At 54.4% G+C, this 57671-nt stretch carries 50 protein-coding genes and 1 pseudogene (1 of these 51 running past the window's edge); 9 read left to right on the forward strand and 42 right to left on the reverse strand.

Annotation, left to right across the window (positions count from 1 at the left end):
- A partial coding sequence (locus tag FKP33_RS12350; RefSeq protein WP_141335236.1) for a transposase domain-containing protein occupies positions 1-152 on the forward strand: 152 nt, incomplete at its 5' end.
- A 386-nt stretch (positions 153-538) separates the two neighbouring features.
- Here FKP33_RS12350 and FKP33_RS12355 read toward each other — a convergent pair.
- The 11 genes from FKP33_RS12355 to FKP33_RS27690 all read right to left on the reverse strand — a co-directional run bounded on the left by FKP33_RS12355 (position 539) and on the right by FKP33_RS27690 (position 13448).
- Positions 539-1231 carry a hypothetical protein gene (locus FKP33_RS12355; protein WP_141335238.1) on the reverse strand — a complete coding sequence of 231 codons (693 nt, stop codon included), beginning with the start codon at positions 1229-1231 and terminating at the stop codon, positions 539-541.
- 9 nt (positions 1232-1240) lie between these two features.
- Positions 1241-2983: a hypothetical protein gene (locus FKP33_RS12360; RefSeq protein ID WP_141335240.1), complete on the reverse strand. Its 1743-nt coding sequence runs from the start codon at positions 2981-2983 to the stop codon at positions 1241-1243.
- Positions 2984-2987: 4 nt separating this feature from the next.
- Positions 2988-5702, reverse strand: a complete 2715-nt coding sequence (locus FKP33_RS12365) for a hypothetical protein (RefSeq protein WP_141335242.1) — start codon at positions 5700-5702, stop codon at positions 2988-2990.
- Between the two features lie 606 nt (positions 5703-6308).
- Positions 6309-6515, reverse strand: a complete 207-nt coding sequence (locus tag FKP33_RS12375; protein WP_141335246.1) for a hypothetical protein — start codon at positions 6513-6515, stop codon at positions 6309-6311.
- Positions 6516-6563: 48 nt separating this feature from the next.
- Positions 6564-7862 (reverse strand): site-specific integrase, encoded by a 1299-nt coding sequence (locus FKP33_RS12380; protein ID WP_141335248.1) that lies wholly within the window; start codon positions 7860-7862, stop codon positions 6564-6566.
- Positions 7863-7967: 105 nt separating this feature from the next.
- Complete coding sequence (locus FKP33_RS12385; protein ID WP_230876035.1) at positions 7968-8441, reverse strand: metal-dependent hydrolase; 474 nt, start codon at positions 8439-8441, stop codon at positions 7968-7970.
- 8 nt (positions 8442-8449) lie between these two features.
- Positions 8450-9688 carry an MFS transporter gene (locus FKP33_RS12390; RefSeq protein ID WP_054798055.1) on the reverse strand — a complete coding sequence of 413 codons (1239 nt, stop codon included), beginning with the start codon at positions 9686-9688 and terminating at the stop codon, positions 8450-8452.
- A 173-nt stretch (positions 9689-9861) separates the two neighbouring features.
- Positions 9862-11739: an MHYT domain-containing protein gene (locus FKP33_RS12395; protein WP_141335250.1), complete on the reverse strand. Its 1878-nt coding sequence runs from the start codon at positions 11737-11739 to the stop codon at positions 9862-9864.
- Between the two features lie 126 nt (positions 11740-11865).
- Positions 11866-12564, reverse strand: coding sequence for an AIM24 family protein (locus FKP33_RS12400; RefSeq protein ID WP_127607922.1), 699 nt, complete (start codon positions 12562-12564; stop codon positions 11866-11868).
- Positions 12561-13070 (reverse strand): hypothetical protein, encoded by a 510-nt coding sequence (locus FKP33_RS12405; RefSeq protein ID WP_141335253.1) that lies wholly within the window; start codon positions 13068-13070, stop codon positions 12561-12563. The genes FKP33_RS12400 and FKP33_RS12405 overlap by 4 nt, the downstream gene beginning before the upstream one ends.
- A gap of 246 nt (positions 13071-13316) precedes the next feature.
- Positions 13317-13448, reverse strand: a complete 132-nt coding sequence (locus FKP33_RS27690; RefSeq protein WP_258313439.1) for a hypothetical protein — start codon at positions 13446-13448, stop codon at positions 13317-13319.
- A gap of 251 nt (positions 13449-13699) precedes the next feature.
- On the opposite strand from FKP33_RS27690, the gene FKP33_RS12410 reads away from it, so the two are divergent.
- Positions 13700-14170: a ribonuclease H-like YkuK family protein gene (locus FKP33_RS12410; RefSeq protein WP_127607920.1), complete on the forward strand. Its 471-nt coding sequence runs from the start codon at positions 13700-13702 to the stop codon at positions 14168-14170.
- A gap of 78 nt (positions 14171-14248) precedes the next feature.
- Here FKP33_RS12410 and FKP33_RS12415 read toward each other — a convergent pair whose 3' ends face one another.
- On the reverse strand, positions 14249-16615 hold the full coding sequence (locus FKP33_RS12415) for an S-layer homology domain-containing protein (RefSeq protein ID WP_141335255.1): 2367 nt from the start codon (positions 16613-16615) through the stop codon (positions 14249-14251).
- A gap of 197 nt (positions 16616-16812) precedes the next feature.
- Between FKP33_RS12415 and FKP33_RS12420 the strand changes: the two genes are divergently transcribed.
- On the forward strand, positions 16813-17697 hold the full coding sequence (locus FKP33_RS12420; protein WP_141335257.1) for a polysaccharide deacetylase family protein: 885 nt from the start codon (positions 16813-16815) through the stop codon (positions 17695-17697).
- Positions 17698-17985: 288 nt separating this feature from the next.
- On the opposite strand, the gene FKP33_RS12425 is transcribed toward FKP33_RS12420, so the two are convergent.
- Complete coding sequence (locus FKP33_RS12425) at positions 17986-18996, reverse strand: LLM class flavin-dependent oxidoreductase (protein WP_141335259.1); 1011 nt, start codon at positions 18994-18996, stop codon at positions 17986-17988.
- 30 nt (positions 18997-19026) lie between these two features.
- Positions 19027-19521 (reverse strand): preQ(1) synthase, encoded by a 495-nt coding sequence (gene queF, locus FKP33_RS12430; RefSeq protein WP_054799830.1) that lies wholly within the window; start codon positions 19519-19521, stop codon positions 19027-19029.
- A gap of 224 nt (positions 19522-19745) precedes the next feature.
- On the opposite strand from queF, the gene nfsA reads away from it, so the two are divergent.
- Complete coding sequence (gene nfsA / locus FKP33_RS12435; RefSeq protein ID WP_127607916.1) at positions 19746-20480, forward strand: oxygen-insensitive NADPH nitroreductase; 735 nt, start codon at positions 19746-19748, stop codon at positions 20478-20480.
- 14 nt (positions 20481-20494) lie between these two features.
- On the opposite strand, the gene FKP33_RS12440 is transcribed toward nfsA, so the two are convergent.
- The gene (locus FKP33_RS12440) at positions 20495-21205 is read right to left on the reverse strand and encodes a DNA alkylation repair protein (protein ID WP_141335261.1); all 711 of its coding nucleotides are present in this window, start codon (positions 21203-21205) and stop codon (positions 20495-20497) included.
- Between the two features lie 187 nt (positions 21206-21392).
- Here FKP33_RS12440 and FKP33_RS12445 point away from each other — a divergent pair, with 187 nt between their 5' ends.
- Positions 21393-22310 (forward strand): M15 family metallopeptidase, encoded by a 918-nt coding sequence (locus tag FKP33_RS12445; RefSeq protein ID WP_141335263.1) that lies wholly within the window; start codon positions 21393-21395, stop codon positions 22308-22310.
- Positions 22311-22440: 130 nt separating this feature from the next.
- Here the strand turns inward: FKP33_RS12445 and FKP33_RS12450 are convergent, their stop codons facing one another.
- From FKP33_RS12450 to FKP33_RS12495, 10 genes and pseudogenes are all read right to left on the reverse strand, one after another.
- Positions 22441-24126 carry a methyl-accepting chemotaxis protein gene (locus FKP33_RS12450; RefSeq protein WP_141335265.1) on the reverse strand — a complete coding sequence of 562 codons (1686 nt, stop codon included), beginning with the start codon at positions 24124-24126 and terminating at the stop codon, positions 22441-22443.
- A gap of 109 nt (positions 24127-24235) precedes the next feature.
- Positions 24236-25246 carry a galactose/methyl galactoside ABC transporter permease MglC gene (mglC, locus tag FKP33_RS12455; RefSeq protein ID WP_127607912.1) on the reverse strand — a complete coding sequence of 337 codons (1011 nt, stop codon included), beginning with the start codon at positions 25244-25246 and terminating at the stop codon, positions 24236-24238.
- A gap of 16 nt (positions 25247-25262) precedes the next feature.
- Positions 25263-26780 (reverse strand): sugar ABC transporter ATP-binding protein, encoded by a 1518-nt coding sequence (locus FKP33_RS12460; RefSeq protein ID WP_054799828.1) that lies wholly within the window; start codon positions 26778-26780, stop codon positions 25263-25265.
- A gap of 132 nt (positions 26781-26912) precedes the next feature.
- Complete coding sequence (locus FKP33_RS12465; RefSeq protein ID WP_141335266.1) at positions 26913-27983, reverse strand: galactose ABC transporter substrate-binding protein; 1071 nt, start codon at positions 27981-27983, stop codon at positions 26913-26915.
- An 880-nt stretch (positions 27984-28863) separates the two neighbouring features.
- Positions 28864-29418 carry a hypothetical protein gene (locus FKP33_RS12470; protein ID WP_181410132.1) on the reverse strand — a complete coding sequence of 185 codons (555 nt, stop codon included), beginning with the start codon at positions 29416-29418 and terminating at the stop codon, positions 28864-28866.
- A gap of 14 nt (positions 29419-29432) precedes the next feature.
- Positions 29433-30671: pseudogene (locus FKP33_RS12475) on the reverse strand (RHS repeat-associated core domain-containing protein); the annotation flags it as partial.
- 93 nt (positions 30672-30764) lie between these two features.
- Complete coding sequence (locus FKP33_RS27695) at positions 30765-30986, reverse strand: S8 family serine peptidase (RefSeq protein WP_181410134.1); 222 nt, start codon at positions 30984-30986, stop codon at positions 30765-30767.
- 414 nt (positions 30987-31400) lie between these two features.
- Complete coding sequence (locus FKP33_RS12485; RefSeq protein WP_054797886.1) at positions 31401-32399, reverse strand: substrate-binding domain-containing protein; 999 nt, start codon at positions 32397-32399, stop codon at positions 31401-31403.
- Positions 32396-34174, reverse strand: coding sequence for a histidine kinase (locus tag FKP33_RS12490; RefSeq protein WP_141335274.1), 1779 nt, complete (start codon positions 34172-34174; stop codon positions 32396-32398). The genes FKP33_RS12485 and FKP33_RS12490 overlap by 4 nt, the downstream gene beginning before the upstream one ends.
- Positions 34171-35820, reverse strand: a complete 1650-nt coding sequence (locus FKP33_RS12495; protein WP_141335276.1) for a response regulator transcription factor — start codon at positions 35818-35820, stop codon at positions 34171-34173. The genes FKP33_RS12490 and FKP33_RS12495 overlap by 4 nt, the downstream gene beginning before the upstream one ends.
- 234 nt (positions 35821-36054) lie before the next feature.
- Here FKP33_RS12495 and FKP33_RS12500 point away from each other — a divergent pair, with 234 nt between their 5' ends.
- From FKP33_RS12500 to FKP33_RS12510, 3 genes are all read left to right on the forward strand, one after another.
- Entirely contained in the window at positions 36055-36885 is an 831-nt protein-coding gene (locus FKP33_RS12500) for an undecaprenyl-diphosphate phosphatase (RefSeq protein WP_127607908.1), read from the forward strand.
- Between the two features lie 190 nt (positions 36886-37075).
- Positions 37076-38023, forward strand: a complete 948-nt coding sequence (trxB, locus tag FKP33_RS12505) for a thioredoxin-disulfide reductase (protein WP_141335278.1) — start codon at positions 37076-37078, stop codon at positions 38021-38023.
- Between the two features lie 184 nt (positions 38024-38207).
- Complete coding sequence (locus tag FKP33_RS12510; protein WP_141335280.1) at positions 38208-39080, forward strand: SDR family oxidoreductase; 873 nt, start codon at positions 38208-38210, stop codon at positions 39078-39080.
- Positions 39081-39148: 68 nt separating this feature from the next.
- Here the strand turns inward: FKP33_RS12510 and FKP33_RS12515 are convergent, their stop codons facing one another.
- The 4 genes from FKP33_RS12515 to FKP33_RS12530 all read right to left on the reverse strand — a co-directional run bounded on the left by FKP33_RS12515 (position 39149) and on the right by FKP33_RS12530 (position 42100).
- Positions 39149-39442: a Dabb family protein gene (locus FKP33_RS12515; RefSeq protein ID WP_127607905.1), complete on the reverse strand. Its 294-nt coding sequence runs from the start codon at positions 39440-39442 to the stop codon at positions 39149-39151.
- 179 nt (positions 39443-39621) lie between these two features.
- Positions 39622-40029: an SRPBCC family protein gene (locus tag FKP33_RS12520; RefSeq protein ID WP_127607904.1), complete on the reverse strand. Its 408-nt coding sequence runs from the start codon at positions 40027-40029 to the stop codon at positions 39622-39624.
- A 45-nt stretch (positions 40030-40074) separates the two neighbouring features.
- Positions 40075-41517, reverse strand: coding sequence for a nicotinate phosphoribosyltransferase (locus tag FKP33_RS12525; protein WP_141335282.1), 1443 nt, complete (start codon positions 41515-41517; stop codon positions 40075-40077).
- Positions 41518-41542: 25 nt separating this feature from the next.
- Positions 41543-42100: a cysteine hydrolase family protein gene (locus FKP33_RS12530; RefSeq protein ID WP_141335284.1), complete on the reverse strand. Its 558-nt coding sequence runs from the start codon at positions 42098-42100 to the stop codon at positions 41543-41545.
- Between the two features lie 335 nt (positions 42101-42435).
- On the opposite strand from FKP33_RS12530, the gene FKP33_RS12535 reads away from it, so the two are divergent.
- A complete protein-coding gene (locus tag FKP33_RS12535; RefSeq protein ID WP_164751814.1) occupies positions 42436-42966 on the forward strand; it encodes an SEC-C metal-binding domain-containing protein in 531 nt (176 codons plus the stop codon).
- A gap of 226 nt (positions 42967-43192) precedes the next feature.
- On the opposite strand, the gene FKP33_RS12540 is transcribed toward FKP33_RS12535, so the two are convergent.
- From FKP33_RS12540 to FKP33_RS12600, 13 genes are all read right to left on the reverse strand, one after another.
- Positions 43193-43549, reverse strand: a complete 357-nt coding sequence (locus tag FKP33_RS12540) for a Dabb family protein (protein WP_230876034.1) — start codon at positions 43547-43549, stop codon at positions 43193-43195.
- A 224-nt stretch (positions 43550-43773) separates the two neighbouring features.
- Positions 43774-44343 (reverse strand): chromate transporter, encoded by a 570-nt coding sequence (locus FKP33_RS12545; protein WP_230876033.1) that lies wholly within the window; start codon positions 44341-44343, stop codon positions 43774-43776.
- 7 nt (positions 44344-44350) lie between these two features.
- On the reverse strand, positions 44351-45949 hold the full coding sequence (gene ggt, locus FKP33_RS12550) for a gamma-glutamyltransferase (RefSeq protein ID WP_141335286.1): 1599 nt from the start codon (positions 45947-45949) through the stop codon (positions 44351-44353).
- The gene (locus FKP33_RS12555; protein WP_127607899.1) at positions 45949-47181 is read right to left on the reverse strand and encodes a pyridoxal-phosphate-dependent aminotransferase family protein; all 1233 of its coding nucleotides are present in this window, start codon (positions 47179-47181) and stop codon (positions 45949-45951) included. Before FKP33_RS12555 ends, ggt begins: the two co-directional genes overlap by 1 nt.
- The gene (locus FKP33_RS12560) at positions 47178-48506 is read right to left on the reverse strand and encodes a M20 family metallo-hydrolase (RefSeq protein ID WP_141335288.1); all 1329 of its coding nucleotides are present in this window, start codon (positions 48504-48506) and stop codon (positions 47178-47180) included. The genes FKP33_RS12555 and FKP33_RS12560 overlap by 4 nt, the downstream gene beginning before the upstream one ends.
- Positions 48507-48536: 30 nt before the next feature.
- On the reverse strand, positions 48537-49907 hold the full coding sequence (gene allB / locus FKP33_RS12565) for an allantoinase AllB (protein WP_141335290.1): 1371 nt from the start codon (positions 49905-49907) through the stop codon (positions 48537-48539).
- Between the two features lie 46 nt (positions 49908-49953).
- Positions 49954-50316: a hydroxyisourate hydrolase gene (uraH, locus tag FKP33_RS12570; RefSeq protein ID WP_141335292.1), complete on the reverse strand. Its 363-nt coding sequence runs from the start codon at positions 50314-50316 to the stop codon at positions 49954-49956.
- A complete protein-coding gene (gene pucL / locus FKP33_RS12575; protein WP_373423876.1) occupies positions 50313-51824 on the reverse strand; it encodes a factor-independent urate hydroxylase in 1512 nt (503 codons plus the stop codon). The genes uraH and pucL overlap by 4 nt, the downstream gene beginning before the upstream one ends.
- A 24-nt stretch (positions 51825-51848) precedes the next feature.
- Positions 51849-52376: a (2Fe-2S)-binding protein gene (locus FKP33_RS12580; RefSeq protein ID WP_054799823.1), complete on the reverse strand. Its 528-nt coding sequence runs from the start codon at positions 52374-52376 to the stop codon at positions 51849-51851.
- Entirely contained in the window at positions 52373-54754 is a 2382-nt protein-coding gene (gene pucD, locus FKP33_RS12585) for a xanthine dehydrogenase subunit D (protein ID WP_141335294.1), read from the reverse strand. The genes FKP33_RS12580 and pucD overlap by 4 nt, the downstream gene beginning before the upstream one ends.
- A 15-nt stretch (positions 54755-54769) precedes the next feature.
- Entirely contained in the window at positions 54770-55663 is an 894-nt protein-coding gene (locus tag FKP33_RS12590; RefSeq protein ID WP_141335296.1) for an FAD binding domain-containing protein, read from the reverse strand.
- Positions 55664-55702: 39 nt separating this feature from the next.
- The gene (locus tag FKP33_RS12595; protein ID WP_054799742.1) at positions 55703-56632 is read right to left on the reverse strand and encodes an ABC transporter permease; all 930 of its coding nucleotides are present in this window, start codon (positions 56630-56632) and stop codon (positions 55703-55705) included.
- A gap of 41 nt (positions 56633-56673) precedes the next feature.
- Positions 56674-57671 carry the 3' portion of an ABC transporter permease gene (locus tag FKP33_RS12600; protein ID WP_054797203.1) on the reverse strand. Its footprint extends 133 nt past the window's final position, so the window shows 998 of its 1131 coding nt (coding positions 134-1131); its start codon lies beyond the right edge, outside the window — the gene reads right to left on this strand; the stop codon is at positions 56674-56676.

Here is a 57671-nt window from a genome sequence, read left to right on the forward strand (position 1 = left end):
TCATCGAAAGTGCTAAGGCAAATGGTCTTAATCCGTTTAAATATCTTCAATTCATCTTCAGCCAATTGCCGGGGGTTCAGTTTGGACAGCATCCGGAGTTTCTTGAAGATTACCTTCCCTGGAGCCCAGAAGTCCAAGAAGCCTGCCAATAGAGCAAAGCTCTGTTCACTCGAGTTTTGCTCTTTTTTCTATCCACCGAGTTATTTGACGCTTACGTTAAATAAACTTCTGGTAAGAGTCATTAGCCGTTCCTGCGTTGTATAGTTAAACTCCATCGCCTATTTAACAATAGCTTCTTTTCCTAGGTTTATCAGGATCGGCCTAAGCTTTCAAATGAAAGGGGGCCATAATCCCGTGTCATCATCAAAAAAGCTACTCTACACGTGAGGGAAACCAGCTTGAACAAAGACGCCGCGGGTAATTTTCCAATCACCACTGTCTCATTCTTTAACATTTAAGTAAAAACACGTATTCTCTTTTAATCAAAAGAAAGGATCATTTTGTACACCAGAGGCAAACCCTTCGGATTAGTTCTCAATTAGGAGAAAATATCTCCATATTGCTCCATTAATTTTTCCAAGTCTTTACCGTTAGTCTCATCTAATTGCTGGATGTTATCTGTTTGAATTGTGCTCATTTCCTCATCATTCTCATTAATGACATAAACTAGCTTCGTACTATGCAACGCTTTAAGCAGCTGCTTTTCATCCTTGAGATTTAATGCCTCAATATATACGTCCGTTTTTTCTTTCAATTGATCGAAAAGCTTGGACAATTCTTTATTTTTATTCCTATATTTTTCTTTTTGTTCTGTAAGCTTGCGAACTTGATCCTGAAGCTTCTTGATTTGGAATTCCGCGTCGATAGTTTGGTCATATAATTTCTTTTGATTTTCTTGAAGCTGGGTCAAATAAAATGTCAGCTGCTGCGCGTTGCCTAAATTGTTTTTTACAAACTCTTTGATATTTAAGGTGGTAAATAAGTTATTATTAGCGGTATACATAATATCGCTGCTTTTTAATGTTTGATTATACTCCTCTACCATCTTATTAATCTCTTCATTTCGGGCAAAGTGGTAATACCTAATGTTAGAGATCCCTAAGTCTTGGCTTGCATATGCAGCCAGGTTACTGAAAGTCAGCCGCATTACTTTATGTTTATTATCTTTAAAAAATTTATGAAGGATCTCTTTTAGTTCATTTGTATCAAAAATGGATGTTCGAGCCATCATTCAACTTCCTTACATGACATATTTACTTAATAATAGCGCATTTTGATTCGCGAGACTTTTAATCTTGTTAATGATTACACCATAATCTTCCGAAAAATTTTTCGATCTTTTGAATTGCTTGACTAATTCTTGTAACGCGTCGATTTCAGTCGCTAATTTTTCTTCATTACTGTTAATACGTTGCAAAATGCCTTGATTGTTAGTAGTAGATGAACGCCGGAAGAATCTACATATTGCACAGTCGTTATTATTTTTCAAACACTCCTCAAATCCTTCAGAAGGATTAATACATCTGCCGCCTGTTACTTCACGATACCTCACTTCTTGTTTTTCAATGGCTGTACGATAAGCATATTCGTGATTAAAGGAATTCATATGTATTATAGAAATCCCCATTTTCTCACGATTTTTTAACGCCATTCTTTTGGCCATGCTGTAGGTAAAACATTTCACAAAGCTGCCCACATGGTTGTAGTAATGGTAACTGCTATCAACGGATCCATGCCGGGCAATCTCCTTTATCATAATCGGTTCAATATCATTCAATACTAAATTAATAAACGCGTAATGCCTTGTGTCCATCGGACTGATGAGTTCTATTTGATAAGGCTGCAACTCGTTACCGTTATTTTTCGGTATCACCTGATAATTAAATTTATTTTGTAGCACATTAACATAAAACTGCTGAATAATCTTTCTGAGATGATATTCATTAAATTGCTCTAATATTTTTGTATTCTTGAAAGTAGATTTTTTATCTTCCAGACATTTAAAATAAGATCGATGAGATAACAGAAACTGCCTTTTTCCAATAATCTGATAATCACGGTCATAGAAATTTTCCATTGAATCATAATGGTCTACAATTGCCTTATAATTTTGTATTAAAAGATAAAGCTCCTCGTCAATTCTTATCTCGTGATCTTCATAGTCATCTTTAATTTTATGAGATACCGCAGGCACGTTTCCCTTCAATAAGGTTCTTTTTAAAGTCAGAAAATACTTATCATCATCTTTCCTTGTACAATCATAAGGCGTTAGACAGAATTCAGTAGTTCGTAAAGGAATTTTTGTAGTTATTTCCCACCAAATTTTTAATGGATAATACTTTTCTTTTTCATCCTGGTCGCATATATCCCAATACCAGTCTATTGCTTCACCCAAGCGAAAAATACTTTGGAAATCCTCCAGCTTTCTTTGGCGGTCAAACCTATTTTCTTCAGCTGATATGCAATAAGACTCATAATGATAATTTATGATTTCGATACATGTTTCATCTACGTTTAGATTATAAAAATCCAGGAATTCTAATACATTATAGTAATATCTAACGTAAGGTTGATTCTCGCTATTCATGAGTGATTGAAGTTGTGTTAAATTGATGTAGTGCGTTTTCTCTAATATATTTTTAATCGCTATTTGAATTAAATATATGGTTTCCATTGCTGAAGAACCGAGCTTGTATAGAACAAACGTCTTCAGAGAATTCACTAAATCAATATATAGACCAATATCCCGATTCTTTGATTCCTGGGAGAATACAATTTCATTAAGCCCAAAATCCATTTTTCTAATTCTCTTCTCGTTGCTCACTTCCCAGACTAAATCATCGAAATGTTCATTAAGTATGATATTTTTTGACTTATACTCATTAAAGAGTAAATAGACTTCGTTAAAATCAATTTCTGTGAATTCTTTAACTTGAACACTTGAAATATTTGCTCCGTCAAGCTTTTTCTCGATTATTAGCATGACTTCACCTCTGAAATTGCAATCGATTATTAGTCCCTAATTTTAAAATTTTATTTTTAATTTCAACTAAGTTTATAAAAGCAGATACCCTTTCTCGACCAAAGAGATTCACCGCCTCCTGAAGAATGGGTAAATATGCATTCAGCAATGCATATGAAAATCTCTGTCTATCGAACTCAAACACGGCTGTTTCAATGTTTGTTAGAACTTGAGATATTAGATCCCTAAACTGTAAAAGAAAGTACATCTCGGGAATCAAATATTCGCATCCAACACAATCCGTCCTAGTTGGATAAATGCATTTCGACCTATCAACAGACTTTAATAAGCATTGTGAATGTTCCATTTTAGAGGGTGCTTCACCTAATGATATTTTCCTTAGCATTTCCATCATTGCTTCTTTTGGAGTCACCAATAGTTCTTTAATCACAGCAGCTACTCTTGATTGATTATCAACAACACCTTTAACCAACCACTCAAGCATATACGGTTTGATCGGCAACAATTCTGAAATTTGCTCATTTTGTTCCAGCATATCTTTTTTTACAAATAGTTCCCCGCCGATTAATTTCAACATGAGATACGGAAGAAAACCAAATGTCCCTCGTTCGCAAAGAGCGAAGGTTATCCGATCAACATCATTGCTTTTATTGATATGTTCCAAGTAGACTTGGGTTGTACTCGCAATACCTCTTTTATCGGGTTTATGGCTTCGAATAATTGAGGCAAGATAGTAACCCATTCCCCATCCCTGATCTTGACTTGTGGTTTGCACAATATTTAGGTAGGTTTTCACTGCTCTGCTGTTCATAAAATGACCTTCACCGAAAATTTCACGATATGGTTCACTAAAAAAATTTATATGTGAGTTTTTCCGTCCGGCTCTTTCCGTAAGCAAAGTCTTCTTTTTTTCAATTCTCCGATGAGCCTCACATAAAGCTATGAGCATTCCTATGACTGGCACATAGCTGTCTTCAACTACCACCTTCAATGGCTGATTACTTTTTCTCTTTGTTTTTTGAGGTTTTCTTTGGAAGGCCTTAACAATCCTCATCATTTCATTAATGATTAATTGAGCCATTTCTTTTGAGAATTTCCCTTCTCTAATGCTCTGTATTAGCTCATATTCATTCATGCTCAGCACAGTTTCTAATGATAAGGACGGCAATGCAAGAAGATCACTGTGCCTCCAACCGACAACATAATGCAACGAGCAATAGAGCCAGGTCATAGCGTAGCCTCTTACGTTTAGCGCTTTTTCCAGATAAATAGGGTAATGCTCATGATGTATATTAAAAACAAGAAATCCAAAATCTAGCCACTGTTCAATCGAGTAAGGCTGGACTTCCTCTTCATTGGTACCTTTATGAATTTTGAACTGATTTGTATATCGCGTACTTAAAGTACGGTTACAAAAATTAAGAAAGCGTGACATTTCATCTTTAGCAGTATTCGTATCCACCGTGTCCAAGAGGTTCATCAATTCATTATTATCATAATCAAATATTTCTTTTTTTAGAGTTCCAAAGGTTTCTGTGTAAATGGATACTAAAGCATTTACCAACACAATTCCGTTAGTTACTGCATTAAATCTTTCGACCACGAAATCTTCGTAAGCCTCAATCGTTCTGGGGACATGACTATGTTTAATATTTTGGATAAGGAATTTATATTTTTTGTATGGGCTGCTTGTTTTAAGAGTTAATTCATTTTCAAAATGTTTTTTTATCTTTGGTACATCTTTCTGGAAAATGATATTCGCATGTCCAAAGGGATGTTTTCCTGGAGGAATATACTCAACTCCCAATTTTTCTAAGACTCTGATGATTTTTTTATCCGACCAGTCTCCATGATCTGTTTTCAAATTTAATTGTTCAACTAGCTCATTTAGCGTAATCGTCTCTTTTTCCAGCTTATATATGTAGTCCACTTTGGATTTCTCTAAATATAATAACTTACCAACTCTGATTGCATTAACAAATTTGGCAATGGTATCAACCCTTCTGCCAAACATTTGCGCAACTTCTTTGTTGGTATAATATTCTTCCGGGTTATTCACTCTATCCCAGAGTTCATAGAATTCCAAAAATTTGTTTTCATCAGAACACTTTATGTAAATATCATCGAATTTTTCATTAGTAAACCAATCCACATTTTGATATTCAGCAACGTATATTGTATGCCGCGCAACATCCTGAAAGCTGGAGAAGCCTTTAGCATGATATTTGTTTATATAACAATCTCGTAAAAAATCAAAATTCAAATAACCATTTACATCACTAATAAATTTTATCTCTGCACCGGGTTTAATCCATTGTTTAATCGAGTCATACTTTCTTCTTCTGTATTTTTGATCAATGTAATCAAATAAACCCCTAAGATCAGATCTGAGAATTCTTCTTATATCCCATGAATCAATAGGATTCACAAATTTGGGAATAGGGTATCTATCAATGAAGTTTCTCAGAGTATTAAGGGTGATATCCGAAAACCTGTCATCTTGCTGAGCCAGTTTGAATAATTCTTTTATCCCGTAGGTTTGTTCCAAAAGATTTGATATAGCGTCAATTTCTTCATACGGGAATAATTTTCTCGTTTTCGAACCAAACGGAATTAATATAGGATGTAAAATTTGTTTTTCGACAGCTGCCTCAACAGTTTTGAAAGTAATCTTTAATTTGGCGCATACTTCATCGATGGAGTAATAATTTTCATACATACCTTCACCTATTACCTCTTCTTAGAGTTCAATAAGTTTTAAACTTTAGCTCTAGTGAGAATACAACCAAATCCACTACTCTAAATTAAATGGTTACAAATTTTTACTGTAAGGGCTGATTATGATAATTTCAAAAGTTATATTTTCAAATGAAACAATTTCCTATTCATACCAGCCACTATACGTCTTGGGCACATTACTAGGTTTGATAGAAATAGCATGTAGCCCTTCCTGTCGCCTGCTTGCTGCTAAGCTAATTTCGTCCGTTGATTGTATTGAATCAACAGAGATCCTTTCGCATTTTGCAGAGACTCCTGCCACATGAGTTTGTCCAACAATTAGAATGCCATCATCAATAATCGAATTTACTCCTAGCTTGTTCGCTAAAACCTGAACCTTGTGACTTTTGCCCGTCCCGCTTTTACCATATAATCCATAGATCTTCATAAAGTTATTTACCTTTCAAAATCTATTTTTTAACCCGGACAAACAATCAATTGACAGGTAAACTTCAATTGACCCGCGATAATACATTCTACTCCGTGGTATTATCTTTATTTCCGATTTTGACTTTGTTTTCTCTCATTATGGAGGACTAGCTTAGAGCTAGTCTATCTCAATACTAACTGGATGGGAATTGTACTTTGATCTTAATAGCATACGATATATAAGAAGCGCTCTCCTTAGCCCATCCATTTTGCCTTTCAAATAGGCATTATCCGGAACATCATTAAGCTCTTTTTCGAGACAAATAATCTCCTTTTCTAGCTGTATTATAAAATCGTCCGAAATTCCAGAATCAGCTTTCTTCATACACTTCTTCCTTCCGAACTTATTTTACGTTATAACTAACAATTACCCTTATCTACTAAGATCTTCATAAACCTTCTTTTGAATAAAAGAAATTTTATCGTCAATTAACGGATGGTGGGATAGATATATAATTGCCGTTTCTAACGAGCTATCTCCTCTCCAATAAGCAATCTCGACTGGACTTCGCGTTTGCTCTAACTCTGATATAAACTGTGTGAAAAAATGCCTCAGCACATGCGTATTCATTCTGCCGCTCATCAATAAATTTGCTTCACTAAGTGACAAGAAGTCGCCGTTATTTAGTAATCTCTCAATCAATAATTTAACTAACCTTGTAAATTTATTTTCATAATCTTGAGATGTCATCGCTTCACCATAGCGGTTAAGAAATAAAGCTCCAAACGGATTTTTTACATGTTCAATTAACTTCAAATGCTGGTTGTAAATTTCCTGAAACATGGATAGGAAGACAGGATGTACTGGTTGTATTCTTCGTTTCTTGATTCCACCTGTAATTATGCCATCTGTACGCAATTGAGTGACTTCCTTCAGGTTAATACTAAACCAACCGATATCCAGTCCGTACATACTGTATTGAATTTTGTCTTGTGAAACATTACATACTTCTCCTCGTCTTAAACCCGCAAATGCCTGTAAACATAACGCTAATTTGAGCTGTGGATAATGAATGTCACAAAGAGTAAGAAGCTCTGAGAAAACAAAGCTGGAAATTGACTTTATTCGTTCCGGTGGTGATGCAGTTATGCTAGAATAATCAACTTGAAACAGGGTGTTATATATATCCTGTTCTCGTTTGAATTTCTGTTTCACATTGCCATACTGCTTGGAATAGGATACCTTCACATGAACATCCTCTTTTTGCACAAATTCCATGTCCTTACATTCCTTCAATAAAAACCGATAAAATTTATTAAGCACCCGCTCTACTTTTTCAACCGTTTGCCGAGTCTTTTGGTCGTTCCCAATTCTTCCATCCTTTAAATCCCTAAGATACTCATTCCCATGCTTTATATCTAAGTCCGTTATTTTTCGAATACGGTAAACCTTATACTTTTCAAAAAACACATAGTTCAGAAAAGATACGATAACTTTGGCGTGATAATCCAATGTCTCAATCCTTGTTTTACCTAACCCTTCAAAGTAAAAATATCGAGTATATCCACTTACTTTAAACTTCTTATTTTTGGTGTTTTCCACAGTAATAAACATATAATTTTTTACATTTCCACGTTCATCTATAATCGTTAGCTTGCGTTTACCGAACCTAATGCTTTTAATCTTTTCCGTCCAATCTCTGTGAATAGAAAAGGGAACTACATTATCCACCAGTAATCCTCCGTCTAAGACCAAGTCTCCCGCGCTTTCGCTTGGGCTACACCCTCACCCTTTAATTAAGCATTATGAATCCATTTCGTTTAAGTGACTTAATCATTATGTATAATAAATTATAAGTTCTACGTTTATTCGTATATTCCTCTTAGAAATATAAACAAAATAAAAAACAGTCCTCGATACTATATAAATATAGCATCGAGGACTGTTTTTTATTGTTTGTTTTCGTTTAACTAATTTCGTCTTTATACATAGGGTTATATCGTGGATGAACACAGCCAGGGCGCCGATCAGCAGCCAAAACCAGCCGCGCGTTTTCCAGATCCATCGGCCCAGCACGGCCAGCACAGCCGCCCACACCGGAACGAGAAAGACGGAATGCGTCAAGCCCCGGTGCCACATCTGATAACGGCCCGCCGTGTCCCACCACGAGGAGATGACGTCGATATCGGGAATCTGGGACCCGGCTACGGTCGTAAACAGCAGCGCCTGCTTCTCTTTGCGCGTCATCCCCGTTTTGTTAACGGCGCCGTACAACGTTAACCCGAATAACGTATGTGTGATCGTATCCATCGCTCAGGCTACACCTTCTGCCCTACAGCCGCTGAAGCAGGCTGCTTCAGAATCGGCGTCAGCACCAGAATGCCGGCCGCAAACAAGACGGCCGCCGCTTCGTACATAGCGATCAGCGAGAAAACCTCTTTCAGGACGCCGGACATGCTCATCGTCACGACCATAGCGCCCATGAACATCGGGCTGAGAATGCCGTTCACCCGACCGACGAAAGCCGAATCGGTATTTTGCAGAATGACCGTATTAATTCCGATCTGAATCGCCGGCAGCACCAGTCCTCCGAGAAACTGGGCGGCAAGGGTCAACCAGAACATCGTGGAGAAGCCGGTAATCGCCAGGCTTATCGCGCTGACGGCCATACCGACGGCGAGCATCCATTGGGGCGACATTTTCTTCGACATGCCCATGGCGATGGCTCCGCCGACAATCATCGCTACCCCGTTGGCCGTCATCAGCCACTTCAGGTTCTCTTTATCCAAGCCGAGCTGCTCGGTGATAAGAAATACGCCGAGCGGCTGAATCAGGCCGAGCGCCAGACCAGCCGTCACAAAACAGGCGCCGAGCGTCGTGAGCAGCTTACGGGACAGCACGTAACGAAAGCCCGCACCCATCTCATCCCACAGCGACGTCTTCAGGCCGCTGTCAAGCTCCGTCTCCGGATCTTTCGGCAGAAATAACAAAACCGCCGCAGAAAGCAGGAACGCAATGCCCATAATGCCGATCGCCACTCGAATGCCGTACTCCTGATAAACGAATGTGCCGAGAATCGGCCCCAAAATCATAAACAGCGCAAACATCGTCTGATACAGCGACATCCCCGCTTGAATTTTGTCCTCCGGGACATGCAGCTTAAACAGACGCATACCGGAGGGCTGAGAAAACTGCGACAGAATCGCGGAGACGAGCGTGGCGAAGAAAACCGCTTTCCACGAGCCAACCGACATCGTCAACAGAACGACGAAGATCGAAAGCGCGCTTAAGATATCGCACCAAATCATCGTCCGCTTCGGCTTCCAGCGATCCGCAAATGTCCCGCCGATGAAGGAGAAAATAAAAATAGGCGCAAACTCCGCCACCGAAATTAAAGAAACGGCCAACGAATCCCCGTTCGTTTGATCGACCACAAACAAAAGAATAGCGAAGTTCCGTACCCAAATCCCGATCTGCAACAGCAAACCGGACAACAAAATCACCTGCACGAACCGGTTGCGAAACAACCCGTCCATCCCCGCCGCTTTGGCAGCCATCTGTTTCATCCTCCAAACCTTACTAGCTATAATGTGCCCAACCAACTATAATACGACGGCCACGGCCAAAAGGTTTCTTACGTTTTCAGGAAATTCGGATATTTCCTTGCAACCGGAAACAAGCTCCGGATCGAAATCCGAAGCTTGCAAGCCGCGAGCGAAAGCGCCTGGCTTTATAAGGGGACAACTGCAGTCCGATCTTCATAAACGCGCGCCTGGATGGTGAATATGACCTTCGTCCCTTCGCCTATCTTCGACTCCACGGCGATGGTCCCGCCCATCAATTCGACGAGCCGCCTTGATATCGCCAGGCCAAGCCCGGTCCCCCCATGCTTCCTCGCCGTATTTTCCGTCTGATAGAAGGGCTGGAACAAATGCGGCAAATTCGTTTCGGCGATTCCGATGCCGGTATCCCGAACCGTGAATTCAAGCTGTAACCGATCCCCCTCGCGTTTTTTCTGGCGAATGTGAATGTCGATCCCGCCTTTTTCGGTAAATTTAACGGCATTGCCGATCAGGTTGAGCAGCACCTGCTTCAGCCGCCCTTCATCGCCGACCACCAAAGCGGGGAGCGCCTGATCCAGCTGCCAACGTACATCCAGCTCCTGCTGCTGGCATTGCCGCAGGAACAGCTGCAGCGTCTCCTCTAGCGTAACCTGCAGGCTAAAGGGGGCTTGATTCAATGTCATTTTGCCGGATTCCATCTTGGTGAAATCAAGAATGTTCTGGATGACGGTGAGCAGCCCCATGCCGCTCTTGGCGATGATCTTCACATATTCCCGCTGCTCAGCGGAGAGCGCCGTTTCCTGCAGCAGTTCGCTCATGCCGATCACGCCGTTGAGCGGGTTGCGAATCTCGTGGCTCATGAAGGCCAAAAACTCGCTCTTGATCCGCGCCACCCGTTCCGCCTCCAGCTTGGCTTGCAGCAGCTGCTTCTCCGTACGTTTCTGCTCGGTAATGTCTTTGGAAATCGTATAAATGTCAGCGATCTTCCCGTCCGCAATCATCGGCACAATCGTCGTGCTCAGAATAATCTCTTGCCCGGAACGATGGCGGATTGTACATTCGACGGTTTGCGGCGTTCCCTGCAGCGCTCTTGCGAAGCAGGAACGAATCTTAAGGCTGTCGCGGCGGCTTAAAAATTGGGTGAACGGCCTGCCCAGGTAGGCGCCGGATTCGTAACCCGTGACCCGCTCCGCCGCCGGATTCGTACGCAGCAGCCGACCGTTCAGGTCGAACATACAGACCATGTCGGGATTGTGCTCGAAGATCGAATCGTATCTTTGCTTGTTCAAGTGGGCAACCCGGAGCGCGAAGCGCCCGTCCATATGCTGGCTGACGGCAACGATCGCGACGATCAGCAGCGCGGCGGCGCCGAGCCATGAGGCGAGCAGCATCTCATCAATACGAACGGCGCGATGAACGACATCGACTTGGCCCTGCGCTTTGAATTGAGCTGCCAGCATACCGAGGTTATGCACGCCCACGATCGCCGTTCCGAACACGACGGCTGCCCCGGCTTTCCTCCAAGGCGAGGATGGGCTGCGCTTTCGCCGATGCAGGAGCGAAAGCCGAATTGCGTTGAACGACAGCGCAAACGCAAGGAGGAAGGACAACACAACCAGGTACGGTTCGTAAGACAGCACCGCGGGCAGCCGAAGCGCCGCCATGCCCGTATAGTGCATCCCGGCGATAGCCAGCCCCGTAAACAGCCCGCCGGCCAGCGATTGCAAACCGGAAACGGCGCTTCGCGTCATGACCCACAGCGCCGCCCACACCCCCGCGACCGGCAGCAGCATCGACAAGATCAAGTACGTCGTATCATAGTGAACTTCAACGGGCAGACGGTACGCCAGCATGCCGACGAAATGCATCGACCAGATGCCGAGCCCCGCGGCCACCGCACCGAGCCCCATCCCAACCGCCCTGGATCTGCCTTTCATCGTGAGTAAGCGTTCGTTTACATACAGCGCACAATAAGAAGAAAAGAAAGCAATCGATACAGAGAGCAGCACAAGAGGTAAACTGTAAGTTCCGTGCAGGTATTCCATACTTCACCTCAATTAAGTAGGCTGTATGACATAAAGTCCTCTCTATATAGTAATTCTAACGTATGATTATAAATTCCTTCTTTTCCCACGTAAACCTATAAAAGCTATTAACATATACATAAAATGTCATTTAATGAAGATGCCGCCGAAGGGCAACGCCTCTCTTAATACACGGCGAAGCAGCGAATCCTGCCGCATCCCGGCGGCGAACGCTTTATCCCGCGGCGTCGGCTGAAGCAGCACCTTCCCGTACCCGGTCATCTCCCACTGATAATTCATCCGCTGGCTGGCGAGCGGATTGCCGTACACACGCAGCCGCATCGCCGCCTTCTCCGGGAACGCGACGAGGCAGCCGACATCGACATATACGGGCCGGTGCGGGTCGAGCGTCAAATCGCAGAGCGGTCCGGCCGACAGCAGCCCGAGCAGTCCGCCCCCGGAAAATTTCATCCGCGCCCAGTCCTGCGTAACAAGCGCTTGCTTGACCTTCTGAAAGCGGCTTTCGAGCTTCATCCCGCCGCTATATAACAGCACATGGCGGATATCGAACAGCAGGTCGCTCTGCTCGGGCAGCTCCAACGGCTTTAAACGAAATCCCATCGGCACACCGAGCACGAACCGGGCGGGTCCGGCGATGCGCGATTCGACCCATTTTTTCTTGCGGTACATGCCGGACAAATTTAAAATCCGGTCCTCTCGCCCCTGCGGAGAGCCTTGATAAGCGATGATCCGGGAAGGGTGCAGCACATGCGCGGTATCCCCGTGGAACAGCTCCACCGTCGCCGCTTGTCCTTCCGTCCCCGTTCCGTCCACGTGAATGTTCATTCGGATCCCCCTTGCGCGCCGCCCCGTCCCCGCCGCCATAAAGTAAAGCGGATGACCCGGGTGATGATGAAATAAAGCAGCGCCAATCCGGCAGCAGTCAGCGCGGTAGCGGCAATTTGCCGATTTCGGACCGATTGGGCCCGTCTTGCGGCCTCCATTTGCTCGAGCAGCTGCTCGAGCCGATCGTTGCGGCTGCGGAGCTCACGGTTCTCCTCCAGCAGCCTCGCTTCCGCCTCCCGGAATTGCCGGGCGGCTTCCTCAGATCGGGCCACCGTCTCCTCCATTTGTTCCCGGCTTTGCTCGAGCTGCCGTTTCGTCTCTTCATACTGCTCCTGGAGCTGCCCGACTTGCTCGGGCATCCCGTATATATCTTTAATCCGTTCTACTATTCCGGCATGGGCAGTGTGCCACGGCAGGGCGAACAGCAGCAGCAACCCTGCCAGCGTTATGGACAACACGCGCATTTCCTTCCCGGGCGTGCGTCGTTTATTCGTAGTCCCTGGCATGGGTCAGCCTCCTTTTGACAAGCCATACGCTAGGTTATCCGATAAGTTTTATTGTACAAGCATGCCGCGCAAAAAGGAACACGAGGGAACCTGACAGGTTTAGGAGAGGGATAAAACAAAAAGAAGGACTGTCATTTCGAGCAGGCACCAAGCCTTCCCGAAACACAGTCCTTCCATATCCGCAGCCGCATGTAATCTTCACCGGAAATTATATTGTAAGCGTTAACAAGTAAAGCGATAGTAAAATTAAAGCACGTGCAGCCGGGACAAATACCCGACAGCCGATTCAACCAACCGCATCCATCCGATCATGGACAGCCAAAGGGGAACGCTGAGCATCACTCCGAACATCAACCCGACGGACAATCTTCCTTCCATGACTCCATGCCTCCTTTTGCTGCGGCCAATGCCGGCAGATTACTTCTATTATATGATGAAAGCGCTGCACTTGCATCTATTTTTCAGAATTTTTAGAAATCTCTGTACCAGGTTGACCCGCCTATTCTTGTTTCATGCGGATTGAACGATAATTAGGCGGCTGAAGCCGCGGAACTTTAAACTATTTTGCTTCATTTGGCGTAAAATATAGAGAGAGGTCCATTTCAAATTTGGAGGGAGTTGAGCCGCTTATGTTCGTTAGCCCTACCAAAGGTTCCGTCACGCTGGAAGACATGATCTTGGATCTGCATGCCTTCGTGCAGGCCGACCCCGATGCGCAGTATAAAATCGTCATCGGTACCGATTCGCACACGACCCGCAAGTATACGACGCTCATTACCGCTGTGATCATTCACCGAATCGGCAGAGGGGCCCGTTTCTTTTACAGCCGGAAAAACAGCCGTCCCTTAAACGACCTCCGCACACGCATCTACAAGGAGACCGAGCTAAGCCTGGAGCTCGTCGACGTCCTGAACCGCAAAGGCATGGACCAATTGCTGTCGCAATGGCCGCTCGAAATCCATATCGATATCGGACAGCAGGGCGAGACGAAAGCGCTGATTCAAGAAATTTGCGGTTGGGTCACATCGGTCGGCTATGAGGCGCGCATTAAACCGTTGTCTTTTGGCGCAAGCTCCGTGGCCGACCGGTTCGCCGAATAGCTTAAGCCCGCTACACTGTACTTCGCTCCAGCTTCTACGAATAAAGCACTGCCCGGAGGCAGTGCTTTTGGTCATTTTTTAGTAGTAATAGCGCGGGGGCTGCTGCAGCTCCGCCCGCTTCTGCAAGTAACGGAAAAATGCCGTTGCCGCTGCCGCCCGCGTGACTTCTTCGTCCGGACTAAAGCTGCCGTCCGTCAGCGACATGATGTTCAAGCCGACGACGATGGCGACTTGACCGATATGCTTCAGCTTGGCTGCATCCGCGATATTGGCGTTAAATACCGCCTCGTATTCGGCCAAGTTTTTGTAGCCGAGCGCGCGAACGATCAGCTGCGCCATTTCTTCCCGCGTCATGATCGCGTTCGGGTTGAACTCGGCTCCCGGGTCGAGGAGTCCGCGGTCTACGGCATTCTCGACGTACGCGAAGTAGGTCGAGCCGTTCTTCACATCGGCGAAGGAGGCCGTCCGGTCGCTCGCGTAATAAATGCCGTAATTGCCGCCGTTCATGGCAATGACGAGCATTTTGATCATTTCCCCGCGGGTCATCGCCTGCTGCGGGTTCACTTTGCCGTCTTTGACGTCGAGTGCTTGATAGTCGAGCATCAATTGAAGCTCTCGCTGCGCCCAGTGGCCCTCGATATCCGTAGCGACCGCTTTCTCCAGCGTAATCGGCTCGCCCGTCGTAGCGCTGCGCCATTGGCCGGTTTGCGCATCCAGGAAGAACGGCTCCCTTGTATACTTCGGCACCAGGCCGTACACCAGCTTTGCTTCCGGCGCTATGTCCGTACCCGAGCCTGGCTGCATACCCGGCGAAATCTCGCCGGAGGCTACCATCAGCTTGTATTTATCCGCCAGGCCGCTCGACAGATAAGGAGTAATCCCTTGATCAAGCACGTACGACAGTTCGATATCGTATTGCGAGAACAGCAGCTCCTTTGCCTTATCGAGGGCGATCACATCCGGCTTGTGCTGCGGATAAGGCCTTTCGCTGAAAGAGAAGTAGTAGTTGACGATATCGCCCGTTTCCCGGTCGATGCTGATGTTCACACCCTCTCCGCCGGCAGCGACGCCGTCAATGACGCGGTTAAAGCGCACGTCCCAAGTACGCATGTTCTTCAGCCGTTCTTCGGGAATTTGCTTCAAGACGCCCGCATCCAGCACGAGCTGATGGGTATAAGCAGGCAGCTGCTGCTTCACCAGCTCCACCGCTTTGGACGAAGCGTCCTCCGCCGATACTTTCGGTTCGATCGGTTTGGACGACTCCATGTACAGGTTCCGGTTAAAGTTCCTGATTTCGCCGGTATGGCTGTTCACGCTCGCCCAGACCATATTCTCGCCCTTGCCCAGCGTATCTTTGTCCGGGGCCAGGTTCCAGCGCAAGTTCCAATTGGCTTCGGTTTTGCCCGTTTCCGGGTTCGTATACTCATTATAAGAAGCATCCTCCAGCTTCGCATCCTGCGGCAGCTTGAAGACGCTCAAGACTTTCCCTGCCGCTTCTTCCTTGGACAAATTGAGGCTTGCAGACGGCGCATCCCCAAGTGGCTGGTCCGTCAACGGTTTCCGTTCTCCAGAGGAGATCAGCGGCAAATCGCTGGGGCTCCACGGTTCGCCCTTCGCCGCAGCCAAGAAAAACGTACTCATCCCATACGAGATCAGCGGCTTCTTCTCACCGCGGGATTCGTACGGCACTTGATACGAGAGGCTCACATCCGCTTTGTCGCGGAACGCTTGAGCCGCCTTCTCCAAGCCAATCGGAGTTACGCCCTGCTCGAACTTCACGGCATCGGTCCACGAATAGCTGTAACCGGTTACCTGGCCTTCTCCGTTCACGGACACTTGAATGCCATCCTGCGGAAAAGGCACGTCCCCGACGAGACGATCGAAGCGGATATTGTACTGATAATCGCCGTTCAACGGCGGGCGGAACGATTGTTCTTGGCGGTCGTTGTAACGAAGCTCCTTCCGGTCTGCCGGGTTCAGCTTATCGATCCATTGGGACGCGATTTCCTTCGCACCTTGGAAGTTCACTTTCGGCGGGTAACTCGGTTTGTAATTCGGATCGTTGTTATAGAAAGAGTACCCTGTCAGTTTGCCGGTTAACCCGTTGATCGTGATGTTGATGCTGCCGTAATCGTGATCTTTCGATCTCTTGGCGTAGTACAGATTCCAAGTCGGAACCGGTTTCTGCCGGAACACCGCGTAAGCATTCAGGTTAACCGATTGCAGCGCATACCCTTCGGGAAGGTCGATGTACGATTTGGCCAATTCGATGGCCCGTTCTTTCGTAATGTTCACGTTGCTTGGCAGCGTCTCTTCCTTGCCTTTCGCCGGTGCGCCGACGCTGCTTGACGGAGATGCCGCTTCGTCCGCCCAGGCAAGCGGAGCATAGGTAAGAAGGAGTGCGGAGGCGACGGCGATCGAGCTGGCTTTTTTGATCAGTTTCAAGCGAATCTTCCTCTCCTTATGAAGGCTTATCAATCCACTATATTGACGCCCTCACCATGGAAAAAGTTGCCGAAGCGACGCGCCGATGCATAAAAAAATACGTTCAGCGGGCGCAGGGCTCACGCTTGCTTGAAATTTCCCGGGCTAATCGCTATAACTGTATATAGACCCTACCGGGCCTTGAAGGAGATTAGACCATGACGCGAAAGTTGTTGACCGGCCTTCTGGTCGCTGTAATACTCATCAGCCTGCTTGAGCTGTGGGGAACGAATCCGAAGCAGACGTACCGCGATCAAGTCGCCGTACTGATGTACCACCACGTACACGACACGGACCAAAGCTCAAGCACCGTCAGCAGCGCTCTGTTTCGCGACCAGCTGTCGTATTTAAAAAAACAAGGCTACACCTTCATCTCGCTCTCCGAATTCATCCGATTTTACGAAGGGGCCCCCGTGCCCGAGAAGGCGGTGCTCGTTACGTTCGACGACGGGTACAGAAGCTTCTATGACTATGCGTTTCCGATTCTAAAAGAACTCGATATCCCCGCGGTTAATTTTATCGTCACGCAGGATTTGGCTGCTCCCGACGACCCCTCGATTCCGGCGCTGAGCCGGGAAAATATCCGCGAGCTGCTCGGCTACCGGGCCGGGATGTTCGACGTACAGTGTCACTCTAACGCGCTGCATTATAAAGCAGGACGTGAAGGAGCGTTGACCGGCCGGCTCGAAACAGGCGGCGGTCCGGAGAACGAAGCGCAGTATATCGAGAGGGTAAGCCAGGACAGCCAAGCATGCGCGCAGCGGCTGCAAGAGCTGTACGGCAGCCCGGACGCAGCCAAGGCGTATGCCTATCCGTTCGGCATTTTCTCGGATACGGCCAAGTCTCTTATACGGGACGCCGGATTCCGGTACGCGTTCACGATCGTCAGCGAGATGGCGACGCGCAGCTCCAATCCCATGGAAATCCCGCGCATCAATGCGGGCAACCCGAGCATCAAGCCGGAGCATCTGGATAAGCAAATTCAATTGCGGGTCGAACGCGTCCATAAACCGGCAGGGGCTCGATCCGTCCCTGTACAATAGCGGAACTAACGTTCGCTATTCCCACGGAATGAGCCGTACTTAACAAAAATAGCGGAACGGTGATACCTTATTGTTCCAAAAGTCAGGGCTCAAGGCCCGTTTTGGCGGCGAATAAGATACCTCTGTTCCGCTATTTCGATTTAGCTGCCTGATTCCAGCCAAATGCAGATACCGGCGTTCCGCCAATTCCGGCGAAAGCCAGCGATGCGAGCTGCACGCACCGGGTTTCGCAGCGGCGGCATGCGCCGCACTGCTGCGCCCGGCTAGACGTCACCGTACCCGGCGCGCTCAACCGCGCAGCGCGAACGCCTCCGCGAGCAGCTCGTAGGAGCGCAGCCGGGCTTGCGGATCGGCCGTGACGGTGACGACGATGAGCTCGTTCACCCCGTACTCCTCGCTGAACGCAAGCATACGCGCTTTCGCCTGCTTGGGATCGCCGACGATCATCCGGTTTCGGTTCACTTGGATGCGCAGCCGGTCCCACTCCGTGTACGGGTAGGCGACGGCCTCCTCGCAGGTCGGGAACGGCCGCTGAAATTGGCCCTGCTCGCGCAGCAGGATCGACAGATCGAGCGGCACAGCGATCCGCTCCGCTTCCTCTTCGGTATCGGCGCAGATGACCATCACGCATACATTCGCGCGGGGAGCGCGGCCGAGCGGCCCCGGCCGGTAATCGGCGAAATAACGCCGCATCGCCTCATGGCCGCCGTCGCCGTTAATGAAATGGGCGAACGAGAACGCCGCCCCAAGCTCGGCCGCGCGTTCCGCGCTGAAGCCGCTCGAGCCGAGCAGCCAAATGTCGGGCGCCGTCTCCACCAGCGGAGCCGCGCGCACGCCCTCGAACCGGTGGCCGGGCTCCAGCCGGTCGCTTAAAAATCCGGCCAAGTCGCGCAACGTCTCGCCGAACAGCTCATCCCGCTCCTTCGGCCGCCCGTAGCGCAGCGCCTGCGAAGCGATCGGCATCCCGCCGGGGGCCCGGCCGATGCCGAGATCGACGCGGCCGGGATACAGCGCTTCAAGGACGCGGAAATTTTCCGCGACCTTGAACGGGCTGTAGTGCGGCAGCAGCACGCCGGCCGAGCCGATGCGGATGCGCGACGTGTGCGCACCGAGCGCCGCGAGCAGCACCTCCGGCGATGAGCCGGCCAGTCGCGACGTGTCGTGATGCTCCGACACCCAGAAGCGCGAGTAGCCCCAGCGCTCAGTCTGTTTCGCCAATTCGACGGTATGCCGAATCGCGTCGCCCGCCTGATAGCCGGGGAACACCGGCGATTGATCCAATATGCCCAGCTTCAACATCGCAGCCGTCTCCTCTCGCAGCGCCAACCTTTAGCGGTTGTCGACTTTTTCCGGATACAAGTCGTGGTTCAGCAGCCGATGCTCGGCCATCTGCTCGTATTTGGTGCCGGGGCGGCCATAATTGCAGTACGGATCGATTGAAATGCCCCCGCGCGGCGTAAATTTGCCCCATACTTCGATGTATTTCGGGTCCATCAGCTTGATCAGATCGTTCATGATGATGTTCATGCAGTCCTCGTGGAAATCGCCATGGTTGCGGAAGCTGAACAAGTACAGCTTCAGCGACTTGCTCTCAACCATCCGAATATCGGGGATATAGCTAATATAGATCGTCGCGAAATCCGGCTGGCCCGTAATCGGGCACAGACTGGTGAACTCCGGACAGTTAAACTTCACAAAATAGTCCCGGTAAGGATGTTTATTATCGAAGGACTCGAGCATTTGCGGCGCATACTCCATCGGGTATTTCGTTTTCTCGTTGCCGAGCAGCGTCAAGTCCAGTTCGTCTTCTTTCCTGCCTGCCATAGTAAGTGTCTCCTTTCGCAATCGCACGCTGGGTACGAGTCCCATTATATCGCATTGTCTATGAAAAAACACGCCGGAGCGCCGCCTCCCCCGCCTTCTCCTGCGGGAAAAACGGCACCCTGCCGCGTCTGTGCCCGGGCTCGCGAGCTGCCGGTTTGACGGCGGAATAACGATTTCGATAATATGGAAGCATATGACAAAATAAACCTGGAGGTACACGTTCCATGAATGCCGTCATTCAGCTGCTGCAAAGCCACCGTTCCATCCGCAAATTCAAAGACATTCCACTGCGAAAGGAACAGCTCGAGGCGATCGTGACCTCGGCCCAGATGGCGTCGTCATCCAGCAACGTGCAAGCATACAGCATCGTCGCGGTGTCCGATCCGGATAAAAAACAAACGCTCGCCCGCCTCGCCGGCAATCAAACGTACGTGGCGCATAACGGCATGTTCCTGGTCTTCTGCGCCGACCTGAACCGGCTGCAGATCGCCACAGCGCAGCACGGCGAGCCGTTCCATCAGAACGCCGAAAGCTTCATCGTCGCCACCGTCGACGCCGCGCTCGCCGCGCAAAATGCCGCCGTAGCCGCCGAATCGCTCGGCCTCGGCGTCTGTTACATCGGCGGCATCCGCAACGCGCCCGATGAAGTCAGCCGGCTGCTCGAGCTGCCGCAGCTGGTCTATCCGATCTTCGGGCTGTGCATCGGCGTCCCCGATCAGGAGCCGACGATTCGCCCCCGGCTGCCGCTTGCAGGCCTGCTGCACGAGAACGCCTATAGCGACGAAGCCGTCCGCAGCGGCATAGAGGCTTACGACCGCACGATGCACGAATATTACAAAGTACGTACGCAAGGCCGGACGTTAACGAACTGGTCGCGCGGCATTGCGGACAAGTACCGGAAGCCGGTGCGGGCGCACATTCGGCCGTTTTTGGAGGGACAAGGGTTTCGGCTCGATTAACGGTTCCGTACGATTCAGCGTTTGCGGTCCATGTACTTCAGCGCCTCCCGGGCGCTGAGCGGAGAGAGCGCCGTCTCGGCCACGAAGCGGCGCACCGCAGTCTCGTCTGTTTTGGAATACTCGCGCAGCGCCCAGCCGATCGCCTTGCGGATGAAAAACTCCTTCGAATCGGCGCACTGCCGGATTAACCGGAATAACAACTCCGCGTCCGTACCGGACTTGTACCGGAGCTGAAACAGAAGCGCCGTGCGCTGCAGCCACATCGAATCGGAGTTTATCCACCTGTCCGCATAGGTCTCGATCAGATCGGGACGTCTGCTCAGGATGGCGCCTACCGCATGGCCGGCCAACAGATCGACCGTATCCCACCACGGCTTCGTTACAATCAGCTCTTCAAGCAGCGCGAGGTGCTCCGCGGACAAGGTCCGCTCCCGCTTGTCCAGCAGCACCAGGGCCGCGTACTGGAACTCCCGCTCCGGCAGACGCCATAGCATGCGCAATGTTTCCTGCAGCCGGTCCCCGACGGGAATTCCATGCTCCTTGATTAATTCGCGCATCAGCTGCTTTAGCTCCGGCGACCGAATGCCCAGAAAAGCGAACTGATCCCGCATATAGGCCCGCATCGGTCCCGCCTTTTCCTCATCGGCATACGGCCTTAACCAAGCCTCCAGCTTATCCGTATAAATCCGGGGCTCCAGCACCGCCGACTTCTCTTTCGTCGTCATGTTCTTCAACCCTTTTTAGTCTAAATGTACGCCACCTCGACAACTTCGGCAAGAGACGCGGATCGATCCGTTGAATCGCCGGACGCTGAGCGGTACAATAGAAGGATTCGGGCACAAGGACCGGAACCTTTGGAGAACCGGTTCCGTCTAACAGATATCATCACTTGCGAAAGAAGGAATTATCATCATGCGAAATGCTCGACCCACCTGGTATACGGTGGGCGCACTCGCCTGCCTGCTGGTTATCGCTTCCGGCTGCGGCGATGCGTCTTCCCAGAACGCGGCGGGACAAACCGCCGTTCCGACAACGCCCCCTGCTTCGGAAGCGCCGAATTCCGGCGCAAACGGCACGAATCCGCAAGCATCGGGCGGCGACGCCGGGACGAAGCCCGTCCAGCCGGCAGCACCGGCGCCAGGGACAGACAGTACGAACACAAAGCCGGACCCCAAAGGGGCAAGCGGCAGCTCGACTGCACCCGGCGCTTCCAAGGGCGAGGCCGTTCAAGTGGTCGCTAAGCCTGCGGAGATCGCTGTGCTCGTCAACAAAACCTCCAAGCTGCCGGAAGACTACAAGCCGCAGGATCTGGTCGATCCGAACGTGCCTTTTACGTTCAAGGAAAAGCTGGAGAAACGCAAAATGCGCAAGGAAGCGGCCGCTGCCCTGGAGAAACTGTTCCAGGCCGCTAAGGATGCCGGACTACCGCTGGCCGGTGTATCCGCCTACCGTTCGCACGAAACGCAAACGGCCCTCTACAACAACTACGTGAAGCAGGAAGGGGAAGAAAAGGCGAACAAGTACAGCGCCAAGCCCGGCCACAGCGAGCACGAAACGGGGCTGGCCATCGACGTTGCCGGCAGCAACGGCAAATGTCCGGCCCAAGACTGCTTCGGCGCGACCCAAGAAGCCAAATGGCTGGCGGAGCATGCCCACGAATACGGCTTCATCATCCGCTACCCGAAAGGCAAGGAAGCCATTACCGGCTACCAGTACGAGCCGTGGCATTTGCGTTATGTCGGCGTGGATCTCGCCAAGGATATCGTGAAGCAAGGGCTGACGCTGGAGGAGTACACAGCCAAGGGCGTACCGGTGAACAAGGCAAAGTAACGCTTGCTGCGAGGCCCGGTGCTGTATAGCCCGTGTTTGCAAGGCCCGTGCTTGCAAGCGCGGGCTCGGGGCGCTGTACAGGACGCTTGCTTGGAGACATCCGGTTGCGCCTGCAGCCTGACTCTCGAGATTACACCCGGAATTGGCCGATCAGGGCGGACAACCGGCCGGACATCGTATGCAGCACCTCGGCCGATGAAACCACCTCCTCCATCGAGGCGTACTGCTCCTCTACGCTCGCTGAGACATCCTGCGTATGGGCTACGGCCCTTTCGGCAATCGTCTGTACCTGCCGCACCTTGTCTACGACGCTGTGCGATTGCCGCACGACGTGCCCGGACTGATCGCCCGCTTCTCCGATGCAGAGCGCCGCTTCTTCGACGGACTGCTGGATGCGGTGAAACGCGTCGCCTGCGTGCCGCACGACGTCCATACCGGTTTCCACCTCGCGCAACCCCGTTTGCGTCGAGGCGATAACCCGGTCCTTCTCTTGCGAAATGCCTGCTATCATCTCCACAACCTTGCCGGCTGCGGCGGACGTCTGAACGGCCAGCTTACGCACTTCTTCCGCGACGACCGCGAAGCCTTTGCCCGCTTCGCCGGCTCGCGCCGATTCGATCGATGCGTTCAGCGCCAGCATGTTCGTTTGCTTCGCGATGGCGGCGATCGCTTCGTTCACCTTCATGATCTCCATCGTCCGGCTGCCTAACCGCGAGACGCCTTCGGCCATGACGGTCATCGTGCTGCGGATCGAGTCCATTTGCCCGCTTACGGTGGCGATGGCTTGTCTGCCCCCGGCCGCGGTTGTAAGGGCGGCCGACGATTTGGCATCCGCCGTTGTTGTCGCACCGGCGATGTGATCGACGGAACGCGACATCGTTTCCATCAAAGAGACACTTTCGTTGACGGATTGCATCTGCTCCGACGTGCCGGTTGCGATATCCCCGACGATCTCCGTGATCCGCTCAAGCGAATGGCTGACCTGCTCCGAGCTGCCGCTCAGCCGCTCAGCAGCGCCCGCCACCTCTTCCGCATGCTCGGTCAGCTCCATGACCATGGTCCGCAGCTCCGCTTTCATTCCATTAAAGGCCGACGCCAGCTTGCCTATCTCGTCGCAGCTTGTCACTTGGATATCGGAAACCGTCAAATCGCGGGACGCGATAGCTGCGGCCGCCTGCGCCATAGCGCGAAGCGGCTTGACGATAAAGCGCGAGAGCAGAAATCCGGCCGCTATAGCGAACGCCAACGCAGCGGCGCTTACCCCGATCAGCGAGCGGATCGTCTTCGCAACCAACTGCTCGTTCGCCGCTTGCTTCCCCGTCATCAGCTGCTGCTCGATCTGTTGAATGCGCGTCGAGGATTGGGTCAACGTTTCCGACAACGGGATCGACCACATTAACGCTTCCGTCCTCGCAAGCCCCGGCTCACCCCGGTTGAGGTAATCCGTAATTTTCTGCGTCAAACGGGCGAACGTGGCGTTCGCTTCGGCCAGCTTCCGCACCTCGCTCCGCTCTTCATCGGTTTCCGACAGCTGCTCGAGCTGCGCGATCGATTCCGACAACTTCGCATTCACGGTTGCAAGAACCTGTTCTTTCTCCTTCGACGGATCGACCAACAGGCCGAACAGCAGCGAGTTTTGCCGTTCCGTCTGTTCGCGGATGCCCCCGACCTGCTCAAGAACGGCTAGTCCCCTGTCGATCAAGGACTTGTAGGAGCCTTGCATCTGCTTTAAGAATAAGAATGAAAACAAGCTGTTCAAAGTAACGAGCAACGAAATGACGATAAAAACACCAACCACTTTTTGTCTCAACGTCATGCTGACAGCGCCCCCTTTACGGTCATGTCGGATATGCCGGCACACCCTCACCGCCAACCGCTATTGTTAAAAAAGCTGCCAGTTTCTCGCTGGCAGCCTCTGTCCATCATTATTTCTTAGCCAAGTATTTGCGGATGTCGAAAGCGACCGCCGCGACGATGATTAAGCCTTTAATAATCAATTGCCAGTAAGGACTCACTCCGACGAAGGTCAAGCCGTAGTTGATGACCCCGAAGATCAGCACGCCGGCCAGCACGCCCGGCACCGTACCGATCCCGCCAGCCGTCGATACGCCCCCGACAACGCATGCCGCAATGGCGTCAAGCTCATACATGTTCCCGTAGTTGTTCGTCGCGCCGCCGGTTCGCGCCGCTTCGAGAACCCCGCCGAGGCCGTACAGCGCACCTGCGATCGCGTAGATGTAGATCAGGTTGCGTGCAACGTTAATCCCGGATACGGTCGCCGCCTGCACGTTGCCGCCGATGGCGTACATGTTTTTGCCCAGCCGTGTTTTATTGAAAATAACCCACACGATAAGCGACACGATGACCGCGATAATGACAATGTAAGGAATGGAGTACGGCCCGTTAGGCCCGACAAACCCGGATCCGATGTCCGTAAAATCTTTGCGCAACCCTGCAATCGGCTGCGATTCGTTCGGTTTCATATCGAAGTAAATCGAGTTGACGCCGTATACGATGACCATCGTGCCTAAGGTGGCAATGAACGGCGGCACATTGAGCTTCGCCACCACCCAGCCGTTGATAAGCCCGACGATCAAGCCTGCGAGAATGCCGAACACAATCGGAAGCCCTACCCACAGCTCAGGCAGGTCGGGGAAGAAGCGTCTCGGGTAATCGCTGATCTGCAGCATCGAGGCCGACAACACCGCCGATAAACCGACGACGCGTCCGGAGGACAAGTCGGTGCCGCCCGTAATCAGGATGAAGGCGGCCCCTAGAGCGATAATGGCCCGCGTCGAGTTTTGCAGCAAAATATCCCGGAGAATATCGACGGACAAAAAGCGCGGATCTTTAAAGGCAATCCCGACCACCAGCAGGATCAACACGATGTAAATGGCGTTTTGGGTGACGAACCCGGTTAGTTTTTTTGTATCCATGTTCCTATTCCCTCCGTTAACCCAGGTGCTTGGCAGCCAGGCGCATGATTTCTTCTTCGGTCGCTTTAGCACCGTCTATAATGCCGGACAGACGTCCGTCAGACATGACCATGATCCGGTCCGACATCCCGAGCAGTTCGGGCATCTCCGAAGAAATCATGATGATACTTTTGCCCTGCTTGGCCAGATCGGCAATGATCGAGTAAATTTCGAACTTCGCACCGACGTCGATGCCGCGAGTCGGTTCGTCCAGCATCAAAATTTCAGGTTCGGTAAGCAGCCAACGTGCAAGCAGCACCTTTTGCTGATTGCCGCCCGATAAATTTTTGATCAGCGTCTTGTAATTCGGGGTTTTGACCCGCAGCTTCCCGATATTTTGATCCGTATCGATCCGGGCTTTATGATCATTGACCAGCTTCAACGGATTCAAATAGCGGTCCAGGTTGGCGATGATCGTGTTCTCTTTAATGTTCAGCACCGGAAAAATCCCGGTCACCCGGCGTTCTTCCGTGAGCAGCGCGATCTTGTGCTTCTTCGCGTCGATCGGCGTCTTGATCTTCACTTTCTTCCCGTGGATGTGGATCTCGCCCGAAGCGACCGTGCGCAGACCGAACAACGCTTCGATCAGCTCCGTCCGCTGGGCGCCCACCAATCCGCCGACACCGAGCACCTCGCCTTTGCGCAGCTCGAACGATACGTCGCGGAACGATTTGGGGTGCGGGCTCGTCAGCCCGTCTACCTTCATCAGCACGTCGCCCGGCGTATTATGCCGTTCCGGGAAGCGTTGACTGAGATCGCGTCCGACCATTCGCTGAATGATCAGGTCGGTCGTCAGCTCTTTGGCCTCCCAAGTGCCGATCAGCCTGCCGTCGCGCATGATCGTGACATCGTCGGAAATCCGCAAAATCTCCTCCATTTTGTGAGAGATATAAATAATGGAGACGCCGCGACTGCGCAATTGATGAATGATCTTAAATAATTGCTCGACCTCGTTGCCGGTCAGGGAAGATGTCGGCTCATCCATGACAATGACTTTGGATCGGAAGGAAACGGCCTTGGCGATTTCGAGCGATTGGATTTTCGACACGGACAGCTCGCGAACGATCGTGTACGGATCGATATCCATGTCCAGGTCTTGAAAAAGCTTGACGGTATCTTCATACATTTTCTTATGATCGACTATTTTGAACGGCCCGAAGCCTTTCACCGGAAACCGGCCGAGCCAGATGTTTTCCATCACATTGCGGAACGGAACGGGATGCAGCTCTTGATGAATCATGGAGACTCCCATACTCAGCGCATCCTTCGAATGGTTAATGCTCACTTGACGGCCTTCCAGGATGATGTCGCCGCCGTCCGGCTTATAGATGCCGAATAAACATTTCATCAGCGTCGATTTACCCGCGCCGTTCTCCCCCATCAGCGCGTGAACCGTACCCGGGCGCACCTTGAGGGTGACCCCGTCCAGCGCCTTCACGCCGGGAAATTCTTTCGTAATTTGATTCATCTCAAGCAAATAACGGGTTTCCGTCATTGATTAACGCCTCCTTGCGCCTGAAACGCCTCGCCCTCTGACATTCAGAGGCTTATGAGGGAAATAACATGGAAAAGGGCAAGGGCTTAAGCATGCATTCTCCCTTGCCCCTGCCCCGATTTCTACGCTGTCTTATTTCGCGTCGTTCATGTTTTCTTTTGTAATTTTTTTATAAGGAACCCATACGTATTTGCCGTCTGTGAGCTCATAACCGATGTTGTCTTTGGATGGCGTTTGGCCGGAAGCTAACACTTGCGCCAGATTGAGCGTCGCTTTACCCTGGTTTTTCGCGTCGTTCAATACGGTTCCAAGCATCGTGCCGTCTTCAAGCGCTTTCAGCGCAGGAGCCGTCGCGTCTACGCCGACAACCGGAATGTATTTGTTGTCTTTGAAGTACCCTTTCGCCTTCAATGCTTCGATCGCGCCGAGCGCCATGTCGTCGTTGTTCGCGAAGACCGCTTCAATTTTATCGCCATGGGACGCGAGGAACGCGGCCATTTTCTCCTGACCTTTTACACGATCCCACATCGCCGTGTCTTCCGCGAGCTTCTCGACCTTGATGCCGGCGTCTTCGACCGCTTTCACGGAGAACTTCGTGCGCAGCTCGGCGTCCTGGTGACCCGGCTCGCCTTTCAGCATGACGTATTGAAGCGCGCCGTCTTTGTTTTTATCCGCTTCCGGATGGGATTTGAAGTAGTCTACGACCAATTGGCCGGACATCGTACCGGACTGCTCCGCTTTCGCGCCGACATAATAGACTTTATCCCATTTCTTCATATCGTCGGCCAGCGGCTCGCGGTTGAAGAAGACGACCGGAATGTTCGCGCCTTTCGCTTTGTCGATAATGACGCCCGCTGCCGTACGGTCAACGGCGTTGATCGCCAGACCGTTTACTTTTTTCGTGATGAACAGGTCGACTTTATCGTTTTGCGTCGGCTGCGAGTTTTGGCTGTCTACGATGTCGACCTTCGCTTTGCCTTCGGCTGCTGCGGAAATGGCGTTCCGAACGCCGGTCATGAACGTATCGTCAAATTTGTAGATCGCGACGCCGATCGTCGGCTGAGCTGCCGCCGCTCCGCCGGAGCTAGAGCTAGCCGCCGGCGCAGCGCCTGTGTTCGCCCCGGTTTTGCCCGAAGAGCCGCAACCTGCAACCGTTGCCGCCAGAGCAGCTGCGACTACCATGGATACCACTTTTTTGTTCATTGTCTAAAGACCTCCCATTTACTTGTTTGAATGGAATGTGCTGCTTACATGTTCATTATGGTAGATTTATTTCGATTTTCCCATGCAAAATTCTCATGTGTTCTATCGAAATTCTCATGTGTTTAACCTTTGGCTTACATTGGTTTGAAAGCTTTTCGTTTGTTATCGGGAAAATGGTGCGACATATAAAATCATCCTATTCGGAGTATATGTTTCCTCGACATTCGAGCATAGACCAATTGATAGGAGATACACACCCAATGCTTCCCTTCTCTGACTCGAACACGATATTTGAACCCCTTATCCTTAACGTAAAAAGCGGCATTATAGTAGTCATATATCCATTGGCGGAGCGGATTAAAGAAACTCCAATACACGTTGGTAAAATCGACTACAATACGGTCTATGGAAACTTTGACTCCTTGCATGTTCAGCCCCCCGACCGGAAATTTTTTTAACGAATTTCCGTCTATTAGTTAGAGGGCAAGGCCTGATCAAAGATCATGATTAGCTGAATTTGCTTGGCTTCGTCCTCCCCCTGTAACCGTTAAGTCCTTTTGAACATTTTTCGATAATTAGGAATGAACATTTCGCTGGTAAATGACCGTGGCTTGACATGGAGCCTCTGTGGGCATGATTCATTGCAAAAGCGGCGTCCCCACTGGGTTTTGCCTTGCCAAAGCAGGCTATCATGCCCACCACTCCATGTAAAGCCACTGGAAAATAGTGTTCAAAATTATTTATCGCTCATTGTTCATTGCTATTTAACGGTTACACCCCCGCCCGATGCGGTGCATGGTGCGTTGGGGTGTCGGTTGTCCCAATACATAAAAAGAAAACCACAATACGAGGGTTTATTCGCATTGTGGCTAATTGCTTCTTATTTCAAATCTCGTCTCTCGTAATTATTGTTTCTCACCCATACAGCGGTTAATTTTTCAACTACCTCATTTTCATTCATTTGACCCACTATGCCAATTTCTGAATACAGTCTCTGAAATTCTTCTTTAAGAATTAAAGCTGAATATTGTTTATCGTTCACCCACTTTTCATCAATTAAAATTCTTACCGCAGATATTGGATAGGGTAGTTCGTGATTTATTAGGTATAACCAAACTCTCATGCCATACCTAATTTCAAGAGGTTTTGAAAATTCCTCTTTATTTTGGACGGACACCTCAATATAACGACTTCCTTCTTCCACTTGGTTATTTATGATTTTGAGTTCTTTGTCTTTTAGTAAGTCCTCAAAAATTCCAATGTATTTATTCTTGACCTTCACTTCAACATTACCAATCTTTGACAAGTCGCTCTTCAATCTTGTTTCGGTTATTTTCGTACCAGGCTTAGCCAACCCGTTAAAGATGTAAATTACAAATGCTGAGATAATCAAAAGAATACTTATAACAAGGATACTTTTGCGTTTAATTGCCACGGCGTACCACCTTTCTATGGCTTTATCCACTGCCAAATAGCATTAAATGTTTTAGTTAAGTTTGTTACTCCATTATCATCTTTATCTTGGGAAAAATAATCAGCATGATTACCAATAATATCTATTCTTTGGCGATTAGCAGGGGCGTATTTATCAGAATCTAGTCCTAAAAATCCTCCTGCCCATGTGCCAAGTCGAGGCACAGGGTCCAAAAAATCATACAAATAAGAAACTCGTTCTTGGAATGATGGGGAAATTCTTACTTTTGGCGAGCCTATTTGAACAACTTGCTTCACAGTATACCCATCTACTTTTTCAGCAACTTTTGCACCATGGTATCCAGCAACTCCCCCACCACTATGACCAATGAAAACAAGTTCACCACCTGCAAAATAGTCCTTGACTTTTTTTCTGACCTCTTGTCCACCTATCGAAGATTGAGCGTCATCCTCAGCAAGCATCATGTCGTGACGAACATCTAACATTTGACCTGCCATATTGGCTGAATTATCTACGTAAGGGAAAATCGCCTTTACAAATACATCCTTCCCCACAGCAATATATTGGTCTATAACTTTCTGCTTTAAGTCATCAAAAAAGTCCTGACTTGTCTCAATTCCTGCAACCACAAATATGGTGTAGTCACAATTTTGCTCACAATACTTATGTCCACTGGGGTCAATATACTTCAATGGATTATTCTCCACATACGTATACAAATTCAACGTTAGCGGATTCCACATGTCCCCTTTATACGTATCCTTATTAATAAACCGCCCCATACTCGGATCATACCAGCACGCTCTGAGGTACTGCAAGCTTGTTGTACTATCCCATAACTCTCCACTGTACCTAAAAGGTTGCGGAATGCTCTCGCTTTGCGAAACGTTATTCCCCCAGATATCGTAAGCGTAGTGGTTTAGCCGTGCACCTGTATGGTCACGTAATTCGACGACGTCTCCATGGCCGTTATTCAGATAATACGCAGTGCCTAGTGCATCCTGTCTGGCTATCAGTCCATTGCCTCGGATATACCTAGCCTTAAGAAATGCTGCTCCATTAGCCGTAGCGGTTCCTTCGGCAACCAATTGGCTGCCATCCCAATAATATCTCGTCGTCACCCCGTTCTCGGTCCGCTCCCACAGCAAGCCGTCACCGTTACACTTGTAAGATACCGTGGGGCCATCCTTACGGACAACTTGGGTTAGTCGGTCCCGTTTATCATACGTGTAAGCAGCATCCGGACTTCGAAAGGATGCTCCGTCTTCATGCCCGTCCGATTCCCCCGTGAAACGTAATCGTAAGTCTCGTTAAACTGTGAGGACGTGGATATGCGACTTAAGGGATCATAGGTAAACGAACTCGCCCGCCCCCGCTACATGCGTACCATGGCCGTTGTCATCCTCGTAGGAAGCCCCGTTCCCGACAAAAGACACGCCTCCCGTTACTCTTAAATCTTCATGCCGCAAGGCAATACCCGTATCCAGCACAGCTACTTTAACGCCTTTACCCTTATATCCCAAGTTCCATGCGTAAGTGGCTTGTACGACATTGACACCCCAATCCACGGTCTGTGCGGCAGCATAAAGCTCAATGTCCGGCTCAACCGATTGAATCTGGGGATTTCTCTTTAAGCTCTCGATTTCTTTCTTGGAGACGGTAACGCCTAGTGAACGAAGATGCTTACTATCCCGCCTTATCTTACCTTTGGCCTTCGTAATTAAGGCTTTATCAGGCTTGTCCTTAAAGGTTACATTTATTTGTTGTTCGGTATCGTCATCATTCTTTTTGTGAACCGAAACGGCGGGCGCCTGTTTCGGCTCCTTGCTATCGAACCATCCGGTTAATTCAGGGCCTCCTGCTTGTTCCTGATCTATGTACTCTCTAATATTAGGAAGTTTTGTTGAATATTGTCGAAGCCAATAAAAAAACCTAAAGCCTGCGCTCTAAACAGAGTCGCAAGCTCCAGGCTTCCCGCTAAGTTACTTCACAAACGGGAACAGCAGCTTCTGATTATCCGACCAGAACATGTTGTTCTGGTCAATGACCGTCGTGCCTGTGTCGTAACGAGCAGGCACCTTCTTGCTCCCGCCGAGCAAGTCGACCGCATACTTGACGCCCAGATAGCCCATGCTGAACGGATTCTGGATGATCGTCGCCTGAATGACGCCCTCCTGGAGGTATTCGATATCCTCCAGGGTGCTGTCGAACGTGACGACCTTGACCTTACCCTGCAGCCCGAGCCGCTCGATCTCCTCGGCGACGCCGATCGAGGACACGGCGTGCAGCGCCACGATCCCGTCGACCGGCTCGGCGGATTGCACGAGCTGCCGGGCATGCTCGCCGCACAACCGCTGATCGGAGTAGCAATACGTCTTATCGGCGATCCGGATATCCGGATGCTGCGCCAGCGACTCCAGCACGCCGCGTTCGCGCTCGGCCGCATTCCTTGCATCCGGCTTGTAGCTGACGAGCGCCACGCGGCCCTTCCCGCCGAGCAGCTCGGCCAGCTTTTTCCCCGCTTTGCGGCCTGCTTCGTAGTGGTTGATGCCGATGAACGCCTCCGTCTTACCGGTCTCAACCTCCGTGTCGATCGCGATGACCGGCATCCGCTGCGCAGCGGCGCGTTTCACGGGCTCGGCCAAGGCGGCGCCGTCGTTAGCCGCAAGCACGAGCGCGTCGCGTTTGAAGTTAATCGCTTCTTCCACGTACTTCACCTGCCCCGCCACGTCTTCCTCTTGCACCGGGGCCTCGACAATCAGCTCGACGTTGAACTCTTTGGCGGCCGCTTCCGCCCCCGTGCGCACCGTTCGCCAGAAGTCGCTGTGCTGCGTCTTGAGCACCAGCGCCACTTGCTTCTTCGCCTCCGCGATATGCGGCTGCGTCGTCTCTTTGCTGCAGGAAGCGAGCAGCAGCGTCATGACGGCCAGCGTCAGCGCCGCCGTCCACCAGCGCCAACGCAGCTTCTTGCTCCGGTTCATACGCCCGCCCCCTCTCGCCCCGAGTCGAACGGGATCCACAGTGTGACCGTCGTTCCGACCTCCAGCTTGCTCTCGATCTCCAGACCGTAGCTTTCGCCAAAATGCAGCCGGATCCGCTCATGCACGTTCTTTACCCCGACGCCCGAGCCCTCATCGCTCCTGGCATCGCCGGAGAGCAGCCGCTCCAGCTTGTCCGGCGGAATGCCCGGCCCGTTATCGCGGACCTGAAGCCGTACCCGGCTGCCAAGCCGTTCCGCGGCGATCTCGATCAGCCCGTCGTCGACCATAATCTCCATGGCATGGTAGATGGCGTTCTCGACAATCGGCTGCAGGATAAGCTTCAGCGTCGGGACGGCCAACACCTCGTCGTCCGCCTCGATCACGAAGTCGAACTTGCGCTTGTAGCGCATTTTCTGAATGATAAGGTAATGGCGCACATGCTCCAGCTCATCCTGCACGGGAATAATATGCTTGCCCTTGCTGAGACTGATTCGGAAAAACTTGGACAAAGACGTAATCATCGTGATCACTTCTTCGCTCTTGCCGCTGCCTGCCATGCGCACAACCGAATTCAATGTATTATAGAGGAAATGCGGGTTAATCTGGGCTTGCAGCACCTCAAGCTCCCCCTTGCGCTTCGCTTCCTGCTCGTGGATGATTTGACCCATCAGCTCGCGAATGCGTACCACCATGAAATTAAAGCGGCGCGACAAGCGGCCGACCTCGTCCTCGCCCTGCACCTCCAGATGAATGTCGAAGTCCCCCTGCTCGACCTTGCGCATCGAACGTTCCAGCCGCTTGATCGGCATCGAGATGCGGGCCGACATGAAGGCCGAAATGAGCAGCACGAACACGATAACGAACAGCAGCAGCCACGAAATGAACGTGCCGATCTCTTTGCGCGTCGTCACGATTTCGTCCATATACGAGACGCCGATAATTTTCCAGCCGATGTTGTTTACCGTCTTGATGGTAATGAGACGCTTCTCGCCGCTGGAGGAATCGACATAATTGCCGAACGTATACTTGAGCGCCTGCTCCACGTTCTCGTACTTCAACCCGGCGTAGATCAGCTGCTGCTGCGGGTGGTATACGATATTGCCCGCCGAATCGTCAATGATGTACACGTATCCTTTCTTGCCCAGGCTGACGCGGCGCAGCAAGTCGTCGATGGTCCGAAAGTTGACGTCCACCAGCAGCACGGCGTTATACGTGCGGCCCTCGCGGTTGATCTTGATGCCTTTGCTCATCGACACGACCCATTTGTATTCGCCTTTATACAAGTTCTGTACGTGCGGGAGCGAGAAGGTCAGGTGGTTCGGGTTTTCCAGCGCCGCCCGAAACCAGCTTTGCTCGGTCAACCGGGTATTGGCGCGCATCGGCGAGGCGGGCAGGCCGTTAATCAACGTCCCATCCTCGCCGAACAAGCCCATCGACACGACATCGCTGCGCGTTTCGAGAATCGTGCCGATCTGCTCCAGCAGCCGTTCGTTCGACACGGCGTCGCCGGCTCGAACCTTACTATCGACCTTCTCGAACACCTGCGCCATATTTTGCAAATAAATCTCGAGATTATATTTGACCTGCTCCACAATCTGCTCATTGCTGAGGAACGCGTTCTGTTCGGCCGTCCCGGAAAACTTGTTGTACAGAATGCCGCTGACGACGATCATCACGAGCAGCGTAATCAGCGTGAACGAAGCCGTGATGATGAACTGGATGCTCTTGCCCCTCCACGTATCGAGCAGCTTGCGCCGCCAGCGTCCGGCTTTCATGAAGCGCCCTCCGACGAGGCGCCGCGGTATTCCTTCGGCGAAACCCCGACGTGCTTGCGGAAGCTGAAGCTGAAATAGTTCGGCTCCGTATAGCCGACCTTCTCGGCGATTTCGAATGCCTTCAGATCGGTCGTGCGCAGCAGCTCCTTGGCCGCCTCCATGCGAATGTGCATCAGGTAGGCGCCGAACGTCATTTTCGCTTCTTTCTTGAAAATGCTGCTGAAGTAGCCTGCGCTAATATGCAGATGGCCGCACACCTTGTTAATGGAAATATCGCTTTCGTGAAAGTGGTTCAACGTATATTCCTTCGCCTGATCGACCAGCGACTTGTACGTGCACTGCCGGTCGGATGCTATGGCCTGCACGAGGCGCGTGCACAGCCCGACGACCCAGCTCTTCGCTTCCTGCAGCTCGGCGAACCGGTGCAGCTCCGCCAGCGGCATGAAGTCCGCTCCGAAGATCGCGTCGAGGTCCGCCCGCGCGTCTTTGGCCGCCTTCAGAATCGCCGTCAAGATTTCCATCAGGTAAATCTGGTAATCCTTCACCGACACCTGCAGATCGACGATGCCTTCGAACAGGCTGTCCACGGTTTCTTGCATTTCCTGCGTCGTCCCGACCTTCAGGCAGCGGATCAACGCGTGCTCCTTCAACTCGTCAAATCGCAGCTTTTCCACAAAACGAGTCTCCACGTCGTCGATGCTGATCAGCCGGTTGCCTCCGAGAATAAGCCGGTAGTCAAGCGCCAGCTCCGCATCCTGATGCGAGTAGGACAAATCGGTCACATCGCAGCAAACCGTACCGATGCCGATCGTCACGGTAAATTTTAAATATTTTTCGATGCTTTGACGTACTTCTTCCATGATCGTAAGCGTTTTCTTTATAGCCGGTTCGTTGGCCTCGTCCCGGTGAATTGTAATCGCCACCAGCTGTCCGTTGTGCAAAAAGACGAGTCCGAGGTTGTGCTTGTCGGCAATTTCCTCCGTCACGTTCAGGGCAGCGAACGCTTTTAGCTCCATATCGTTGGAAAAACGCAGCGATTCGGCCGATTGTCCGGCCCCCGGCTCCTCTTCCCCCGGTTTATCGAGGCTGATGACCGAGACGACATACGAGTCGCCATCCAGCTCGATTTGATAGTTTCGGCACTTCTCCTCAATCTGGCGGCGCGGCAGCTTGCGCGTGACCAGCGATGACAGAAATACTTCGCGCAGTACCGGCAGGCTTTGACGGTAATGCTCCTGCAGCGTCAGCATGTTCTTCTTGCGCTCGGTCTCCTCATCGATCTGCTCCTTGATTTTGACCAGCACGTCGATCAGTTCCTGAGCAGAGAACGGCTTCAGCACATACTCGTCGATCTGCAGCTTAATCGCCTTCTGGGCATACTCGAACTCATCGAAGCCGGTGAGGATGATCACCTTCGTCGTCGGGTACCGCTCGCGAATCCATTCGGACAGCTGCAGGCCGTCCATGAACGGCATCTTGATATCCGTCACCACGACGTCCGGCACCCACCGTTCGATCAATTCCATCGCGTCCTTGCCGTTCTCCGCCGTGTCCGCCACCTCGAAGCCGTATCGCGCCCAGTCGATTTCCTGCACGATCCCTTCTCGGACGTCTTCTTCGTCTTCTGCCAAAATCAGCTTGTACATCGTCCGGTCCCCCATATCCTCACATTTGTGTAATCAATGTACCAGAAAAAAAAACCGTTTGGAAGTAGGAAACTGAAGGGGAAAGCCGCGGTTTGGACGTCTATGAAGAAGGCCGGCCGGCCCGGAACGCATAGCCGTTTCGCAAGAGGCATGCGGGACGGTTATCATGAGGTTTCGGACAAGGGCATAAATTGGATAAAAAGCATGATTTCATGTCGGGAGGAAACTACACTGTTGAACTTATGGGAAATTTTCGTTGCCATCGTGCTAGGCATTGTAGAAGGGTTGACCGAGTTCGCTCCGATTTCGTCGACCGGGCATATGATCATCGTGGACGACCTGCTGTTCCGCTCGAAGGAGCTGTTCTCGCCCCCGGTGGCCAACACCTTCAAGGTCGTCATTCAGCTAGGCTCGATTATGGCTGTCGTTGTCGTATTTAAAGACCGATTCCTGAACCTGCTCGGATTGAAAAAAAATATAACGGTCGACCAAAGACTCGGCGATAGACTGAAGCTGGGACAGATCATCGTCGGACTGCTGCCTTTCGGCGTGCTCGGCCTGATTTTCGAGGATGTGATCGATACGTATTTGTTTTCGGTGCAGACCGTCATGATCGGCCTGATGGGCGGAGCCGTTCTGATGATAGCGGCGGACGGGTTCCGTCCTAAACGCCCGACCACGGAGACGGTCGATCAGATGAGCTACAAGCAAGCGTTGTACATGGGGCTGTTTCAATGCTTCGCGCTGTGTCCCGGCTTCTCGCGGATGGGTTCGACGCTCTCGGGCGGCGTGCTGCTCGGCATGAGCCATCGGGCGGCTTCCGATTTCTCCTTCATGATGGCCGTGCCGGTTATGATGGGGGCCAGCGCCGTATCGCTGTTGAAAAACTGGGAGTACATGACGGCGGGTGCGCTGCCGTTTTTCATAGCCGGATTTATGAGCGCCTTTCTGTTCGCCCTCGTGTCGATCCGTTTCTTTCTGAGAATCATTCAGCGGGTCAAGCTTGTGCCGTTCGCCATCTACCGCATCCTACTGGCAGCGCTCATCTGGTTACTTTATTTCTAGGGTCATGACGGCCAACGAAGCGCAAAGCGGCCGATCACTCGATACGAATGTGCAGGTTTCATTCAACTTCATCATTTCTTCATCAAACCCTCATGAAGCGATCATGACTTGACGATCCCCCGGGGGGTATAATGGTCGAAAAGATACACCAATGAACTGCAAGAATAGCAGAAGAGTGGAGGAACTCGTCATGCACAAAGCGATTATTATCGGTACTGGCCCTGCCGGCTTAACGGCGGCCATTTATTTGGCTCGCGCCAATTTAAATCCCCTTGTCATTGAAGGTCCCGAGCCGGGCGGTCAATTGACCACAACGACGGAAGTTGAAAACTTCCCGGGCTTTCCAGAAGGCATCATGGGCCCGGAACTGATGGCTAATATGCGTAAGCAAGCCGAACGGTTCGGCGCCGAATTCAAGACCGGCTGGGTGAACAGCGTCGACACGTCGCAGCGCCCCTTCAAGCTGAACGTTGAAGGCATGGGCGAACTGGTGGCGGAGAGCCTGATCATCTCCACCGGCGCATCGGCCAAGCTGCTCGGCATTACGAACGAGAAGGAAAGCATCGGTCGCGGCGTCAGCACGTGCGCCACTTGCGACGGCTTTTTCTTCCGCGGCAAAAAAATTATCGTGGTCGGCGGCGGCGACTCCGCCATGGAAGAAGCGAACTTCCTGACCCGTTTCGCGTCTGAAGTGACGCTGGTGCATCGCCGCAGCGAGCTGCGCGCGTCGAAGATCATGCAGGATCGCGCCAGAGAGAATAGCAAAATCAAATGGAGCTTGAACCGCACGCCGCTGGAAGTCATCTCCGGCGATAAAGGCGTCACCGGCCTTAAAGTGCTGAACAACGAAACCGGCGTCGAAGAAGTGATCGAAACCGACGGTATTTTCGTCGCAATCGGCCATAAGCCGAATACCGGCTTCCTCGCAGGTCAAATCAAAACCGACGAAGTCGGTTACATCCTCGTTAAGCCAGGCACGACGCAAACGAATGTCGAAGGCATTTTCGCCTGTGGCGACGTACAGGACAGCAAATACCGCCAAGCGATTACAGCAGCCGGCAGCGGTTGTATGGCGGCACTGGAGTGCGAGAAATTCCTCGAGGGCCATCTGGCTCACGATTATAGCCTCAGCTTGTAAAACCGAACAGTCCGTCCTCTTTGAAGAGGGCGGGCTGTTTTTTTGTATGCGCTGTGGGGTCAACAAAATCCCAGCACATCCAGACATATCGCGAGCTCCTGCATCATACAGAGAACTAAGCTGTATCTCTAACGGCTGGCGGGGTTGTTTCGGTATACACCATTTTCTGCAGGGGGTGCAGCGCATGTTCGATCGGGAATTATTGAAGAATAAGGTGGTTCTGATCACCGGAGGCGGTACCGGGCTTGGGCGGGCCATGGGGGAGAGATTCCTGGAACTAGGGGCGAAGCTCGCGATTACAAGCCGCCGCGAGGAAGTTTTGGCAAGAGCCGCTGCGGAGATGGGCGTCGGCGGGAAAGAGGTTTATTATAAAAGCTGTGACGTCAGAAATCCCCATCAAATTGAAGAAATGGTAGATGCCGTAGAACGGCGCTTCGGGCGCATCGATGTTCTGATCAATAACGCGGCCGGAAATTTCGCCAGCCCTACGGAGCGGTTGTCCCCGCGTGCTGTGGATGCGGTATTGAACATTGTTCTGCACGGGACCTTCTACATGACGCTGGAGGTCGGAAAAAGGTGGATCGAGCAAGGAACGGGCGGCACGATGTTAAATATCGTCACTACGTATGCTTCCACCGGTTCAGGGTTTGTCGTTCCATCCGCAGCGGCTAAGGCAGGCGTACTGGCGATTACCCGCTCTCTTGCCGTGGAGTGGGCGCATCACGGAATCCGGCAAGCGGCCATTGCGCCGGGACTTTTCCCAACGGATGGAGCCGGGTCCAGACTTGCCCCTACGCCAGAGTTAGCCGAGAAGCTGGTTAACCGGGTGCCGCTGCGGCGGGTGGGCGATCAAGCGGAGCTGGCGAACTTGGCCGCTTATCTGATTTCCGATTATGCCGGTTATTTGAACGGAGAGGTCGTCACAATCGACGGCGGGGAGTGGCTGCAGGGAGCAGGTCAATTCAACGAGCTGCTTGACGTTACGGAAGAGCAGTGGATGCGTTTGGCCGAAATGACCCGTAAAGGCCAATCCTTCGCCCCCGGCCAAAATCAATGACACCGCAGAGTTCCGCCTTTCAAGCGAAAGAAGCCGGCTGCTCGCGGCAGCCGGCTTCTTTCGCATGTTTAAACTTCAATATCAACCACGATACTATCCACGCGTCCGACTTCCCGAATATAAGCGGCGACCGCTTGATGCTCCGGGTTCGGCCCATAGGCTTCGAGCGCGGCACGGTCTTCGAAGCGAACCGACAACACGACTTGATAGCCTTGATTTTTCTCCGAGAAATTCAGGCCTGCTTGAAGATCGACGATTCCCGTCAGATGACTCCGCAGCGCTTTGAACCGTTCCACAACCTCGGTCAACTGCTCCTGGGTCGTAGATTCACTGAATTTAACAAGTACAATATGATCGATCATGGAGTGCACAGGCCCCTTACATCATTGATTTTTCGTTCACTCTACTATATCATGTCCGGTTATCAAAACCAACCAAACCTCATGACTCGCAGCTTGTATCAAGCCTGCGAGTCATGAGGATGTGCGGCGTTAGAAAGGTGGAGAGAGAAGGCGTTGGCGGTGCCTGCCAATGTTTCCTGTTACAGCAAACGTTCCAGCACGCCCTTCAAGGTCTGCAAATCGTTTTCCACCAAACGTATATCGGTTGTAAACTGCTCATCCGACATGCCGGGCTGCTGGAACACAGTAAACAAGACCTCGCACCCGGGCCCGTTGGGAATAACGCGCATCGGATTCAGAATCAGCTGTCCCGGCGCCGGGCTGACGTAATGATCCAACACGCCAAACTCGTTGCCCGGGACGAAACGAATCGTCATCGGGCCGTCCGGCGTTTCTGCGATCCACTCCTCCTCTGCCCGCCTTACCGACCGGCAAAATCCCGGAGCCCATTGCGGCAGATGCTCCGGGTTGGCTATAAATTCGTAAACCTCCCCGGGTCCTCGATCTACGGTAACGCTGATTGTTTTTGTTTTTTGAACAGAGGTCATCGGCACACGTTCCTTTCCAGGGGAAGGTCCACTTTCGGGGAAAACTTAATACCGGAACTTGGCGATCATCTCCATCTTCAGCTCCCACAGCTCAGTGCTGAGATCGACCGGGTACGCTTCCGGATGCAGCTTGCGCAAATATTCCGGCCAGAACAGCGTAAGCTGCTCTCGATGATAGCGGCGGATCTCACCCAGCGAGGGCAGCGCGTAGACCTGCTCGCCATTCACGAAGATGGGCTGCAGCAGCGGAATCGCCTCGTAATCGTCCAGATACTTGTAGATGTACGGATGCACCGGGTCGAACAGCTTGATGCGCTCGCCCTGCCGGACGTCCTGCTCATGCCGCAGCGCAATGTAGTCGGCCTCCGCTTTCCCCGTGCTTCTGTTGATCAGGCGGTACGCCTCCTTTAGGCCGGGGGTGGTCACCTTCTCCGGATTCCCGGAAATTTTGATGACGGGCACGAGCTCCCCATCGCGCTCCCGAGCGACCAGCTTATATACGCCGCCGAGCGACGGTTGATCAGCGGCCGTAATAAGCTGCGTGCCTACGCCCCACGTATCGATGCGGGCCCCCTGCGCTTTCAGGTTGAAGATGATGCTCTCGTCCAGGTCGTTGGACGCCACAATCCGGACGTAGGACAGTCCCGCTTCGTCCAGCATCTCCCGAGCCGTCTTCGATAAGTAGGCCAGGTCGCCGCTGTCCAACCGGATCGCCTGCATCCGCTTGCCCTGCGCTTCAAGCGCCCGGGCTGTGCGGATCGCGTTCGGCACGCCGCTCTTCAACGTGTCGTACGTATCGACGAGCAGCGTCACGTGATCGGGCAGCGCTTCAGCGAACTTGCGGAACGCTTCGTCCTCCGACTCGTGCCCCTGCACCCACGAATGCGCATGCGTGCCCTTGGCCGGGATGCCGAAGAGCATGCCCGCTCTCACGTTCGACGTTCCATCGAACCCGGCGATATACGCCGCCCGCGCTCCCCAGACAGCGGCATCGGCTTCCTGCGCGCGCCTCGTGCCGAACTCCATTAGCCCGTCCTCGCCTGCGACCTGCTTGACCCGGGCAGCCTTCGTCGCGACCAGCGTCTGGTAGTTCACGAAGTTGAGCAGCGCCGTCTCGATCAGCTGCGCTTCGAATATGCGCGCCTCCACACGCACGAGCGGCTCGTTCGCGAATACGAGCGTTCCTTCCGGGACGGCGTACAGACTGCCGGTGAAACGGAAGTCGCGCAGCGCCTGCAGGAACGCTTCCGGGTAGTTCTCCTCCTGCGTGCGCAGGTAAGCGAGCTCCTCCTCGCCGAACCGCAGGTTTCGCATATACCGCACCGCCCGCTCCAACCCCGCGAAGACGGCGAAGCCGTTGCCGAACGGCAGCTTGCGGAAGTAGATCTCAAAGACGGCCTTCTCATTCTGCGAACCCTGTACCCAATGCGCATACATCATGTTGATTTGATATTTATCCGTATGCAGGATCAACTGCTCCTCATTCATCTGCCTTCCCTCCATGTCCTTGCCTCTATAACGTAACCGTCTCCCCGCCGCGAACAATCTTCGCGCCAAGCGTGTTCTGAAAATGCCGGAGCGCCCAGTCGTGCCCCTGCGGATTGAACGAAGCCACCGCATCCTCATGCACGACGAGATCAAAGCCTTTATTGTAAGCGTCGACAGCCGTATGAAGCACACAGATGTCGGTGCAGACGCCGACCAAATGCACCTCTTGAACGCCCCGCGCGTGAAGCTTCAGCTCGAGGTCGGTACCGCAAAACGCACTGTAACGCGTTTTGTCCATCCAATCTATGCGGCCGCGCTGCGCCTCGTAGACTTGTTCAAGCCGGCCGTACAGCTTGCGCCCTTCGGTACCGCGAATATTGTGCGGCGGGAACAGCTTATGCTCGGGGTGAAACCGGTCGTTCTCCTCGTGCAGATCCACCGCCATGACGGTGAATGCGCCTTGCTCCGCGAATTCGCGCGCAAGTTCCGCGATCCGTTCCTCGATATCGATGCCCGGCTGTCCGCAAGGCAGCTTCCCGACTACGAAATCGACCGTATAATCGATAACAATTAAAGCTTTCATGATAACCCTCCTGGAAAGTAAGTTATGATCGTAAGGATCCTATCCTGTTGATGGTATCATTATGGGGTTAACGTATCGCTTTCGTCCGTCCATTCGATTTTGCCCGATAACGATTCGGTATAACCCTGCTTCCGGCAGGCTTGACCTTCTTGCATCCGGCGAGCGATACACGTTACCTTATTTTAGTATATAGGGAGGCAGCGGAAAATAAAAATTTGCACGTCTCGTACCCCGTTACCGGCCAAGGGTAAATCTATCCTTTTCATAATAAAAAAAAGATATGCTAGAATGTAGAGATGCGATTGTCCATAAACAGCATTTTAGGAGGAAAACAGGTGTTAAAGTTAGGCAGAAACGATCGATGCCATTGCGGCAGCGGAAAAAAGTATAAAAAGTGTTGTCTCGAGGCGGACAAAACCGGGGAACAAAGGCAACTGCGTCCGGCAGAAGCAGCAATAGCCACGCCCGCAAACACGGGAGGCGGTGATGCCATAACGATAGGCGAGGTAAGGAGACTGGCCTTTACGGAAATGAATTGGGGCAACGAAATGTATTCGCAGCTTGCAGACCATCTGATTCAGCAGATGGAGCCCTCTTATGAGCCGGAGCACGTGCTGGAGGCCGTTTCGACGTGGAACAAGTTCTCCACCCTGCGCAAGCCTGTCATTCGTAAAGTTGGCGCGTTCTGCGCTGCTTTGGAGTATATGATCTCCGAAGCCTTCGGACAGCCGACCACCCAAAACAACCTGGCTCAGAAATATCTTGTATCCGCATCGACCGTCGGGAAGAAGTATCAAGAGCTGGTCGAATTTGTTCAGGAGCATGCAGCCGGGTACAGCTCGGTAAGCGAACCGAGGCTGGCTTAAGCAAGCGGAAGCAGGCTCAAGCTATGCTGCGGGAAGCACGAAAGAGAGCTGCTCCATGCATTGGCAGAAGCAAGGTTAGCTTGCGTCCCGAAATTAGGAAGGCCCGAGGTGCCACCGCACCCCGGGCCTTCCGTTTTTGTCGACTGCTCTTGGCCGCAAAATGATCTCCCGTAATAATGCCCACAATCGCCCCTATGCCTGTCTCCATTCGATTCGGCTTCTCCTGTTATTTCATCACCGGATAATCGATCACAATGACGTTCTCGACGATCCCGTCCAACAATTGTACGAATTGCTGGTGCACCGGGTGCGGCCCATATCGACGAAGCGCCTCGCGATCTTCAAACGTGACGCGAAGTCCCAGCGTGTAACCGTGCATATGCTCCGTTTCTTCCGTCACATTCACGCCGGCCGTCAAATCGACAATGCCGGGAATCCGGTCTTTAAAGGACAACAAGACTTCAAGCAGCTGCTTCTCAAGCTCCGGACTATACTTCTCGTTAAATTGAAAAGAAACAAGATGCTCAAACATCGACCCCATCACCATCCCCTTCATTTCCTCGTTCATGCTCAATCCCATCATATCATCGGACGAGCCGCCTTCAAACAGCTAAAAGATCGCGCGCGCCTACGGGCAAGCTCCAGGCTTACGCATATGCTCGCAACCACTGGCTCGCTCTCGGAGTACGCTCCCAAGGCTGCCGGTTCGCCTCCGATTTTCCCCGTATACAGCAATGCACGCGCAGCAAAACCAGCCCCCGGAATCCGGGAGCTCACTAATCGCCTTCCCTGGCTCTATACGCAGCTTCAAGACCCCCGCAGAAAAAACGCCCCGACGACCAGCGCCATCACGATCCCCCAAACGGCATTCAGCTGCAAGTACTGCACCATCACGAAGAACACGCAGGCGATGATAAAAGGAAGAAAGGTCAGCGGCCCCGAACCGTCCGTCTGCCCGAACGCATACTTGGCAAAGTCGTAGGCCAGCATCGCCATCATGACGAATATAACCGGCTGAATGCCGCGGATCATCCCTTTGATATAAGGGTTATGCTCGAGCTTGATCATGACGCCGGCCAAGGCGATCATCATCAGCGCAGTCGGCATAACGACGGCGACGAGCGCCACCATGGAGCCCGGCCAGCCGGCTACTTTATAGCCGATGTACGCCGCCAGCTTGGTGGCGATCGGCCCTGGCAGCGCATTGCCGAAAGCCAGCGAACGGCCGAATTCGGCTGTGTCCATCCACCCGTATTTATTGACGACCTGATGCTCATAGATCGGAATGATCGCCGGCCCCCCGCCGTAACCGAGCAGGGTAGCCGTACCGAAGGCGATGAACAAATGCCACAGCTTCGCCAGCATTGCTGTCCACATCGCTAGCTCACCATCCTATCGCCAGGCCGTCCCCGCGAGGATCGGCGGCGCCGCTGAAGCTGCCGTCCGGGTGAATCTTAATGGCTTGAGCCTGCCCGACGACCGGGTCCCAAGGCCCAAGCAACTCCACCCGATGCCCGCGGGCTTGAAGGTCGCGGATCGCCGCTTGATCAAGGCCGCGGTTTTCCATTCTCAACAGGTCGCTGTCGTCCCCCCAAGTACGGCCGTATACCCAGCGCGGCAGCGCGATCGCTTCCTGCACGCTGCACCCGTAGTCGAGGACGCCGGTCAACAGCGAAAGCTGCGTCTGCGGCTGGCCTTCCCCGCCCTGCGTGCCGACCAGCAGGCACGGCTTGCCGCCCTCCAGCACCATGCCCGGCATGAGCGTATGGAACGTGCGTTTGCCCGGGGCGAGCACGTTGACCGCGTTCGGATCGAGCGAGAAGAACGAGCCGCGATTTTGCAGCATGATTCCGGTATCCCCCGGCGTATAGACGCTGCCGAAATCGAAATACAGGCTCTGGATGAACGAAACCGCGTTCCCCTCCTCATCGACGGCCGCAGCGTAAGCGGTATCTTGACCCATCGCCTTCGAGGCGAACGAAACCCCGTCCGGCCAAGCCATGCGAATGCTGCGGTACTGCGCGCGGGCATGCTCCTTGGATAAAAGCCGTTCGAGCGGAATCGGCGAGAAGCGCGGATCGGTTAAATACGCGTCCCGGTCGCGGAACGCTTGTTTGACAACCTCGGCGGCGAGGTGATAAAAGTCGGCGGAATGCCGGGGCACGCGGTCAAGCTCTTCGTTCTCCAGCATATTCAGCATTTGCAACACGGAAAAGCCTTGCGAGTTGGGCGGCATCTGAACGACTGTCCGGCTGCGGTACGTCGTCGAAATCGGATCGGTCCATTCGCCCCGGTGCAAGCGGAAGTCTTCTTCCTCCAGCCAGCCGCCGTCGCGCTGCAAGCCCTGCACGATACGCCGCATCAGCTCGCCTTCGTAGAAGACTTCCCGCCCTCCGTCGCGGACCTGCTTAAGCGTCGCCGCCAGCTCGGGCTGCACCAGCCTTTCGCCGATCGCAAGCGGCGCGCCGTGAGGCAGGAAGGTGCGCGCATGAATCGCTTGCTCCATCAGCAGCGGCTGATCCTTGACGATCCAGCGGTGCAAATCGCGCGAAACGGGAACGCCCTCTTCCGTATAACGGATGGCGGGCTCAAGCAGCTGTTCCCACGGCAACCGGCCGTAAGCGGACCAAACCTCCCACCACGCGTCGACCATGCCCGGGACGGTAATCGCGCTCCGTACGCCCCGCTTCGGAATCGCGTCAAGCCCTTCGCGGGCGAACAGCTCCGGCGTTACACGACGGCCCGAACGGCCGCTGCCGTTGAAGCCGCGGAGCTTGCCGAGCGCGGCGTCATATACGAGAAAAAATGCATCCCCGCCAAGCCCGGTCATATGCGGATAAACCGCCGCCAGCGCGGCGCTGACGGCGACTGCGGCGTCAAACGCGTTGCCCCCCTGCTGCAGCATCCTGTTTCCGACCGAGCTGGCCAAATAATGCGGCGACGCAATCATGCCGCGATAAGCGATAGGCATCACATTGTTCATTAGACGTCCCTCCCGTATACATCGAGCGCTGTTTGGACGGCGGCCCCCGCATCGGCCCCGAAGCCGTGCCGGAGCAGCGAAGCTTCAAGCGCCCCCAGCGTGTGCAGCACGTTGCTCTTACGGCCGCTGTAGCCCATCGTGCCGATGCGCCAAATGCGTCCTTGTAACGGACCGAAAGAGCTGGCGATCTCGATGTTGAAATCATGCAGCAGCATACGGCGTACCGATTCACCGTCTATACCTTCGGGGATGTTGACGCAGGCGACCATCGGCAGCTTGCAGGACGGATCGCCGAACAGCTCCAATCCCATGGCCGAGAGGCCTGCGCTCAGCGCTTCTCCGTGCAGCCGGTGGCGGGCGAACCGTTCGGGCAGCCCCTCCTCCAGCACGAGCCTGACCCCTTCGCGCAATGCGTACAGCATCGAAGTCGCCTCCGTATGATGATTAAGGCGCTTCGGGCTCCAATAATCCTGCAGCTGGCTGAGATCGAGATAATTGCTGCGAATGAACGCCCCTTCGTTCGTCGGCGCGTTCGTGGAATCGCGGAGGCCGCGCTCAATGCGCTTGCGGCGGTGCAGCTTGGCCTCGGCCCGGTCGTTGTAGGTAACCGGCGCCATTCCGGAAGGGACGGACAAACACTTCTGCGTCCCTCCAATGACGGCATCGATCATCCATGCATCCGTCTGCACCTCCATGCCGCCTATCGTCGCCACCGCATCGACGACGAACAACGCGTCCAGCTCACGGCAAGCCCGGCCAACTTCTGAAAGCGGTTGCACTCTCCCTGTCGAAGTCTCGCCGTGGACCATCGCGACCAGGTAGGGCCGCGTCTCGCGCATGCGCCGGATCACGGCTTCCGGCTCGAACACCGTGCCCCATTCCTGCTCCATCGTCAACACTTCGGCGCCCAGGCGCTCCGCAATCTCGGCCAACAGGTGGCCGAAGCGTCCGTAGATCGGCACCAGCACACGGTCTCCCGGTTCGACCAGGCCGGTCAGCACCGCCTCGATGCCCGATCTGGAGCTGCCGTCGATCGGGTATGCCCAGCGGTTGCCGGTTTGGAACAGCTTCTGCAGCATGCCCATCGTTTCGTTCATGATTTCGGTAAACTCCGGGTCGAACTGTCCCAGAATGGGCAGGGACATCGCACGCAGCACGCGCGGATCGACCTCCACCGGTCCCGGCGTCATAATCATGCGTAGGGACGGGGCTAAATCGCGGTACGGTCTCATGGCGTTTCCCCCTTATAAGCTAGAGCATACAGCAGATCCGCCAAGACGACAATACCTGCGGCAAGGTCTTCGGCTTTCGTATATTCGGCGGGCGAATGGCTGATGCCGCCGCGGCTCGGCACGAAGACCATCGCGGTCGGGCATACCGGCGCCAGCAGCTGCGAGTCGTGTCCGGCTCCGCTGTACATGTGCCGGCAGACGAGCCCGCGGGTGCGGCAGATGCGGTCCAAGGCTTCCGTCAGCCGGCCGTTCATGCGCACCGGAGCGGCTTCCGTCCACAAGCTGGCGGATACGGTCAGCCCGTTCGAAGCGGCGATACGCTCCAGCGTCGTCATCAACTCGCCGCAGAACGCTTCCAGCGCCGCTCCGTCCGGGTGGCGGACGTCCAGCGTGAACGAGGCTCTGCCCGGTACGACGTTAACCGTGCCCGGACTGGCCTCCAGGCGACCGACGGTAGCCACCGTCGGGTCGCCGTAAGCGAGCGCCGCGTCGCGGATCGCGACGATCATCTCGGCCGCGCCGCATAAGGCGTCCCGGCGGTAGGACATCGGCGTCGTTCCGGCATGGTTCGCTTCGCCCGACACTTCAAAGCCGAAGCGTCTCTGACCGACGATCCCCTGAACGATGCCGATCGCAGCGCCTTCCCGCTCCAGCACGCTGCCCTGCTCAATGTGCAGCTCCACGAACGCCGACCAATCGGCCGCCGCAGGAGGCGCCGCATACCGGCCCTGTCCAAAGCCGGCTTCATGCATGGCGGCGGCAAGCGAAACGCCGTCTGCATCCGCTGCATCCGGCGCGTGCCGTGCTTGGTAGCGGCCGGTCACGCTGCCCGAGCCCCAGAACGCGAGAGGGAAGCGGCTGCCTTCCTCCTCCGCAAAGGAGACCAGCTGAAGCGTGCGCTCCGGCTGTCCATACGCCTCCTTCAAATAAGCGAGCGCGAGGGCGCCCGCCACAATGCCGTACGCGCCGTCGTAACGTCCTCCGCGGACGACCGTATCGATGTGCGAGCCCGTCGCGACGACTTCGCGCTCCCGGGCGCCGTCCAATCGGGCATACAAATTACCGACGTCGTCATAGGATACGGCGAGGCCGCAGCCCGCCAATCGCTCCGCAAGCGCACCCTGCGCCTGCTGCCAGGCCGGGGTGTACAGCAGCCGCGTAACCCCTTCATCCGCATTCGCCCCGCTCCCGAATTGCGCGAGCCAATCCAGCATATGCGCCGCTTCCGCGGCAAAGCGGCGGAGGAGCGCCCCGGTTTCCGGCGGCTCCTTGGTTGGCGCCGGCTCTCCTGCGGCCGCGACTTCCGGCTTCCCTTCGTTCGTCATCGCGTTTCCTCCGTTTCTGCTGCGCAAAGTTCAGGTGCTGTGGCGGAGCCATGCCCCTGCCTCAGCCGCATCCTCCGCCATCGATTGCGTATCCGCCCGGTACGCCTGCCGGCCACGCACGAACGTCGCGCTGACGCGGCACCCGAACCTTCGGCCGACATAAGGACTATACGCATGCCGCTGCTTCAAATGCCCGCTCTCCAGCGTATACCCCCGCTGCAGATCGGCCAGCGCCAGGTCCGCGTCGGCGCCGACGGCGATCTCCCCTTTGCGGGGATGCAGACCGAAGCGCACGGCCGGATTGAGCGACAGCATACGGCACAACAGCGGGAGCGGCAGGCCCCGCTTCAAATGGCCTTCGTCCACCATCAGCTCCAACGAGCTTTGCGCGCCTGCAATGCCGCCCCAAGCCTGAAAGAAATCCGAGCTTTGCTTCAGCTCCAGCGGACTCGGGGAATGATCGGACGCGATGATGTCGATTTTGCCGTCCGCCACCGCCTGCCACAGCTTCATTTGATCCTCGGCGCTTCTAAGCGGGGGCGCGCACTTGGCGACCGGTCCCATCCGCTCCATGTCGTCTTCGGTCAGCACGAGGTAATGCGGGCAGGTTTCAACCGTCACATCCAAGCCGCGATCCTTCGCTTTACGAATAATCCGAACCGATTCCGCACTGCTGATATGGACAAAATGCAGCGCGCACCCGGTCTCGCGCGCCATTTCGAGCGCTTGGCGCACAGCGGTCCGTTCCGCGGATATCGGCCGGGACGCCGCGTAATCGCGAGCGCCGGTGCGCCCTTCGCGGATCGAATGCCCGGCGATCGAAGCGACCATGCTTTCATCCTCGGCATGCAGCGCCAACACGCGGTTCAGCCTGGCAATGCGCTTCATGCCTTCCAGCAGCGTCGCATAGTCGGCGCGCCGGAACCGTTCTTCGCCTTCGCCGCCCGGCTCGGACATGAACGCCTTGAAGCCGATCACCCCGGCCGCGGCAAGCGGTTCAAGTTCCTTCAGGTTGCCCGGAACGAGCCCGCCCCAGAGCGCATAATCGACGCTGGAGCGATTCGCCGCCGCCCGCAGCTTCTGGGACATGGCCGCCACCGAGACGGTCGGCGGCAGTCCGTTCAAAGGCATATCCAGGAAGGAGGTGCAGCCGCCGGCGGCCAGCGCCTTCGAACCGGTCTCGAAGCCTTCCCAATGGCCCATGCGCGGCTCGTTCAAATGAACGTGCGCGTCAACCATCCCCGGCAGCACATGAAGTCCCCGGGCGTCAAAGTGCCTTGATGCTTCGCCCGTGATATGTTCGGCCAACCGGACGATCCGGCCGTCCGCTACGCCGATATCCAGACGGCGAACTTCGTGCCGCAGCACGACAAGCCCGCCGGTTATTTTCAAATCCAGCATACGCCCATCCCCTCTCGGCTTCGTCCGTGTTCCCCGCCCGGCGGATTCAGCTGCCCCGGTACGTGCTGTATCCGCCCGGCGCGACCAGCAGCGGCACGTGGTAATGCTCCTGCCCGTCGGCTATGCGAAATCGAACCGGCACCTGCTCCAGGAACGTCGGCACGCTGGCGCCGCCTGCCGTCTGGCGGGCGCTGTACCAATCGCCGACGTCAAAAACAAGCTCATAGGTGCCGACCAGCAGATCGCCGCCGGCCAGCAGCGGCGCATCCAAGCGCCCGTCGGCGTTCGTCGTCGCTTCGCGCAGCTTCACGGCTCCTTCCGGCGTCGTCCGGTATAACGCGACCCGCATCCCTGCGGCAGGCCGGCCGCCGGACAGCTCCAGCACATGCGTCGTCAGACGCCCGCTCATGTAAGGGCGGCTCCCTGCGCCTTCTGCGCAGCCTGCGCTTCAGCGAGGTCTTCCTGCGTCATGGAGAAGCCCTGAAACCCGAAAGGCGGTCTAGGCTCGGTAAATACCTTGGCTTCGGAAGAGCCCGCCGCCGACTCCGCTACCGTTTCCCACGTGCGGTTGTTCGACTCGAACCAGATGCGCCCGAGCTGCGGGAAACGCTCCAAGATGCGCAAGCCGATCACGTAAATCAGACTTTGAATGGACGCGCTGTTCACCTCGTGAAACACGGTATGCGCGATATCGGCGATTTGCTCGGGGGCCGCGTAAGCTTGGCCGTCGAGGGCGTCGTCGGCCTTCGCGTACTCCCAACCGATGTTCAAATAAATGAACAACGGTCGGTTGAAGCTCTCCGGCAGCGTCGTATACTCGTCGCGGACGAAATTCGCGAAGGAACTCCCGCTGACTTTGATCAAATGCAAATTCGTGATTTCGGCCGATTGCTTGACCGTCTCCAGGCTTTGCCCGGTCCGCTCCACGCGAACCGTAAATCGTCCGCTCTCGTTGCGTGAGCGGCGGTACACGAGCCCGCTGCCGCGAAATTCGCCGTTCCCCGCCGCAATCGGCACCGCATCGAACGGCAGCCGCTCTGCCGACAGCTCAACGCCGGACATATGCGCGTACTTATGCAGGAGCAAGCACGCCGCGTGACGAAGGAACGCTTCAACCGTCGAGCCCTCGAAATCGGCGGCATGCCGCAGCATGAAATTTTTCATCGAATCGGTCGCCACCACCATGCTGTTGTCCGCTTGCGTGAAAGAAGGCAGGAACGCATCCCCGCTGACGGAAACCGTGACATTCAGGGCGAAAATGACATTGTCCGACCCCGTATAGGCCGATTCGGGAATCGGGCTGACTTCAAGGGGTTTGACATACGTGCGGTAGACGAGCACATCCCCTTTGCCGTAATACATGGTTCGTTTGCCATAGCCGGTAGTCATAACGCAATCGTTCCCTTCCTGTAGAATCAAATCGTCCAGCCGAAAACGGGTAATTTTGGCGATCTCCGTCATCGCTTGACGCTGCTCTTGTTGCACATTGTGTTCGAGTCTGGCCTGCATGGCTTCGAGAATCAGCTCCTTGGAGCTGCCCTTCACCGCCATGATGAACGGGAATCCGAATTTGCCGGTATACGCCGTATTGATGCGGGTAAACATGTCGTATTCGTCGACGCTCAGCTCGTTCAACCCGACGCCCCGCTGCTCTTGGACCGACATCTCGCTCATCTGGAGACGCCCGGCCAAATCCGGGTGCGCCCGGAGCAGCGCCAGACGCTCCTCCCGCGAAGCGCCGTCAACTACCCGCAGCATCGCGCGGTGCAGCTGCTCCGAGTCTGCGAAAGGCCGCGCCGCATAAGCACGCTCGGCAACCCATGGCGAATGCTCGAATACCGCGCCGAGCGCTTCGACAAACCCGGCCTGCGTCATTCGATTCAGTTGGCCGATTGAAATGCGATGGATAGTTGTCATTCGCGGTTCCGCCTTTCTCCTTTCTCAGGTAAAATCGCGCTCGCCGGCATTGCGCCGCCCGCACCTGTTCCGCACCGCAGCGTCCGCAGCGCGCATAATGCCGCCGTACCCCGTGCAGCGGCACAGGTTGCCGGACAGCGCCTCCTCCACGTCGTCCCGGCTCGGAGCCGGGCACTGGTCAAGCAGGCCGACCAGAGAGACGGCCATTCCCGGCGTGCAATATCCGCATTGAAAGCCGCCTTCCTCGAGGAAGGCTTGCTGGACCGGATGCAGCCCGCCGTCGTCGCCGGCCAAACCTTCGATCGTCGTGACCGAGCGGCCCTCCACCTGATACGCCATCAGCAAGCAGGCATTCATCGGCTTGCCGTCCACCAGCACCATGCATGCGCCGCAGCGGCCGATTTCGCACGAAATCTTCGTGCCTGTCAGCCCGAGATCCTTGCGCAGCACATCCACCAAACGGCGTTCGGCGGCAACCGCCAGCTCCAAAGGCTTGCCGTTCAAGGTACAAGCCAGCCGGTTCACCTGTTCCGGTTGCGGCAGACTGCTCATCGCGCTCCCCCCTCTTCAAACGGATCGTCCGCCATAAGCTCTTCCGGGTTGATGGGGAGTGAAGTTACCCACTTGCCGACGGCGTCGCGGACGGCGGCGGCGATGGCCGGAGCTACGGCGACCGTACCGATTTCGCCGATCCCCCGCGGACCGTACGGATCGCCCTCCGGCAGCCCCTCGATCGCATCCAGCTGGAAGCCGGCAGGCGTATCCTTCACCGTTGGAATCAAATAAGCATCCAGATTGCGGGTCAAGTATTGCCCGCCCTCCATGACGGCGTCCTCCGTCAGCGCAAATCCGATGGCCATGTGGCTGCCGCCTTCAATCTGCCCGACATACCCCATCGGATTGACGACAGGTCCGGCCGCGACCGCATGGTACTGATCGGTCACCCGCACACGTCCGGTCAGCAGGTTCACCTCGACTTCGACGGCCACCGCCGTGTACGTATGCAAGAAATGCGCCCCCACCCGCTCATCCGGCGTCGTCGGAAAGTGAAACGCCGTCTCGCAGGCGATCGGCGTTTCCGTCCGTTCCGACAGCTCACGGTATCGGATGACCGGCTCCGCTTCGCCGCTTACCGCCGTTCGCCAGATGCCGCCCGGACCGGTCTTTAATTGATTGGCCGGAACGCCGGTCAGCCTGGAGGCCGCTTCGAGCAGCATTCCCGCGAACGGCGCCTCCATTCGCTGAAGCGCCTGCCACATCATGCTCGTCGCCCGCGAGGCGGTGCTTGAGCCGCTGTGCGGCACGCGAGCCGTATCGCCGATGACGAGCTCCAGATCTTCCTTGGCGCAGCCGAACCGCTCCGTCAGCATGATTTGCAAGGAAGCGAGCAGCCCTTGCCCGAATTCCTCGTAGCCGAACGCCGCTTCAATGCGGCCTTCGGCATTCAGGCGGAGACGGCCGCCAGCCGGGTCCGGAAGACCGAAGCCAAGCCCGGAGCCGTGCATGGCGATGGCGGCGCCAATTCCCCTGCGCAGCCACTTCTCCCGGGTGCCGCCCGCCCGTCTTTCGCCCATCGCCGGCCACGCCTCGCGTTCTTCGCCCGCCATCGACGATCCCGCGAGCTCTTCATTCGCGGCCGTCCACGCCGCCTGCTCTTCCCGCGCCTTCCTCCGCATCAGCTCGGAGCCGGCCACCGACGCCCACACCTGGCGGGCGCCGTCTGTCGCCACGATCCGCTGGCCGAACGGCCCGGGTTCGTCCGCTTCCCGCAAGTTGCGGCTGCGCAGCTCCCACGGATCGATGCCCGCCGCTTCCGCCAGCCGGTCGAGCTGCCCCTCCATCGCGAAAATCACCTGATTGCCGCCGAAGCCGCGAAACTCGCCCGATACGCCGTTGTTCGTATACACGGACAAGCCTTCGATCGCGACGTTCGGAATCCGGTAAGGCCCCTGCGCGTGTTCCGTCGCGAAGTTCAAGACCGGTTCGCCCAGCGTGGCGTAAGCGCCGGTATCGGCCACGATGCGCACCTCATGGGCGAGCAGCTTGCCGTTCGCGTCCATTCCCGTGCGCATCGTCACGCTCATCGGATGACGCTTCAATCCGGCGCGAACCGATTCCATCCGCGATTGGTGCAGCTTGACCGGCCGGCCGCTCTTCAAAGCCAGCAGCGCCCCGTAGGGCTGCACGTTCAGTTCGTCCTTGCCGCCGAACGAGCCGCCGATCGGACTGGACACGACGCGAATGCTCGGCTCCGGCATCGCCAGAATACGCGACAGCTGAAACCGGTCTTTATAGCCGTGCTGCGTCGGCGCATAAACCGTAAGTCCTGCGCCGTCCGGCTCCGGGACGAACAATCCGCCTTCGGTTTCCATATAGACGTGCATTTGACGCGGGGTCCGGTACGTATTTTCCGTAACGAAAGCACAGGCCGCGAACGCCTGCGCGGCATTCCCCCGCTCATAATCGGTGCGATGCAGCACGTTCCCGTTCGGATGCAGCTTAGGCGCATCGGGCCGCAGCCCCGCTTCCGGGCTGTCGATGACCGGCAGCGGCTCGTAGACCACCTCGATCAGCGTCAGCGCATATTCGGCCAGCTCCTCGGTTTCAGCCGCAACCGCCGCCACGGCATCCCCGGCGAAACGCACGCGATCCTCGCACAACACCGGCTGATCGGGAACCGCGATACCGAACAAATTCAAGCCCGGCACGTCGCGATGGGTAAGCACCGCATGAACCCCCGGCAGCCGCTGCGCCCGGCTCGTGTCGATGGACAAGATCCAGGCGTGCGGATAAGCGCTTCGCAAAATTTTGCCGTACAGCATGCCGGGCATGCCCATATCCGTCAAATACGCCAGCCGTCCGGTCACCTTATCCGGTCCGTCCGGGCGTATGTGCCAGCGTGTTCCTGCCATCGTTCTATCCAGTCTCATCCTGCCCCTCCTCTCTCAGTCCCCCCGGCAGCCGGCGCGCTCCTCCAGGAACGCCGTCAGCAAATGGGCGGCCGCACGCTTGCGGTATGCCGCCGTAGCGAAAGCATCCGCTCCGCTGTCGAACCCTTCCATCACGGCTTGATGCACGCTGCGCCTCAAGTCCGCGCTCCATACGCTTCCTTCCAGCAGCGCCTCAGCCTCCGCCAGCCGGCAGGCGACCGCAGCGGCGCTGCCGGCGGCCAACCGTACGCCGCGCAGCCTGCCCGCCGCATCGAGCCGAAATTGTCCGGCTACCGTCACGACGGAAGGACAGAACCCTTCGCGCCGCCCGACTTTCTCGTAATAGCTGCAAGTCTCTTGGTCATCCGCCTTCCTGCTCCAGCGAACCTCCTTCAGCAGGCGCGTCTCCTTCGCGGAGCCGCCGTTCGCACGCCGCTGCTCCAGCCAGGCGCCGAGCGGCTCGGCCACCGACCCGCTGCCGTCGTACCATACCAGCTCTGCGTCCGTCACGGCCAAAGCGGGCAGCGAATCGCCCGAGGCCGACATGACGTTGCCTCCGATCGTACCCAGGCGGCGAATGGAGGGAGCCGCGATACGGCGGCAGGCTTCCTTCAGCAAGGACGGAGCGTCCCCCCATTGCTGACAAGCGGCGAGCGTCACGCCCGCACCGATTCGAATCGCTGCCCCGCCCGCTTCGCATCCCTGCAGTTCCGGTACCGATTCAAGGCTGATCAGATGCCCCGGCATGATCGCCGTCCCCGCTTCCCACTGCGTTCGCAGCAGCGTGCCGCCGGAGACGATCACGGCCTGCTCGCCCAGTGTCCTCTTCAACTGCCAAGCTTCCGCCAGCGTTCGCGGCTGCCACACCCGCTTCCGCATTTCCGGCAAGGGATATTCGCCAACAGCCATCCGCCTCACCTCGCTTTTCCAGACTCATCACGTTCACCTCTAGTGGCGCTGCTCCCGCAAATACGGAAGTCCGAGCGCTTCGGGGCCGCCCGAAGGCTTGCTGCGCGTTTTCCAGCCGACATACATCAGTACGCCGATGGTGATCAGGTACGGCATCATTTTCAGAAAATACGAAGGAATCGGGGTTCCCAGCAATTGAATGCGGAAGCCCAGGGCATCAAGCCCGCCGAATAAATAAGCGGCGAACAAAGCGCGAACCGGATTCCAACGGGCGAAAATAATGAGCGCCACCGCGATCCACCCGCGTCCGGCCGTCATCCCTTCCGTCCAGCTGGGCGAATACGCCAGGATCAAATACGAGCCGGCCAAGCCCATCAGCATCGAGCCGAGCACGACATACGTGTAGCGAAACAGCGCCACCGGAATGCCCATTACGTCCGCCGTCCCCGGACTATCGCCGACGGCGCGGAGATGCAGCCCCCAGGACGTACGGTAAATAAGCGTGTGCAGCGCGACGACGAGCACCAGGCTGAACCATACGATCCAATCCTGATGCGCCAGCAGCCTGCCGGCGAACGGCACGGCTTCCAGCCACGGCAGATCGAGCTTCGGCACGGAGCCTGGAATCGGCTGGCCGCTGAACTTTTTGCCCAAGTAGGCGCTTAATCCGGTGCCGAACAGCGTAATGGCCAGACCGCTGACGGTTTGGTTCGCATGCAGCGTAACCGTCAATAAGGCGTGCAGCCCGCCCAACAGCGCCGTACCCAGCAGCGCCGACAGAAGCGCGAGCCCCAGGCTTTGGGTCGTGATATAAGTCATGCAGGAGAGCACGGCTCCCATCAGCATGATGCCTTCCGTACCGAGATGAATAATGCCCGCCCTCTCCGATAAAATCCCCCCGAGCGCGGCAAGCAGCAGCGGGGTCCCGGCGGAAATCGCCGCGATCAGCAAAGTAATCGTGAATTCCAACGTGAACAGCCCCCTTCGACCGCCGGTCGACTCCCGGCTCCTTATGCTTTATCGCTGCGGCTGCGGCGCAGCCGGTATTTTCCGAAGTGATCCCCGGCAATCAGAAAGAATAAGATCGCGCCCTGGAGCATCAGCGACATGGACGACGGCAGCCCGATCGTCTGCACGCTGTAGCCGCCGACAATCAGTGCGCCGAACAGCACGGACGACACAAGCAGGCCGGCCGGATTCAGCTTGGCGAGCCAAGCGACGATAATGGCCGTATACCCGTAACCGGGCGACAATCCGTACATCAGCCGGTGCGTCACCCCGGACACCTCGCTCATGCCCGCAAGTCCGGCCAGGCCGCCGCTGATCAGCATCACGACGATAATGTGACGGTTCACCGCGATCCCCGCGTACTTGGCCGCAGCCGGATTCGCGCCGAGCAAGCGAAGCTCGTAGCCCCAGCGCGTGTAGTTCATCCAGACCGCGTACAGAATGACCGCGACCAGACCGTATACCAGCCCCAGGTGAAGCCGCGAGCCGCCCAGCGTCAGCAGCTGCTGCGCCGGCGGAAATTCCGCGGTGCCGGGGAAATTCATCCCTTTCGGATCTTTCCAGGGACCGAACACGAAGAAATTCAGCAATAGAATCGCCACATAATTCAACATTAAAGAAGTAATCAGCTCGTTCACCCGGAACAGCGTACGAGGCAGGGCCGTCAGCAGCCCCCACAGCGCGCCCCCGGCCATCCCGGCGATCATCATGACGGGAATCGCCCAAAGCCCGCCGAGCTCCGGCCAATAAATCGTAACCGCCGTCGCGGAGATCGCACCGGCGATCAGCTGTCCTTCCGCTCCGATATTCCAAATCGAAATGCGGTAGGCGAACGAGACGCCGAGTCCGCATAACAGCAGCGGAATCGCTTTGACCATCGTTTCGCTGATGCCGTAGCTGGAGCCGAAGGCGCCTTGAAGCATTTTCAAATAAACGGCGATCGGGTTCATGCCGTTCAGCGCAATAAACAACCCGCAAAACACCAGCGCCAGCCCAACCG

Source organism: Paenibacillus sp. tmac-D7, from assembly GCF_006519665.1.
GTDB lineage: Bacteria > Bacillota > Bacilli > Paenibacillales > NBRC-103111 > Paenibacillus_G > Paenibacillus_G validus.

Bases quoted from the DNA above. Each gene is read 5' to 3' on its own strand.
- FKP33_RS12355 (WP_141335238.1), bottom strand. From the start codon at position 1,231: ATGATGGCTCGAACATCCATTTTTGATACAAATGAACTAAAAGAGATC.
- FKP33_RS12360 (WP_141335240.1), bottom strand. From the start codon at position 2,983: ATGCTAATAATCGAGAAAAAGCTTGACGGAGCAAATATTTCAAGTGTT.
- FKP33_RS12365 (WP_141335242.1), bottom strand. From the start codon at position 5,702: ATGTATGAAAATTATTACTCCATCGATGAAGTATGCGCCAAATTAAAG.
- FKP33_RS12375 (WP_141335246.1), bottom strand. From the start codon at position 6,515: ATGAAGAAAGCTGATTCTGGAATTTCGGACGATTTTATAATACAGCTA.
- FKP33_RS12385 (WP_230876035.1), bottom strand. From the start codon at position 8,441: ATGGATACGATCACACATACGTTATTCGGGTTAACGTTGTACGGCGCC.
- FKP33_RS12390 (WP_054798055.1), bottom strand. From the start codon at position 9,688: ATGGCTGCCAAAGCGGCGGGGATGGACGGGTTGTTTCGCAACCGGTTC.
- FKP33_RS12395 (WP_141335250.1), bottom strand. From the start codon at position 11,739: ATGGAATACCTGCACGGAACTTACAGTTTACCTCTTGTGCTGCTCTCT.
- FKP33_RS12400 (WP_127607922.1), bottom strand. From the start codon at position 12,564: ATGAACATTCACGTGGACGGAACGGGGACGGAAGGACAAGCGGCGACG.
- FKP33_RS12405 (WP_141335253.1), bottom strand. From the start codon at position 13,070: ATGCCAGGGACTACGAATAAACGACGCACGCCCGGGAAGGAAATGCGC.
- FKP33_RS27690 (WP_258313439.1), bottom strand. From the start codon at position 13,448: ATGGAAGGAAGATTGTCCGTCGGGTTGATGTTCGGAGTGATGCTCAGC.
- FKP33_RS12410 (WP_127607920.1), top strand. From the start codon at position 13,700: ATGTTCGTTAGCCCTACCAAAGGTTCCGTCACGCTGGAAGACATGATC.
- FKP33_RS12420 (WP_141335257.1), top strand. From the start codon at position 16,813: ATGACGCGAAAGTTGTTGACCGGCCTTCTGGTCGCTGTAATACTCATC.
- FKP33_RS12425 (WP_141335259.1), bottom strand. From the start codon at position 18,996: ATGTTGAAGCTGGGCATATTGGATCAATCGCCGGTGTTCCCCGGCTAT.
- queF (WP_054799830.1), bottom strand. From the start codon at position 19,521: ATGGCAGGCAGGAAAGAAGACGAACTGGACTTGACGCTGCTCGGCAAC.
- nfsA (WP_127607916.1), top strand. From the start codon at position 19,746: ATGAATGCCGTCATTCAGCTGCTGCAAAGCCACCGTTCCATCCGCAAA.
- FKP33_RS12440 (WP_141335261.1), bottom strand. From the start codon at position 21,205: ATGACGACGAAAGAGAAGTCGGCGGTGCTGGAGCCCCGGATTTATACG.
- FKP33_RS12445 (WP_141335263.1), top strand. From the start codon at position 21,393: ATGCGAAATGCTCGACCCACCTGGTATACGGTGGGCGCACTCGCCTGC.
- FKP33_RS12450 (WP_141335265.1), bottom strand. From the start codon at position 24,126: ATGACGTTGAGACAAAAAGTGGTTGGTGTTTTTATCGTCATTTCGTTG.
- mglC (WP_127607912.1), bottom strand. From the start codon at position 25,246: ATGGATACAAAAAAACTAACCGGGTTCGTCACCCAAAACGCCATTTAC.
- FKP33_RS12460 (WP_054799828.1), bottom strand. From the start codon at position 26,780: ATGACGGAAACCCGTTATTTGCTTGAGATGAATCAAATTACGAAAGAA.
- FKP33_RS12465 (WP_141335266.1), bottom strand. From the start codon at position 27,983: ATGAACAAAAAAGTGGTATCCATGGTAGTCGCAGCTGCTCTGGCGGCA.
- FKP33_RS12485 (WP_054797886.1), bottom strand. From the start codon at position 32,399: ATGAACCGGAGCAAGAAGCTGCGTTGGCGCTGGTGGACGGCGGCGCTG.
- FKP33_RS12490 (WP_141335274.1), bottom strand. From the start codon at position 34,174: ATGAAAGCCGGACGCTGGCGGCGCAAGCTGCTCGATACGTGGAGGGGC.
- FKP33_RS12495 (WP_141335276.1), bottom strand. From the start codon at position 35,820: ATGTACAAGCTGATTTTGGCAGAAGACGAAGAAGACGTCCGAGAAGGG.
- trxB (WP_141335278.1), top strand. From the start codon at position 37,076: ATGCACAAAGCGATTATTATCGGTACTGGCCCTGCCGGCTTAACGGCG.
- FKP33_RS12510 (WP_141335280.1), top strand. From the start codon at position 38,208: ATGTTCGATCGGGAATTATTGAAGAATAAGGTGGTTCTGATCACCGGA.
- FKP33_RS12515 (WP_127607905.1), bottom strand. From the start codon at position 39,442: ATGATCGATCATATTGTACTTGTTAAATTCAGTGAATCTACGACCCAG.
- FKP33_RS12520 (WP_127607904.1), bottom strand. From the start codon at position 40,029: ATGACCTCTGTTCAAAAAACAAAAACAATCAGCGTTACCGTAGATCGA.
- FKP33_RS12525 (WP_141335282.1), bottom strand. From the start codon at position 41,517: ATGAATGAGGAGCAGTTGATCCTGCATACGGATAAATATCAAATCAAC.
- FKP33_RS12530 (WP_141335284.1), bottom strand. From the start codon at position 42,100: ATGAAAGCTTTAATTGTTATCGATTATACGGTCGATTTCGTAGTCGGG.
- FKP33_RS12540 (WP_230876034.1), bottom strand. From the start codon at position 43,549: ATGATGGGATTGAGCATGAACGAGGAAATGAAGGGGATGGTGATGGGG.
- FKP33_RS12545 (WP_230876033.1), bottom strand. From the start codon at position 44,343: ATGTGGACAGCAATGCTGGCGAAGCTGTGGCATTTGTTCATCGCCTTC.
- ggt (WP_141335286.1), bottom strand. From the start codon at position 45,949: ATGAACAATGTGATGCCTATCGCTTATCGCGGCATGATTGCGTCGCCG.
- FKP33_RS12555 (WP_127607899.1), bottom strand. From the start codon at position 47,181: ATGAGACCGTACCGCGATTTAGCCCCGTCCCTACGCATGATTATGACG.
- FKP33_RS12560 (WP_141335288.1), bottom strand. From the start codon at position 48,506: ATGACGAACGAAGGGAAGCCGGAAGTCGCGGCCGCAGGAGAGCCGGCG.
- allB (WP_141335290.1), bottom strand. From the start codon at position 49,907: ATGCTGGATTTGAAAATAACCGGCGGGCTTGTCGTGCTGCGGCACGAA.
- uraH (WP_141335292.1), bottom strand. From the start codon at position 50,316: ATGAGCGGGCGTCTGACGACGCATGTGCTGGAGCTGTCCGGCGGCCGG.
- pucL (WP_373423876.1), bottom strand. From the start codon at position 51,824: ATGACAACTATCCATCGCATTTCAATCGGCCAACTGAATCGAATGACG.
- FKP33_RS12580 (WP_054799823.1), bottom strand. From the start codon at position 52,376: ATGAGCAGTCTGCCGCAACCGGAACAGGTGAACCGGCTGGCTTGTACC.
- pucD (WP_141335294.1), bottom strand. From the start codon at position 54,754: ATGAGACTGGATAGAACGATGGCAGGAACACGCTGGCACATACGCCCG.
- FKP33_RS12590 (WP_141335296.1), bottom strand. From the start codon at position 55,663: ATGGCTGTTGGCGAATATCCCTTGCCGGAAATGCGGAAGCGGGTGTGG.